Origin of the sequence: Roseateles sp., from assembly GCF_039595595.1 — a bacterium.
Classification (GTDB): domain Bacteria; phylum Pseudomonadota; class Gammaproteobacteria; order Burkholderiales; family Burkholderiaceae_C; genus Roseateles.
The window spans coordinates 57,672-115,342 of the sequence record NZ_JBCNLG010000012.1 but is presented as its reverse complement, the minus strand read 5'-3'; the positions used below and the strand labels follow the sequence as shown (position 1 = coordinate 115,342).

General features: G+C 70.6%; 39 protein-coding genes (2 of these 39 cut by a window edge). 30 read left to right on the top strand and 9 right to left on the bottom strand.

Translation table 11 applies throughout. From position 1 onward, the window contains the following. Positions 1–2,249, bottom strand: partial view of a diguanylate cyclase gene (locus ABDW61_RS15795; protein WP_343639969.1) — the 5' portion only. Its footprint begins 751 nt before the window's first position; the window shows 2,249 of its 3,000 coding nt (coding positions 1–2,249); its start codon is at positions 2,247–2,249; the stop codon falls past the left edge of the window. Positions 2,250–2,986: 737 nt separating this feature from the next. Between ABDW61_RS15795 and ABDW61_RS15790 the strand changes: the two genes are divergently transcribed. The 3 genes from ABDW61_RS15790 (at position 2,987) to ABDW61_RS15780 (ending at position 5,130) form a co-directional block, all read left to right on the top strand. Next, complete coding sequence (locus ABDW61_RS15790) at positions 2,987–3,349, top strand: hypothetical protein (protein WP_343640040.1); 363 nt, start codon at positions 2,987–2,989, stop codon at positions 3,347–3,349. 28 nt (positions 3,350–3,377) lie between these two features. Beyond that, positions 3,378–4,511: an ABC transporter substrate-binding protein gene (locus ABDW61_RS15785; RefSeq protein ID WP_343639967.1), complete on the top strand. Its 1,134-nt coding sequence runs from the start codon at positions 3,378–3,380 to the stop codon at positions 4,509–4,511. 142 nt (positions 4,512–4,653) lie between these two features. Next, complete coding sequence (locus ABDW61_RS15780; RefSeq protein ID WP_343639965.1) at positions 4,654–5,130, top strand: winged helix-turn-helix domain-containing protein; 477 nt, start codon at positions 4,654–4,656, stop codon at positions 5,128–5,130. On the opposite strand, the gene ABDW61_RS15775 is transcribed toward ABDW61_RS15780, so the two are convergent. After that, positions 5,079–7,226, bottom strand: a complete 2,148-nt coding sequence (locus tag ABDW61_RS15775) for a glycoside hydrolase family 2 TIM barrel-domain containing protein (RefSeq protein WP_343639963.1) — start codon at positions 7,224–7,226, stop codon at positions 5,079–5,081. The genes ABDW61_RS15780 and ABDW61_RS15775 overlap by 52 nt on opposite strands. Beyond that, entirely contained in the window at positions 7,223–8,101 is an 879-nt protein-coding gene (locus ABDW61_RS15770; protein ID WP_343639961.1) for an alpha/beta hydrolase-fold protein, read from the bottom strand. The genes ABDW61_RS15775 and ABDW61_RS15770 overlap by 4 nt, the downstream gene beginning before the upstream one ends. 266 nt (positions 8,102–8,367) lie before the next feature. On the opposite strand from ABDW61_RS15770, the gene ABDW61_RS15765 reads away from it, so the two are divergent. The 13 genes from ABDW61_RS15765 to ABDW61_RS15705 all read left to right on the top strand — a co-directional run bounded on the left by ABDW61_RS15765 (position 8,368) and on the right by ABDW61_RS15705 (position 23,859). Further along, positions 8,368–9,159, top strand: a complete 792-nt coding sequence (locus ABDW61_RS15765) for an SDR family oxidoreductase (protein WP_343639960.1) — start codon at positions 8,368–8,370, stop codon at positions 9,157–9,159. Between the two features lie 49 nt (positions 9,160–9,208). Then, on the top strand, positions 9,209–10,063 hold the full coding sequence (locus ABDW61_RS15760; protein WP_343639959.1) for an ureidoglycolate lyase: 855 nt from the start codon (positions 9,209–9,211) through the stop codon (positions 10,061–10,063). Positions 10,064–10,076: 13 nt separating this feature from the next. Then, positions 10,077–11,354: an L-fuconate dehydratase gene (locus tag ABDW61_RS15755; RefSeq protein ID WP_343639957.1), complete on the top strand. Its 1,278-nt coding sequence runs from the start codon at positions 10,077–10,079 to the stop codon at positions 11,352–11,354. Positions 11,355–11,488: 134 nt separating this feature from the next. After that, on the top strand, positions 11,489–14,359 hold the full coding sequence (gene galA, locus ABDW61_RS15750) for a beta-galactosidase GalA (RefSeq protein WP_343639956.1): 2,871 nt from the start codon (positions 11,489–11,491) through the stop codon (positions 14,357–14,359). A gap of 15 nt (positions 14,360–14,374) precedes the next feature. Continuing rightward, positions 14,375–15,940 carry a sugar ABC transporter ATP-binding protein gene (locus ABDW61_RS15745; RefSeq protein WP_343639954.1) on the top strand — a complete coding sequence of 522 codons (1,566 nt, stop codon included), beginning with the start codon at positions 14,375–14,377 and terminating at the stop codon, positions 15,938–15,940. Next, positions 15,937–16,920 carry an ABC transporter permease gene (locus ABDW61_RS15740; protein ID WP_343639952.1) on the top strand — a complete coding sequence of 328 codons (984 nt, stop codon included), beginning with the start codon at positions 15,937–15,939 and terminating at the stop codon, positions 16,918–16,920. The genes ABDW61_RS15745 and ABDW61_RS15740 overlap by 4 nt, the downstream gene beginning before the upstream one ends. A 62-nt stretch (positions 16,921–16,982) precedes the next feature. Then, positions 16,983–17,924: an ABC transporter substrate-binding protein gene (locus ABDW61_RS15735; RefSeq protein ID WP_343640038.1), complete on the top strand. Its 942-nt coding sequence runs from the start codon at positions 16,983–16,985 to the stop codon at positions 17,922–17,924. 8 nt (positions 17,925–17,932) lie between these two features. Continuing rightward, the gene (locus tag ABDW61_RS15730) at positions 17,933–18,973 is read left to right on the top strand and encodes an aldo/keto reductase (RefSeq protein ID WP_343639950.1); all 1,041 of its coding nucleotides are present in this window, start codon (positions 17,933–17,935) and stop codon (positions 18,971–18,973) included. Continuing rightward, positions 18,970–19,815, top strand: a complete 846-nt coding sequence (locus ABDW61_RS15725; protein WP_343639949.1) for an amidohydrolase family protein — start codon at positions 18,970–18,972, stop codon at positions 19,813–19,815. Before ABDW61_RS15730 ends, ABDW61_RS15725 begins: the two co-directional genes overlap by 4 nt. Next, a complete protein-coding gene (locus ABDW61_RS15720) occupies positions 19,809–20,819 on the top strand; it encodes a zinc-binding alcohol dehydrogenase family protein (protein WP_343639948.1) in 1,011 nt (336 codons plus the stop codon). Before ABDW61_RS15725 ends, ABDW61_RS15720 begins: the two co-directional genes overlap by 7 nt. A 20-nt stretch (positions 20,820–20,839) precedes the next feature. Next, positions 20,840–21,982 (top strand): mannitol dehydrogenase family protein, encoded by a 1,143-nt coding sequence (locus ABDW61_RS15715; protein ID WP_343639947.1) that lies wholly within the window; start codon positions 20,840–20,842, stop codon positions 21,980–21,982. Between the two features lie 16 nt (positions 21,983–21,998). Further along, positions 21,999–22,328, top strand: a complete 330-nt coding sequence (locus ABDW61_RS15710; RefSeq protein WP_343639945.1) for an L-rhamnose mutarotase — start codon at positions 21,999–22,001, stop codon at positions 22,326–22,328. Beyond that, positions 22,318–23,859, top strand: a complete 1,542-nt coding sequence (locus ABDW61_RS15705) for an altronate dehydratase family protein (protein ID WP_343639943.1) — start codon at positions 22,318–22,320, stop codon at positions 23,857–23,859. Before ABDW61_RS15710 ends, ABDW61_RS15705 begins: the two co-directional genes overlap by 11 nt. Before the next feature lie 27 nt (positions 23,860–23,886). Here the strand turns inward: ABDW61_RS15705 and ABDW61_RS15700 are convergent, their stop codons facing one another. Continuing rightward, positions 23,887–24,615: a FadR/GntR family transcriptional regulator gene (locus ABDW61_RS15700; RefSeq protein ID WP_343639942.1), complete on the bottom strand. Its 729-nt coding sequence runs from the start codon at positions 24,613–24,615 to the stop codon at positions 23,887–23,889. Between the two features lie 345 nt (positions 24,616–24,960). Here ABDW61_RS15700 and ABDW61_RS15695 point away from each other — a divergent pair, with 345 nt between their 5' ends. Next, positions 24,961–28,116, top strand: a complete 3,156-nt coding sequence (locus ABDW61_RS15695) for a TonB-dependent receptor (protein WP_343639940.1) — start codon at positions 24,961–24,963, stop codon at positions 28,114–28,116. Between the two features lie 108 nt (positions 28,117–28,224). After that, positions 28,225–29,916, top strand: coding sequence for an alpha-L-fucosidase (locus tag ABDW61_RS15690; protein ID WP_343639938.1), 1,692 nt, complete (start codon positions 28,225–28,227; stop codon positions 29,914–29,916). Between the two features lie 14 nt (positions 29,917–29,930). On the opposite strand, the gene ABDW61_RS15685 is transcribed toward ABDW61_RS15690, so the two are convergent. Beyond that, the gene (locus tag ABDW61_RS15685; protein ID WP_343639936.1) at positions 29,931–30,632 is read right to left on the bottom strand and encodes a FadR/GntR family transcriptional regulator; all 702 of its coding nucleotides are present in this window, start codon (positions 30,630–30,632) and stop codon (positions 29,931–29,933) included. Positions 30,633–30,782: 150 nt separating this feature from the next. Between ABDW61_RS15685 and ABDW61_RS15680 the strand changes: the two genes are divergently transcribed. The 7 genes from ABDW61_RS15680 to ABDW61_RS15650 all read left to right on the top strand — a co-directional run bounded on the left by ABDW61_RS15680 (position 30,783) and on the right by ABDW61_RS15650 (position 45,000). Then, positions 30,783–32,288, top strand: a complete 1,506-nt coding sequence (locus tag ABDW61_RS15680; protein WP_343639935.1) for a tryptophan halogenase family protein — start codon at positions 30,783–30,785, stop codon at positions 32,286–32,288. Between the two features lie 56 nt (positions 32,289–32,344). Next, positions 32,345–34,390: a beta-galactosidase gene (locus ABDW61_RS15675; protein WP_343639934.1), complete on the top strand. Its 2,046-nt coding sequence runs from the start codon at positions 32,345–32,347 to the stop codon at positions 34,388–34,390. 12 nt (positions 34,391–34,402) lie between these two features. Then, a complete protein-coding gene (locus ABDW61_RS15670) occupies positions 34,403–37,045 on the top strand; it encodes a glycoside hydrolase family 2 TIM barrel-domain containing protein (RefSeq protein WP_343639932.1) in 2,643 nt (880 codons plus the stop codon). A 25-nt stretch (positions 37,046–37,070) separates the two neighbouring features. After that, positions 37,071–39,932: a beta-galactosidase GalA gene (gene galA, locus ABDW61_RS15665; protein WP_343639931.1), complete on the top strand. Its 2,862-nt coding sequence runs from the start codon at positions 37,071–37,073 to the stop codon at positions 39,930–39,932. Between the two features lie 63 nt (positions 39,933–39,995). Then, positions 39,996–42,206 carry a glycoside hydrolase family 3 C-terminal domain-containing protein gene (locus ABDW61_RS15660; RefSeq protein ID WP_343639929.1) on the top strand — a complete coding sequence of 737 codons (2,211 nt, stop codon included), beginning with the start codon at positions 39,996–39,998 and terminating at the stop codon, positions 42,204–42,206. 2 nt (positions 42,207–42,208) lie between these two features. Beyond that, positions 42,209–43,156 (top strand): hypothetical protein, encoded by a 948-nt coding sequence (locus tag ABDW61_RS15655; protein WP_343639928.1) that lies wholly within the window; start codon positions 42,209–42,211, stop codon positions 43,154–43,156. Between the two features lie 131 nt (positions 43,157–43,287). Then, positions 43,288–45,000 carry a ricin-type beta-trefoil lectin domain protein gene (locus ABDW61_RS15650; RefSeq protein ID WP_343639927.1) on the top strand — a complete coding sequence of 571 codons (1,713 nt, stop codon included), beginning with the start codon at positions 43,288–43,290 and terminating at the stop codon, positions 44,998–45,000. 32 nt (positions 45,001–45,032) lie between these two features. Here ABDW61_RS15650 and ABDW61_RS15645 read toward each other — a convergent pair whose 3' ends face one another. Then, entirely contained in the window at positions 45,033–46,631 is a 1,599-nt protein-coding gene (locus ABDW61_RS15645) for a methyl-accepting chemotaxis protein (protein ID WP_343639926.1), read from the bottom strand. Between the two features lie 360 nt (positions 46,632–46,991). Next, positions 46,992–47,561 carry a hypothetical protein gene (locus ABDW61_RS15640; RefSeq protein ID WP_343639925.1) on the bottom strand — a complete coding sequence of 190 codons (570 nt, stop codon included), beginning with the start codon at positions 47,559–47,561 and terminating at the stop codon, positions 46,992–46,994. 64 nt (positions 47,562–47,625) lie between these two features. Between ABDW61_RS15640 and ABDW61_RS15635 the strand changes: the two genes are divergently transcribed. After that, positions 47,626–48,594, top strand: a complete 969-nt coding sequence (locus ABDW61_RS15635; protein ID WP_343639924.1) for a hypothetical protein — start codon at positions 47,626–47,628, stop codon at positions 48,592–48,594. Positions 48,595–48,740: 146 nt separating this feature from the next. Here ABDW61_RS15635 and ABDW61_RS15630 read toward each other — a convergent pair whose 3' ends face one another. Continuing rightward, positions 48,741–50,153, bottom strand: a complete 1,413-nt coding sequence (locus tag ABDW61_RS15630) for a peptide MFS transporter (RefSeq protein ID WP_343639923.1) — start codon at positions 50,151–50,153, stop codon at positions 48,741–48,743. A gap of 253 nt (positions 50,154–50,406) precedes the next feature. Here ABDW61_RS15630 and yqhD point away from each other — a divergent pair, with 253 nt between their 5' ends. From yqhD to ABDW61_RS15615, 3 genes are all read left to right on the top strand, one after another. Then, entirely contained in the window at positions 50,407–51,570 is a 1,164-nt protein-coding gene (gene yqhD, locus ABDW61_RS15625; protein ID WP_343639922.1) for an alcohol dehydrogenase, read from the top strand. A 69-nt stretch (positions 51,571–51,639) separates the two neighbouring features. Next, positions 51,640–52,545 carry an AraC family transcriptional regulator gene (locus ABDW61_RS15620; RefSeq protein WP_343639920.1) on the top strand — a complete coding sequence of 302 codons (906 nt, stop codon included), beginning with the start codon at positions 51,640–51,642 and terminating at the stop codon, positions 52,543–52,545. Positions 52,546–52,622: 77 nt separating this feature from the next. Further along, positions 52,623–53,402: a polysaccharide deacetylase family protein gene (locus ABDW61_RS15615; protein WP_343639919.1), complete on the top strand. Its 780-nt coding sequence runs from the start codon at positions 52,623–52,625 to the stop codon at positions 53,400–53,402. On the opposite strand, the gene ABDW61_RS15610 is transcribed toward ABDW61_RS15615, so the two are convergent. Further along, positions 53,399–56,338, bottom strand: coding sequence for a diguanylate cyclase (locus ABDW61_RS15610; protein ID WP_343639917.1), 2,940 nt, complete (start codon positions 56,336–56,338; stop codon positions 53,399–53,401). The genes ABDW61_RS15615 and ABDW61_RS15610 overlap by 4 nt on opposite strands. A 243-nt stretch (positions 56,339–56,581) precedes the next feature. Here ABDW61_RS15610 and ABDW61_RS15605 point away from each other — a divergent pair, with 243 nt between their 5' ends. Next, positions 56,582–57,671 carry the 5' portion of a methyl-accepting chemotaxis protein gene (locus ABDW61_RS15605; RefSeq protein ID WP_343639915.1) on the top strand. The gene runs 455 nt beyond the window's last position, so 1,090 of the gene's 1,545 nt are visible here — the first part of the coding sequence; its start codon is at positions 56,582–56,584; its stop codon lies beyond the right edge, outside the window.

The window sequence follows — 57,671 nt, the reverse complement described above, 5'->3', positions numbered from 1 at the left end:
GCCCGCGCCCAGGCCGTGCGCCACCAGGGCGGCTGCAGCGCGAACCCGAAGGCGGCCGGCTCGGAGTGTCGGCCGGTCTCGGGATCCGCGAGCCGGACCTCGATCCGATAGGCGCCAGGCTCCAGGCCGGCGAGTTCGATCTCGGGACTGGTGGACGCGACCCAACCCTCGTCGCGCCCCGCCACGCGGTGCTCGATGCGCAGCGCGCGGTCGCTGAACTGCAGCGTCGCCACGCGAAGCTGGATGCGGTCGCGCGCCCAGGCCAGCGTCTGGCCGTCGGCCACCGGCACGCGGGCGGCGCCGCGCGTCGCGCCCATCAGCACCGGCCGCGGCATGGCCGCCGCGAAGACCGCCGAGGGATCGATCAGCCGCGACAGGCCGCGGCTGGTGCCGATCCACAGCGAATGGTCGCGGTCCTCGTACAGCGCGTAGCCGGAGGTGTCGTTCCAGACCAGTCCCTGCGAGCGGTCGAGCAGCTTCCAGCGCGTGCCGTCATGCGCGACCAGGCCGGCATCCGTGCCGAACCAGAGCCAGCCGCGGCTGTCGATCAGCAGCGACATGATCAGCCGCCCCCGCAGGGCGGGCCCCTGCAGCGCTTCGATGGTGGGCTCGGCAGCGGCGGGAGCCCGAACCCGCCAGGTGTGGCCGGCCTCGCTGGCCGCGGCCACGGTGCCGTCCGCACCGCAGGCGACGAACTCGGCGCCGCCATCGATCGGCAGCGAAGGCAGCCAGTGGCCGTCGCGGTACCGGGCCAGCGCGCGATGACCCGCGAACCACAAGGTGCCATCGGGCGTCTCGCACAGGTCGGCCAGGCCGGCCTGCTCGCCGCCGGGAGGCGCCTCGATGGATGGCGCCTCGCCCAATCCCGGCGCCGCCCAGCGCCGCAGCTTGCCCGGCGTGAGCACCCAGAGCGAACCATCCCTGGCCGTCAATGCACGGTTGAATCCATCCTCGGCCCCGCCGGGCGTCTTGAGGGCGCCCGGCAGCACCCGCGCGCCGCGCACGCGATGAAGCACCGCGACGTCCGTCGCCGCCCACAGTCCGCCCAGGCCATCCGGCGTCAACTGAGCGACGTCGCCGGCATGCGGGAGGGGCACCCGGCGGAAGCGGCCCTGCGCCGCGTCCAGGACCGCCAGTCCCCGCCCCGTGCCGACGTACAGAGGATCGCCCGCGGGCCCGCCCGCGCTGGCGCCACCGGCGCGCTGCATCGTCCAGACCACGCTGCTGGGCAAGCCGTCCGCGTCCGTCCAGGCTTCCCAGCGTCCATAACCGCGCCATTGCAGCAGTCCGGTCCCGCGCAGTCCCAGCCAGAGCCCTCCTTCCCGATCGCTCAGCAGCGCATGCACCCGGCCGTCGCCGGGCAGGCCCTGCGGCTTGCCGAAGAACTGCCAGCCCTGCCCTTGCCAGCGCAGCACGCCATGCTGGGAGGCAGTGAGGATGCGGTGCGAGGCGTCCTCGACCAGCGGATAGCGATGCATGGGATCGCCGCGATCGCTGGGGGCCGTGCGGTTGATGAAGGCCTCGGCGCGCGCGGGCAACTGCAGCGTGCCTTGCGTCGAGCGCGCCCAGATGCTCCCGTCGCTGGCCTCGAGCAGCGCATGCCACTCCTGGCGCGGCACGCCGCCGCGCGGCCCCCATTGCCGGAGCTCGCCCCGATGCCAGCGGCAGATCGCCTCGCCGCAACCCATCCAGAGGGCACCGTCCCGCGCCAGCATGACGCCGGCGAGCCGCCCCAGCTCCGGATGTCTGGCCAGTTGCGCGGCCGTCATCACCGCGTCCGACGACCAGGTGCCGGCGCGCGGGTCGACACTCACGTGGCGCAGCCCGTCCAGCGTGACGAACCAGGCCTCGTCGCCGCGGGCGGCGATCGCGGCGGGCGAATCCCCCGTCAGCTTCACGTCGCGGGGCAGCACGCGCTCGAGCCGGCCGTCATGCCACCACCACGCGCCCGACTCGGACAGCACCCACAGGTGGCCGCCGGCGCTGGCCATCGAGATCACCCGCCGCAGGGCCTGCGTGGCCACGCGCTCGATGCGCTGGCCGTCATGGCGGTACAGGCCGTTGTCGGTGCCGATCCACAGAAAGCCCTGCGCATCCTGCTGCAGCGCATTGAGCGCGAGATTGCCCAGGCCGTCCGGCTGTCCGAACTCCTGCAGGTTCATCTGCTCGCCGCGCGCGGCCGGCGATCCGGCGATCGCTGCCAGCAGCCATGCGGCGCGGGCGATCGCGCGGCACCACGCGTTCCTCATGTCTCTCCGCCTGTGGTCTTTGGCGGCGAGCTTAGCGAGACGCCGTCCGCCCGCACGCGCGCGGCACGGCCGCGCCGGGCCAGCCAGTGAATAAATGCCTCGAAGCGCGAGCCGCGTGAGGCCAAGGCGCGCGGGGTTCGGCGACGGTGACGTGTCTGTGAAGGCTTGCCACACCCTCCTCGACAGAATGCCGCTGGCGCCTGCACCCCCGCAGCGCCCCGGCTTCTGAATTCGACCGTAGTAACGAGATGACCTCACCAGCGATCCGCGTCGTTGACTTGACGACGCGTCTTGGCGATGCGGCGCTGGCCCAATGCGCGAGCACCTCGCCGGATGCCCGGGGCCTGCGCCTGGTGCGCCCGGGCGCCATGCCGCACGGCCCGTCGCTCGAATGGGTCAAGCCGCCCGGTCATCTCGACGGCCTGTCCGCGGGCAACGGCCCCGACGGGCTCTTCCTCCTCGTGGGTCCCGGTTCGGTCCGGGCTGCCACGCAGGCCCTGCGGCTCGCGATCGACGCCGGTGTGCGATGGATCCGCGCGCTGCTGGCGCCCAACGCGCTCATCGAGGAGACGGCGCTGCAATCGATGCTGCGCCGCGACGACGACGCCACGCGCCTCTACCGCCTGCCTGACAGCAGCGCGGAGACGCTGTGGTTCGTGCTGATCGACGAGAGCAACCGCCTGTCAGGCCCAACGGGCCTGACGTCCTTTCCTCCCCCTGACCTCAAGAAAGCACTTATGAGCAACCTGCAACAGTCGATGACGACGGCCATGACGATCGACGGCGCCCTCGCGGCCGCCCTGGTGGACTTCCGCAGCGGCATGTGCCTGGCCCAGGCCGGCACGGGCCTCAACCTGGACCTGGCCGCGGCCGGCAACACGCAGGTCGTGCGCGCCAAGCTGCAGACGATGGAGTCGCTGGGGCTGCGCAAGAACGGGATCGAGGACATCCTGATCACGCTCGCCGACCAGTACCACCTGATCCGGCTCGTGCCCAACAACGCCGGGCTGTTCCTCTACCTGGTGCTGGACCGGGCCAAGGGCAACCTCGCGCTGGCGCGCTACAAGCTGACCGAAATCGAACGCGGCCTCAAGGTCTGAGCGGCCGCGCCTCCTCAGGAGCATCCCCATGCGATCGATCCCCCAGTGGCTGGCCGCCTTCACCGCGGCCACGGCCTTCAGCGCCGCCTTCGCGGCCGAGCCCGCGGGCTCCGGCACCATCCTGCTCGGCCAGGTCGCGCCGTTCAGCGGCCCCTCGGTCAAGCTGGCCGAGGAATACAACCTCGGCGCCCGCACCTTCTTCCAGGCGCTCAACGAGCACGGCGGCGTCAACGGTCAGCGCATCGAGCTGCGCACGCGCGACGACCGCTACGTCCCCGCCGAGACCGCACGGCTCGCCAAGGAGCTGATCTCGCAGGACGGGGTCTTCGCGCTGTTCGGGACCGTGGGCACCGGCACGACGCTGGCCGCCCTGCCGGTCGCCGTGGCCGAAGGCGTGCCGCTCTTCGCGCCGTCCACCGGCGCCGAGGCGCTGCGCACGCCCTTCAACCGGCTGGTGTTCCACATCCGCGCGGGGGATCACGAGGAGGCGGACTATCTCGTCGAGCAATTGGCCGTCAGCAGCCTGCGGCAGATCGCCGTCTTCCATCAGCGGGATGCCTACGGCAAGGCCGGCCTGGAGGCCGTGACCAAGGCGCAGGACAAGCGCGGCTTCAAGATGGTGGCCATCGCCTCGGTCGAGCGCGATGCCACCGACGTCGCCGCGGCCGCCCAGGCGCTGCTGGCCGCCAAGCCGCAGGCCGTGGTGCTCGTGGCCTCCTACACGTCCAGCGCCGCGCTCGTGAAGGCGATGCGCAAGCTGGGCTACACCGGCCAGTTCGCCGCGACCTCCTACGTCGGCGGCAAATCGCTGGCCGACGAACTGGGCGCCGAGGGCAACGGCCTGTGGATGGCCGACGTCGTGCCCTTCCCCTGGAGCGACAGCACGCCACTGCAGCGCGAGTACAACCAGGCCATGCAGCGCGCCGGCGTGCCGCATCGCAGCTTCGGCTCGATGGAGGGTTACCTGGCGGCCAAGGTCTTCGCCGAAGGCCTGCGCCGCGCCGGACGCGAGCCCAACCATGCCCGCTTCATCGCCGCGCTGGAATCGATGCAGGGCTGGGACGCCGGCGGCTTCCGGATTTCGTACACGCCCAGCGATCACAGCGGCACCCATCGCGTCGAGATGACGATGATCGGGCCCGGCGGCCGCTTCGTGCATTGATCGACACATCGGCACGGCGGGTTACATCTTGTAGGGATTCCATGACAGCCACTGCGCGAAATGTGGACAAATTCACAGCGTTGCAACCGGGTGTCTTGTAGAGTTTCACCTACGTTGTCGTTGTAACCCTACAGGAGGGCCGATGTTTCTCGCGAATTCCCCCATTTCCGCCCAGAGCCGGCCGACCGAAGTCGATATCGAACTGGACCTCACCCGCCCTGCCGCTACTGCTGCTACCGCCGCTGCGGCGCCGCAGGCGGCGTGGGTGGATCCCGTTCACAGCGACTCCTGCTGGCGCTTCGGCTCCTGCACGGTCCGCCCGGCTTGCCGCGAAGTCGTCGTGGCTGGCGAATTCCGTTACCTGCAGCCGCGTCCGTTCGACCTGCTGGTGCATCTGATCGAGTGCCGCGATCGCGTGGTCACCGCCGATGAACTGCTCGACGCCGTCTGGGGTGAGCAGGAAGTCCAGCCCGGCGCGCTCAGCATGGCGATCGCCCGCGTGCGCGCCGTGCTGCAGGATGCCATGGATGGCCGTGGCGAGACCATCCGCACCTATCACCGGATCGGCTATCGCTTCGTCGCGCCCATCGAGGGCGACATCATCGCAGCCGCGGGCTGAAGCCCCGCGCAGGACGCATCGGAGGCGGCACAGGATGGGGCGGTCACGTCCCATTCGATGCGATCACTGCTGCCTCGATCGTCCCGCGCCTGCAGCGTGACGCGGCCGGGCTTGAGCGCGACGGACCAGGTGGCGACACGGTCGATCACCGGCACCGTGCCCGCATCGAGGCCGTTGACCTGCAGCGTCGCCCGCGTGCCATTGCCATAGGCCTTCACGAGCACCGTTCCCGCAAGCCGCGGGCTCGCCCGGCGATTGGCCAGATGCAGCACCGGCGCGCGTTGCCACCAGGCGCGCCACAGGTGATACGCGTCCTTGAGGAAGCGCCGGTCATAGGTGATGAGACCCTTGTCGTTGAGGCCGGGCACATCGCCCTCATTGCGCCCGGCGGAGGCGTGATCGAAGCCGAGCCACACGAAATTCGCCCACACGAAGGGCCGCGTGGCGAGCTGGCGCGCATACGCTTCATGGAACAGCGCCTGGTACTGCTCCGGATGCCAGCGGCCGCCGGGCTGCGGGCGCCGCGGCGGGTCCTCCTGCTGCAGCACGCTGCCGCCGGCGCCGAACTCGCTCAGCGCGATCGGCTTGCCGGGCAGGCGCCGATGCAGCTGATCCAGCCACGGGCCGATGTCGTCGAGCCCGCCGTCATACCAGCCCCAATAGCGGTTGTAGGCGGCCAGGTCGGTCTGCAGCGCCATCGGATGGTCGTCCGCCGCGCAGCAGTGCGCGTAGCTGGTCGGGCGCGAAGGATCTTCCCGGTGGGCCACTTCATGCAGGTGGGCGAGCAAGGCGCGCACCGGCTCATCGCTGCGATAGATCTCGTTGCCGATGCCCCAGACGGCCACCGATGGATGCTGCCGGGTCTGCCGCACGAGTTCGCGCAGTTGCCCGTCGAGCTGGTCCCGGAACGCCGGCGTCTCCCGCATCGCCGCGTTGAAGGGAATCTCCGTCCAGAGCAGCAGGCCGAGCTCGTCCGCGCGCTCGTAGACCCGCTGCGGGTGCTGGTAGTGCACCAGCCGCAGGCCGGTGACGCCCAGGTCCGTAAGCAGGCGCAGGTCCTCGTCGATCTCCGCGTCGCCGACCGCCACGCCACGTCCAGGCCGTCCGGGATGGAAGTAGTTGACGCCTTTCAGCGCGTACGGCTTGCCGTTGAGCAGCAGGCCCCGGTCAGGATCGACGGCGATGTGGCGCAGGCCCACCGGCAATTGGACCGTGTCGATCACGGCGGCGCCGCGTCGCAGCTCCACGCTGAGGCGGTACAGATACGGATCCTCCACGCCCTGCCAGCGATGCGGCGCCGGCACGCGCAGCGCGGCGTCCGACAGGCGCGCGCCCCCGCCTTCAAGCCGCAGATCCTGGCGCGCGCGGTCCACCACGCGGCCGCGCGCGTCGCGCAGCGTCACCAGCACACTCCCCGCTGCCGCCGCGTCGCCATCGTTGCGCAACTGAACGCGCACGCGCAGACGCCCTTCGCGTGCATCGAGGGCCTGCGTCTCCACCGCCACGCCGGGGCCGCCGTGATCCATCAGCTCGATGTGCAGCGGTGCCGTCTCGATCAAGCGGACCGGGCGGATCAATCCGCCGTAGACGGTGAAGTCGCCGCCCAGCGGGGCGACGCCGGGCAACTCGCCGTTGTCCACGCGCACCGCGATCAGATTCGGTCCAGGGCGGAGGAAGGCCGAGATGTCCAGCCGGAAGCGCGCGTAACCGCCTTCATGGCGTCCGGCGTGCCGGCCATTGACCCACACATCGGCCGCGAGCGTGGCGGCGTCGAACTCGAGATAGCGGCGCCGCTCGCGCGCATCGGCCGCGTCCAGATCGAGGCCGCGCCGGTACCACGAGGCCCCGCGCCGATAGGCGCCGCCGCGCTCGCCATCGACGCCGTTCCAGGTGTGCGGCAGCGTGACCCGGGACCACGCGCCATCGTCGAAGGCCGGATCGGCGGCGGCCGGGATGTCCTCCGGGAGGAATGCCCATCCGTCGGACAACGGCGTCGACAGCCTCTGTGCATGGGCCGCCGCGCAGAGGGACAGCAACAGCGCACCCATCGTCCATGCGGCGCCCGCGCGCCGCTGCAGCGTGATCAAGCCGTTCATCGGAAGATCCGCTGCGAGAACTGGTACAGGTTGTCGCTCCAGCTCTCGCGGTCATGGCCGCTGGCATCGACGTTCCAGACATGACGGATCCCTTGCTCGAGCAGGTCGCGGTGCACCCGCTGAGAGACGCTGATCAGCCCGTCCCGGTTGCCGCACGACAGGTACAGCAGCGCGAGCTGGCGGCGCAGCGCGCCGGGATCGGCGAGCAGTTCCGCCGCGGGCCGCGTGTTGGGCGCGGCGGAGAAACCGCCGATCCACGCGAAGGTTTCCGGATGGGCCAAGCCGATGTTGAGCGCCTGTCCGCCGCCCATCGACAACCCGGCCAGCGCGCGGTGCCGCGCGTCCGCGCGGACCGGGTACGCGGCCTGCACCGCGGGAATGAGGAAGTCCAGCAGGTCGCGCTCGAACTTCGCGAAGCCCGCCGCATTGGCCTCGGTGAACACCTGATCGGGCGGCGGCACGCGGTCGTCGGGCAATGCGCGGCCATTGGGCATCACCACGATCATCGGGACCGCGCGGCCCTCGGCGATCAGGTTGTCGAGGATGGCATGGGCGCGCACATAGCCGGTCCACTCGTGCTGGTTGCCACCGATGCCGTGCAGCAGGTAGAGCACCGGATAGGTCCGCTCCCGCGAATAGCCGGCCGGCAGGTACACCAGCGCCTGGCGCGCTCCCCCGGTGACACCGGACTGATAGCTGAACTCCTCGACCCGGCCCAGGGCCACGCCCGGGCGCGCCGTGTCGAAGCCGCGCGGCGGCTCGGGCATCGCCCGCACATCGTCGGCCGCCAGCACCACGGGCCGGCCGAAGTTGGCGCGAGCCGATTCGGGGCTCACGCTGTCCGCCTGCCGCGCATGCGCGGCGGCGGCAGCCATGAGAAGCAGAACCGCGCAGGCCTGCGGTTTGAAAGATCGGCGTGTCATAGGAAGTCCAAAGCGAAGTCCAAAACGAAGTCCAGAAAGAAGGTCGGATAGCAATGCGGCCAAACCAGTATCTCAACGGCCGGTTGTGGTCTTACCGGTGAAAACACCGACATTTGGTCCGACCAATTTGAAACGATTCGAATCAAGGGAAGTCCCGGGCTGGGGATGACAACCCTGTCTGCCATAAACTGGTCAGACCTCTTGGACGGACCCTGATCGTGAATCTGCCCCTCACGCCTTCCTCCGCCGCCGGCGCCTTGGCCGGCAAGACCGTCCTGATCACCGCGGCCGCACAGGGCATCGGCCGCGCGAGCGCGCTGGCCTGCCTCGCGGCGGGCGCCGAGGTGATCGCGACCGACCTGGCGGCCCCCGGCCTGGACAGCCTGCGGGAGGAAGCCGGGGCTGCGGCGCGGCTGCGGACCGCGCCGCTCGATGTGCGCGACGACGCCGCCATCCAGGCGCTCGCGCGCCAGTTGCCGCGGCTGCAGGGGCTCTTCAATTGCGCCGGTTTCGTCCATCACGGCTCGGTCCTGGACTGCGACGAATCAGCCTGGGACTTCAGCATGGACCTCAACGTCAAGAGCATGTGGCGGATGCTGCGCGCCTTCCTCCCCGGCATGCTGGCCGAGGCCGAGCGCACCGGTGGCGCCTCGGTGCTGAACATGGCTTCGATGGCCTCGTCGGTGAAGGGCTTCCCCAACCGTTGCGTCTACGGCGTCAGCAAGGCGGCGGTGATCGGCCTGACCAAGTCGGTCGCCGCGGACTTCGTCAAGCAAGGCCTGCGCTGCAACGCGCTGTGCCCCGGCACGGTGGACACGCCCTCGCTGCGCGGGCGCATCGCCGCGGCGGCCGATCCGGCGCAGGCCGAGCGCGACTTCATCGCACGTCAGCCGATGGGCCGCCTGGCCACGGTGGACGACATCGCGCCGCTGGTGGTGTTCCTGCTCAGCGACGCGTCCCGCTTCATCACCGGCCAGGCCGTCAGCGTCGACGGCGGCGTCACGATCTGAGCGCCGCGGCCCGATCCGGCCCCTCCGATCCCTTCCTGCAAGGACCTTCATGAAACTGCTCCGCTATGGCCCGCCCGGCCAGGAACGCCCCGGCCTGCTCGATGCCGACGGCCTGGTGCGCGATCTCTCCGAGCACGTCGACGACCTCGCTGGCGACGTGCTCACCAGCGCCGGCCTGTCGCTGCTGCGTCAGCTCGATCCCGCCGCCCTGCCCCGCGTGGCGGGCGTCCCGCAGCAGGACCTGCGGCTGGGGCCCTGCGTCGGCCAGGTCGGCAAGTTCATCTGCATCGGGCTGAACTACGCCGACCACGCCGCCGAGTCCGGCCTGCCGGTGCCGCAGGAGCCCGTGGTCTTCGCCAAATGGACCAGCGCGATCAGCGGTCCCGACGACCCGGTGCGCATCCCGAGGGGCTCGATCAAGACGGATTGGGAGGTCGAGCTGGGCGTCGTCATCGGCGAGGGCGGCGCCTACATCGACGAGGCCGACGCGATGAAGCATGTCGCCGGCTATTGCGTCGTCAACGATGTGTCCGAGCGCGAATGGCAGCTCGAGCGCGGCACCCAGTGGGACAAGGGCAAGGGCTGCGACACCTTCGGCCCGCTCGGTCCCTGGCTGGTCACCGCGGACGAGATCCCCGATCCGCAGCGGCTGGGCCTCTGGCTGGAGGTGGACGGCCATCGCTACCAGGATGGCAACACCCGCACGATGGTGTTCGGCGTGGCGCAGATCGTCAGCTACCTGAGCCGCTTCATGAGCCTGCAGCCGGGCGACGTGATCTCCACCGGCACGCCGCCCGGCGTCGGTCTGGGCCAGAAGCCGCCGGTCTTCCTGAAGCCGGGCCAGACCATGCGCCTGGGCATCGACGGACTGGGCGTGCAGACGCAGCGCACCGTCGCCGCCTGAACCCCGCCACGCCATGACCCGCATCACCGATCTGCGCACCGTCGACGCGCGCTTCCCGACGTCCGCCCACCTGGATGGTTCGGACGCGATGAACCCCGATCCGGACTACTCGGCCGCCTACGTCATCCTCACGACCGACCGGCCGGGCCTGGAAGGCCATGGCCTGACCTTCACCATCGGGCGCGGCAACGACCTGTGCTGCCGCGCCATCGAGGCGATGCGGCATCTGGTCGTCGGCCTGGATCTGGACTGGATCGCCGCGGACATGGGGCGCTTCTGGCGGCACGTGACCTCGGACAGCCAACTGCGCTGGATCGGGCCCGACAAGGGCGCGATCCATCTGGCCACCGGCGCCGTCGTCAACGCCGTCTGGGACCTCTGGGCCAAGGCCGAGGGCAAGCCGCTGTGGCGGCTGGTCGCCGACATGAGCCCCGAGGAGCTGGTGCGCTGCATCGACTTCCGCTACCTCACCGACTGCATCACGCCCGGCGAGGCGCTCGCCTTGCTGACCCGCGCCGCCGAGGGCAAGGCCGACCGCCTGGCCCTGCTCGAGCGCGAGGGCTACCCCTGCTACACGACCTCGGCCGGCTGGCTCGGCTATCCGGACGACAAGCTCCGCCGCCTGTGCCAGGAGGCGGTGGACGCCGGCTTCAGCCATGTGAAGCTCAAAGTGGGCCGCGACCGCGAGGACGACATCCGCCGCCTGCGCATCGCCCGCGAGGTGCTCGGGCCCGATCGCCGCCTGATGATCGACGCCAACCAGGTCTGGGACGTGCCGGTCGCGATCGACTGGCTCCAGGACCTGGCCTTCGCGCGCCCCTGGTTCATCGAGGAACCCACCAGCCCCGATGACGTCGAGGGCCACCGCGCGATCCGCGAGGCGATCGCGCCGATGCGGGTCGCCACGGGCGAGATGTGCCAGAACCGCATCCTGTTCAAGCAGTTCATCATGCGCGGCGCCATCGACGTGGTGCAGATCGACAGCTGCCGCCTGGGCGGCGTCAACGAGATCCTGGCGGTGCTGCTGATGGCCGCCAAGCACGGCCTGCCGGTGTGCCCGCATGCCGGCGGCGTCGGCCTGTGCGAGTACGTGCAGCACCTGTCCGTCATCGATTTCCTGTGCGTCTCGGCCAGCCGCGAGGACCGGGTGATCGAGTACGTCGACCATCTGCATGAACACTTCGTCGACCCCTGCGTCGTGCGCGGCGCCGCCTATCTGCTGCCGACCGCGCCCGGCTTCTCCATCACGATGAAGCCCGAGTCGCTGGAGCGGCACCGCTTCCGCGGTTGAGCCATGGGCTCGGTGTTTTCACCGGTAAGACCAGATCTGTATTTTGAGAAACTGGTAAGACCAAATCAAGGGCCTTCAGAGCCTCGACGGACCCGCTGCTGATCCGGCGCCGCGGTCCTGACCATGGAGACAAGATGCTGAAGACGATGCCGCGGCCTGCGTCGCTGATCCATGCGCTGCTGGTCGCCTGCCTGGCGATCGCGGCCATGCTGCCTGCCGCCTCGCGCGCGCAGGAGTCACGCGAGCGCCTGTCGCTGGACGCCGGCTGGCTGTTCCATCGCGGCGAGGTGCCGCCGCCGCCCGTCAAGGGGCACGGCGCGAGCTATCACCAGGCCAAGGCCGGGGGCGCCGTGGGCGCCGGCGGCGCGGAGTTCGACGACTCCAGCTGGCGGCGCCTGGACCTGCCGCACGACTGGGCCATCGAGAACGCCTTCGACCCGGAGGAGAACGCCTCCCAGGGCTATCGCGCCCGGGGCATCGGCTGGTACCGCCGCTATCTGCAGCTGCCGGCATCCGACCGGGGCCGCCATATCGAGCTGCAGTTCGACGGTGTGGCCACGCACAGCACGGTGTGGGTCAACGGCATCGTGGTGAATCGCAACTGGTCCGGCTACAACGGCCGCGCCATCGACATCACGCCCTACCTGCGCTTCGGGGACGACATCAACAGCATCGCCGTGCGCGTCGACGCGGACGCCCAGGAAGGCTGGTGGTACGAGGGCGCCGGCATCTATCGCCACGTCTGGCTGGTCAAGCGCGATCCGCTGCACATCGCGACCGATGGCCTGTACGCCAATCCGGTGCAGCGCGGCGGCCGCTGGACGCTGCCCGTCGAGGTGCAGGTCGACAACAGCGGCGAGACCAGCCGCGGCGCGGTCGTCGCGCTCGAAGTGACCGGGCCCGACGGCAAGGCCGTCGCGCAGGGGGACACGCGGGTCAGCGTCGCCGCACTGGGATCCGAGACGGCGCGCCTGACGCTCCAGATTCCGCAGCCGCGGCTGTGGTCGCCGCGCTCGCCGCAGCTGTACCGGGTGCGCGCGGTGCTGCGCCAGCCCGGCGCCGGCCCGCTGCGCGAGATCGACCGCACCGAGCTGCACACCGGCTTGCGGACGCTGCGCTTCGACGCCGAGCGGGGCTTCTTCCTCAATGGCGAGCCGCTGAAGCTGCAAGGCGTGTGCATCCACCAGGACCACGCCGGTGTCGGCGTCGCGGTGCCCGAGGCGATCTGGGAGTTCCGCCTGCGCCGTCTGCAGGCGATGGGCGTGAACGCGGTCCGCTTCGCCCACAACGCGGTCGCGCCGGAAGTCATGGACCTGGCGGACCGCCTGGGCCTGCTGGTGATGGACGAGAACCGCAACTTCAATCCGAGCCCGGACACGATGGCGCAGCTGGAATGGCTGGTGCGGCGTGACCGCAACCGTCCAAGCGTGATCCTCTGGTCCATCTTCAACGAGGAGCCGCTGCAGGGCACCGCGCAGGGCCGCGAGATGGCCCGCCGCCTGGTCGCCGCGATCAAGCGGCTGGATCCGAGCCGGCCCGTCACCGCCGGCATGCACGACGGCCTCTTCGCCGAGCGCAACGCCTCGCAGGTGCTGGACGTGGCCGGCATCAACTACCAGGTCCACGCCTACGATCGCTTCCACCGCGAGCATCCCGGCCAGCCGATGACCAGCACCGAGGACACCTCCGCCTACATGACGCGCGGCGCCTGGCGCAGCGACCGTCAGGCGCAGGTCATGGGCAGCAGCGACGACGAGCCGGCCTCCTGGGGGCAGACCCACCGCGACGCGTGGCGCCACATCGCGGAGCGGCCATTCATGGCGGGCAGCTTCGTGTGGAGCGGCATCGACTACCACGGCGAGCCCACGCCCTTCCAATGGCCCAGCGCCTCCACCTTCTTCGGCGCGCTGGACCTGTGCGGCTTCCCGAAGGCGGCCTTCTACATCCACCAGGCGCAATGGGTGAAGGACCGGACCGTGGTCAAGGTGCTGCCGCATTGGAACTGGCCCGGCAGCGAAGGCCAGCCGGTGAAGGTGATGGTCGCCAGCAACGCGCCGCGCGTGCGGCTGCTGCTCAATGGCCAGCCGGTCGCCGAGCAGGCGCCGGACCGCGATGGCATCGTGAGCGCCGATGTGCCTTACGCGCCGGGACGGCTCGAGGCGGTCGCGCTGCAGGGCAGCCGCGAACTGGCCCGCGACGTGGTCGAGACCAGCGGCGCCCCGGCGCGTCTGGTGCTCACACCGGACCGCGCCGCGCTGGCCGGTGATGGCCGCGATGCCGTGGCCGTGACCGTCAGCGCGGTCGACGCCCAGGGGCGCCCAGTGCCCACCGCCAACCTGCGCGTGCGTTTCGAGATCACCGGCGCGGGCCGGCTGATCGGGGTCGGCAATGGCGATCCCAATTCGCATGAATCGTCCAAGGCGCCGGAGCGCTCGCTCTTCAACGGATTGGCGCAGGTGATCCTGCAGACGGACCGCGACGGCCAGGGCCCGCTGCGCCTGCGCGCGACGGCCGATGGGCTGGAAGGCGCCGACGCGGTGCTCGACGTGCGCCCCGCCCGGATCCCGGCGGTGCCGGGCGCGGAAGCGATCAGCCGCGTGGGCGGCTGGCGCATCTCGCCGCCGCAGGCCGCGCGCCCCGATCCCAACCAGGTGCTGGCCGAGAACGACATGAACAGCTGGGGCTGGGGCGAGCCGCCGATGCGGCAGGTGGCCGAGGGCAGCGTGTGGCGGGCCTATCGCACCTCGCTGCGGCTGCGCGCGGACCGCAACGACGGCCGTGGCCGCCTGCTGTTCCAGGAGATCGCGGGACAGGCCGAGGTCTGGGTCGACGGTGTCAAGCTCGGCGAGAAGACCTCGCCGGCGCCTGGCCCGCTCAGCCTGCCGATCGCCCAGGGCCCGGGCTGGCGCACGATGACCGTGCTGGTGCGCGCGTCAGCGGACGCGCCGTCGGGGCTCATCGGGCCGGTGTCGCTCGAACGCGGCGCGGCGCCCGCCTCGCCCTGACACAGGACCGCTCCGATGAACGCGCTGCCGTCCTCGGTTCCTGCCCCCGCGCTGCTCGGCATGCGTGGCGTGTGCAAGCGTTTCGACAACGTCGTCGCGCTGGCGGACGTGGCGCTGGACGTGCATCGCGGCGAGGTCCACGCGATCTGCGGCGAGAACGGCGCCGGCAAGTCGACGCTGATGAAGATCCTCAGCGGCGTGCAGGCGCCGGACCAGGGCGAGATCCACATCGACGGCCAGCCGGCGCGCATCGACAGCCTCGCGCGGGCGCAGGCCATGGGCATCGTGATGATCCACCAGGAGCTCAACCTGGTGCCGCACCTCACGGTGGCTGAGAACATCTGGCTGGGCCGCGAGCCGCGGCGCGGCTGGTTCGTCGACCGCGAGCGCCAGCGCGACGGCGCGCGCGCCTGCCTGGCGCGGCTGGGCGCGGACATCGATCCGGACGTCCTGGTCACGACGCTGCCGATCGCGCAGCGGCAGCTGGTGGAGATCGCCAAGGCGCTGTCGCTCCAGGCGCGGTTGCTGATCATGGACGAGCCCACCTCCTCACTCGGCGAGGCCGACGCGGCGCGCTTGCTGCAGGTCGTGCGCGAGCTGCGGCGCGAGGGCGTGGCCATCCTCTACATCTCGCACCGGCTGGATGAGCTGGGGGCGATCGCCGATCGCGTCACCGTGCTGCGCGACGGCCATCACATCGCCACGCGGCGCTGGGCGGACACCTCGATCGACGAGATCGTCAGCCTGATGGTGGGCCGCGAGCTCGACCAGCAGTTCCCGCCCGCCACGCGCCGCCCCGGCGCCGACCTGCTGCTGCGGGTACGCGGCCTGCACCGCCGCGGCGTCTTCGGGCCGCTGGATTTCGAGCTGCGTCGCGGCGAGATCCTCGGCTTCGCCGGCCTGATCGGCGCCGGCCGCACCGAGACCGCGCGCGCGCTGTTCGGCGCCGATCCGGTGGACGGCGGTGAGATCGCGCTTGGCGAACGCCTGTTGCGCATCCGCTGCCCGCGTGACGCGATCGAGGCCGGCCTCGCCTACGTCTCCGAGGACCGCAAGGCGCATGGCCTGGCGGTGGCCATGAGCGTCGCCCACAACATCACGATGGCCAACCTGGCGGCGCTGACCCGCGGGCCGGGCGTCATCGACGCGGCGCGCGAGCGGCAGACCGCCGAGCGCTTCATCGAGCAGTTGCAGATCCGCACGCCCTCGCCGGACCAGATCGCGCGGCTGCTGTCCGGCGGCAACCAGCAGAAGGTGGTCATCGCCAAGTGGCTGTTCCGCCAGGCGCGGGTGATCGTCTTCGACGAGCCCACGCGCGGCATCGACGTCGGCGCCAGGTACGCCCTCTACGCGCTGATGGACCAGCTCGCGGCGCAGGGCGTCGGCGTCGTGCTCATCAGCTCCGACCTGCCCGAGATCTTCGGCCTGACAGACCGCATCGCGGTGTTCCGCCAGGGCCGCATCGCCGGCGTGCTGGACACGCGCGGCAGCAGCCAGCAGGACGTGATGCGCCTGGCCTCGGTCGGGCCGGCCTCCCTTTCCCTCGCGCCGGACGCGGCGCCCGACACGGGTTCCCCATGAACGAACGACAGAAAGACCTGCTCCAGAAGTTCGCCGCGCTGGCCGGCCTGCTGCTGCTCGTGCTGGTGTTCTCGCTGACCAGCGGCGCCTTCTTCAGCGTGGGCAACGCGATGACGGTCTCGCTGCAGGTCACCACCATCGTCTACCTCGGCCTGGGCGCCACGCTGGTGATCCTCACCGGCGGCATCGACCTGTCGGTGGGCTCGGTGCTGGCGCTGTCCGGCGTCGTGGCCGGGCTGCTGGTCAAGCAGGGACTGCCGGTGGCGCCGGCGATGGCCGCCGGCATCGTGGTCGGCGGCCTGTGCGGCGCCGTCAACGGGCTGTGCGTGACGCGGCTGCGGCTGCCCCCCTTCATCGCGACGCTGGGCATGATGCTGGTCGCGCGCGGCCTGGCGCTGCAGCTGACCGATGCGCGCGCGATCTCGGGCCTGGGCGAGGCCTTTGGCGTGCTGGGCAACGGCGCGCTGTGGCGCATCGAGGAGATCGATGCGCAGGGCTTTCCGAACGTGATCTTCCCGGGCATCCCCTACCCGGTGCTGCTGATGGCGGCGCTGGCGCTGGTCGTGGGCCTGCTGCTGCGCCGCACGATGCTGGGCCGGCACCTGCATGCGGTGGGCTCCAACACGGAGGCCGCGCGGCTGTCGGGCGTCAACGTGAGCCGCGTCGCGATGTTCGCCTACGTCTGCTCCGGCGCGCTCGCCGGGCTTGCCGGCTGTGTGCTGATGTCGCGCCTGGTGACCGCGCAGCCCAACGAGGGCGTGATGTACGAGCTCGACGCCATCGCCGCCGCGGTCATCGGCGGGACCTCGCTGAGCGGCGGCGTGGGCAGCGTCTCGGGCACCGTCATCGGCGCCTTCGTCATCGGCATCCTGCGCAACGGCCTGAACATGAACGGCGTGTCGGCCTTCTCGCAGCAGATCATCATCGGCCTGGTCATCCTCGTCACCGTGTGGATCGACCAGCTCCGCAACCGGCGCTGAAGACCGGCCCATCCCCTCAGGAGACCCGCATGTCACGCACCCTGTCGTCCCTCTCCCCGTTCATGGCCGGCGCCCTGCGGCGCGCGCTGCTCGGTGCCGGCCTGGCGCTGCTCGGCGCGGCGGCCCAGGCCGGCGAGATCGCCGTCATCGTCAAGACCACGAACTCCAGCTTCTGGCAGAACGTCAACAAGGGCGCCGACGCGGCGATCAAGGAGACCGCCGGCCACACGCTGACCTTCTCCGGCCCGGCGTCGGAATCGGCGGTCGCCGACCAGGTCAACCTGGTGGAGAACGCCGTCAACCGCCGCGTCGCGGGCATCGTGCTCGCGCCGTCCGACCCCGACGCGCTGGTGCCGGCCATCAAGCGCGCGTGGGAGGCCCGCATCCCCGTGGTGCTGATCGACTCCCGGATCTCCGACGCCGGCGCGCGCTACTACCAGTCCTTCCTGTCCACCGACAACAGCGCCGCGGGCGAGCTTTGCGCCAAGGCCCTGATCGCCCGGATCGGGACCACCGGCAAGGTGGCGCTGATGTCCTACGTGGCCGGCGCGGGCTCCGAGGCGGATCGCGTCGGCGGCTTCAAGCGCTACCTGCAGGCGCATTCCAAGCTGGAGATCGTCGGCCCCTACTACTCCCAGTCGCAGATGGCCACGGCGATGAACCAGACCACCGACGTGCTGGCCGCGCATCGCGACCTCAAGGGCCTGTTCGGCGCCAACGAGCCGACCGCCGTGGGCATGGGACGCGCGCTGGTGCAGAGCGGCCGCGCCGGCCAGGTGGTGGCGATCGGCTTCGACGGCAACCAGGACCTGCAGAAGTTCGTCCAGGACGGCACGCTGGAGGGCATCGCGGTGCAGAGCTCGTTCCGCATGGGCTACCTGGGCGTGAAGACCATCGAGGAGCTGCTCCAGCGCAAGCCCGTGCCCAAGTTCCGCGACACCGGCGTGGTGTGGGTCAACAAGGGCAACCTGCAGTCGCCCGAGGCCCGGGCCGTCCTCTACTGATGTCCGCCGTGCTGACCGCCACCCCAGCCGCTCCCGCAGCCGCCCGCGCGCTGCCGCGCGCGGACCTGCGCCTGAGCCCGCTGGGTCTGGGCGCCGCCGCGCTCGCCGGGCTCTACGACGCGGTGGACGAGGCCACCGCCGCCGCGACGCTGCAGGCCGCCTGGGACGCGGGCCTGCGCTACATCGACACGGCGCCGTTCTACGGCTACACGCGCAGCGAGCGCCGCGTCGGCGCCTTCCTCGCCGGGCGGCCGCGCGACGGGCTGGTCCTGTCGACCAAGGTGGGGCGGCTGATGGAGCCGGACCTGCCGGCCCGCCCCGGCAGTGACGGCTGGGCCGATCCGCTGCCCTTCCGGCCGGTCTTCGACTACAGCCACGACGGCGTGATGCGCTCGTTCGAGGCCAGCCAGCAGCGCCTGGGCGGCGCGCGCATCGACCTGCTGCTGGTGCACGACATCGGCCGCGCCACGCATGGCGCCCAGCACGTCCGCCATTGGCGCGCGCTGACGCAGGGGGGCGGCTTCCGCGCGCTGGCGTCGCTGCGCAGCCAGGGCGCCGTGCGGGCCATCGGACTGGGCGTCAATGAATGGGAGGTGGCCTGGGACGCGTTGTCGGCCGCGCCGCTCGACTGCGTGCTGCTGGCGGGCCGCTACACGCTGCTGGAACAGGGCGCGCTGGGATTCCTGGACCGCTGCGCGGCCGACGGCGTGGGCGTCGTCATCGGCGGCCCGTTCAATTCCGGACTGCTGGCCGGCCAGGCCAGATACGACTACGGCAGCGTGCCGGCCGCGGTGCGCGAGCGCGCCGACGCGCTCGCCGCCGTCTGCGCCGAATGGGACGTGCCGGTGCCCGCAGCGGCGCTGCAGTTCCCGCTCGCCCATCCGGCGGTGGTCAGCGTGCTGTCGGGCATGCGTTCGCCGCAGCAGGTGGCAAGCAACGTGGCCTGGATGCATCAGGCGATCCCGCAAGCGCTGTGGCAGGCGCTGCGCGATCGCGGTCTGGTCCATGCGGATGCGCCGCTGCCTCGCGACCCGGGAGCGCCGGCATGAAGGTCGACGCGCACCAGCACTTCTGGCGCCTCGCGCAGCGCGAGGGCCAATGGCCCCCGCCCTCGCTGGCCGCCCTCCATCGGGACTTCGGCCCCGACGACCTCGAGCCGCAGCTGCGCGCCTGCGGCATCGACGCGACGGTGCTGGTGCAATCGCTGCCCAGCGCCGAGGACACGCGCTGGATGCTGGCGCTCGCCGCGGCGACGCCGTGGGTGCGGGGCGTGGTGGGCTGGGTCGACTTCAAGGCCGCCGACGCCCCGGCGCAGATCGAGGCGCTGGCCCGCGATCCCTTGCTCAAGGGCCTGCGGCCGATGCTGCAGGACCTGCCCGACGACGACTGGATCGCCGATCCGGCCTGCGATCCCGCCGCGCAGGCGATGACGCAGTCGGGCCTGGTCTTCGACGCGCTGGTGCTGCCGCGCCAGTTGCCGGGCCTGCGCCGCTTCGCCGCGCGCCATCCCGATCTGACCATCGTCATCGATCACGGCGCCAAGCCCTTCATCGCTCGCGGCGAGATGGCGCCCTGGCGCGACGATCTCGCCGCGCTGGCCGCCCTGCCCCGTGTCCACTGCAAGCTGTCCGGCCTGCTGACCGAGGCCGGAGACCGCCAAGGCGACGCGGCGCTGCTGCCCTATGTCCAGACGCTGTGGGAGCTGTTCGGCCCGCGCCGGCTGCTGTGGGGCAGTGACTGGCCCGTGCTGCGCCTGGCCGCGGACTATGCGCACTGGTGGGCGCAGGCGCAGCGTCTGGCGCAGCAGCTCCACCCAGCGCCCTCGCGCGCCGAACTCGAAGCCCTGTTCGGCGGCAATGCCGCCGCCCTCTACCGACTGCCGCCATGCTGACCGTCCTCTGCGAATCCCCGGGCCTGCTCGCCGTCCATGACCGCCCCAAACCGGAACGCCTTCCCGGCGAGGTGCTGCTGCGCGTGCGGCGCGTCGGCGTGTGCGGAACCGACCTGCACATCTTCACCGGCCACCAGCCCTATCTCGCCTATCCGCGGGTCATGGGCCACGAGCTCTCCGGCGTCGTCGAGGAGGCCGATCCCGACAGCGGCCTGCAGCCTGGCGACGCCGTCTATGCGATGCCTTATCTGTCCTGCGGCGACTGCATCGCCTGCCGGCAAGGCAAGTCCAACTGCTGCGTGCGAATGCAGGTGCTGGGCGTGCACCGTGACGGCGCCTTCACCGAGTACCTGAGCCTGCCCAGGCGCTTTGTCGGCAAGGCCGAGGGCCTCACGCTGGACCAGGCGGCGATGCTGGAGTTCCTGGCCGTGGGCGCGCACGCGGTGCGCCGCGGCGAGGTCGGCGTGGGCCAGCGCGTGCTGGTGGTCGGCGCGGGACCGATCGGGCTCGGCGTGATGATCTTCTCGGCGCTGCGCGGCGCCGCCGTCGCGGCGCTGGACAGCCGCGAGGAACGGTTGGACTTCGCGCTGCGGCACACCGGCATCGCGGCCGCGGTGCCGCTGGGCGACGGCGACGAGGACGAGCTCGCGCGCATCACCGACGGCGAGTTCTTCGATGTCGTCTTCGACGCCACCGGCAATCCCGCGGCGATGGAGCGCGGCTTCCGCTTCATCGCGCATGGCGGCCGCTACGTGCTCGTTTCCATCGTGCAGGGCGACATCCGCTTCTCCGATCCGGAGTTCCACAAGCGCGAGGCCACGCTGCTGAGCAGCCGCAACGCCACGGCCGAGGATTTCGCCACCGTGATCGCCGCGATGCGCCAGGGCCAGGTGCCGCACGCGGCGCTGGCCACGCATCGCCTGGCGCTGGACGACCTGCCGCGCAGCTTCCCCTCGCTGCTCGATCCGCGCCAGGGCGTGATCAAGGCGCTGGTCGAGTGCTGAGCGCCGCGATGGATGTCGAAATGAGTGTCGAGACGGCCGCGCCCTCGCCCATCCTGCAGTTCGGCACGGGCCGTTTCCTGCAGGCGCATGTGGGGCTCTTCGTCAGCGAGGCGGCGGAAAGCGGCGCGGCCCTGGGCGGCATCACCGTGGTCCAGAGCACCGATGACCCCGCCAGCACGCGCCGCGCGCAGGCCCTGGCCGGCGGAGAAGGCGTGCCCATCGTGCTGCGCGGCCTGGTGGCCGGCGTGCCGGTGGAAACACGCCGGATCAGCCGCTCCGTCCGCGAGATCCTGCACGCCGCCAGCGATTGGAACGCCGTGCGCGAACGCGTGCGCGGGCCGGTGCGCGTCATCGTGTCCAACACCGGCGACGACGGCTGGACGCTGTCCCTGCGCGATGGCCCGCCCCTGCTGGCTGCTGGCGCGGCCGCGCCGCAGTCCTTCCCCGCCCGCCTGCTCGTGCTGCTGCACGACCGCTGGCAGGCGGCGCCCGAGGCCGAACTCACCGTGCTGCCCTGCGAGCTGGTGTCGCGCAATGGCTCCGTGCTCGGCGACCTGGTCGTGGGTCAGGCGCGCGCGTGGCAGTGCCCCGCGCCCTTCATCGACTGGCTGCTGACGCACGTGGTGTGGGCCAACTCGCTGGTCGACCGCATCGTGGCGCAGGCGCTGGAGCCGGTCGGCGCGGTGGCCGAGCCCTACGCGCTGTGGGCCATCCAGGCGCAGCCCCGGCTGCAGCTGCCCTGCCGCCATCCCGCCATCGTCGTCACCGACGATCTGGCGCGCCACGAGCGGCTCAAGCTCTTCCTGCTCAACCTGGGCCACACGATGCTGGCGGAGCTCTGGCGCCTGTTCGAGCGGCCGGCCGGCATGACGGTCCGGCAGGCGATGGAGGACGGCGCGCTGCGCGAGCCGCTCGAGCGCACCTGGCTGGACGAGGTGCTGCCGGTGCTGGACGCGCTCGGCCAGGGCGACGAGGCGATCGCCTATCTGGGCAGCCTGCGCGACCGGCTGCTGAACCCGTTCCTGGAGCACCGGCTCGCCGACATCGCGCAGCACCACGCGCGCAAGAAGGCCCGGCGCCTGCTGCCGGTCGTGGAGCTGGCGCGCCGGCACACGCCCGGCCTGGCCCAGCCGCGGCTGCGCGCCGCGCTCAGGACCCCGTGATCAAGAGGAGCAAGACATGCAACGGATGGGCATGGTGATCGGCATCGCGCCGGAGCACATCGCCGAGTACAAGCGCCTGCACGCGGCCGTCTGGCCCGCCGTGCTGGCACGGTTGGCGGCATCCAACGTGCGCAACTACAGCATTTTCCTGCGTGAGCCGGAGAACCTGCTGTTCGGCTACTGGGAGTACCACGGCAGCGACTACGCGGGCGACATGGCCGCCATCGCCGCCGATCCCGAAACGCAGCGCTGGTGGACCTTCTGCGGCCCATGCCAGCGGCCGCTGGACAGCCGCGCTCCGGGGGAGCACTGGGCCGCGATGGAACAGGTGTTCCATGTCGACTGACGGGACCAGCGGCGGCGCACCGGCGCTCATCGTGCTGCACCCCGGCGACAACGTCGCGGTCGCCCGGATCGCGCTGGGCGCCGGTGACGGCGTCGAGCGGCCGGACGGGACGGCGCTGCGGATCACGTCGCCGATCGGCGCCGGGCACAAGGTGGCGCTGCGCCCGATCGGACGCGGCGAGGCCGTCTTCAAGTACGGCCAGCCGATCGGCCTGGCCAGCGTGCCGATCGAGGCCGGCGCACATGTGCACACACACAACCTCGAGCTGGCCGGCCCGATGCCGCCGCGCGCCACCGGCGAGGCCTCGCTGCCGCTGCTGCCGCCTGACGCGGCCGCGACCTTCGAGGGCTACCGCCGCGCCGACGGCCGCGTCGGCACGCGCAACTACATCGGCGTCATCGCGTCGGTGAACTGCTCCGCGACGGTCTGCAAGGCGATCGCGCAGGTCTTCCAGGGACCGGGCCTGCCCGCGGGCGTCGACGGCGTCGTCGCGATCACCCATGGCAGCGGCTGCGGCATGAGCGCGGATGGCGAAGGCTTCACGCTGCTGCAGCGGACGCTGCGCGGCTATGCTGCGCATCCCAACTTCGCCGCCGTGCTGCTCGTCGGCCTGGGCTGCGAGGTCAACCAGATCGAGCCCCTGATCGAGGCCCTTCCCCAAGCGACGCGCGGCCGCCTGCGCACGCTGACCATCCAGGACGCCGGCGGCACGCGCGAGGCCGTCGAGCAGGGACAGGCGCTGGTTCGCGAGCTCGCCGAGGAGGCCTCGCTGGAGCGGCGCAGCACGGTGCCGATGTCGGCGCTGGTGGTCGGCCTGCAGTGCGGCGGATCGGACGGCTACTCCGGCATCAGCGCCAATCCGGCGCTGGGCGCCGCGGTCGACCTGCTGGTGCGCCACGGCGGCACGGCCATCCTGTCCGAGACGCCGGAGATCCACGGCGCGGAGCACTTGCTGACCGCGCGGGCCGCCTCACCCGAGATCGCGCGTCGCCTGATGGAGCGCCTGCAGTGGTGGGAGCGCTACGCGGCCAGCCATGGCGCGCAGCTGAACAACAACCCGTCGCCCGGCAACAAGGCCGGCGGCATCACCACCATCCTGGAAAAGTCGCTGGGCGCGGTCGCCAAGGGCGGCTCCAGCTCCTTGAACGAGGTGATCGAGTACGCCGAGCCGGTCCGCGCGCGCGGCCTGGTCTTCATGGACACGCCGGGCTACGACCCGGTGTCGGCCACCGGCCAGGTCGCCGGCGGCGCCACGCTGATCTGCTTCACGACCGGCCGCGGCTCGACCTACGGCTGCAAGCCGGCGCCGACGCTGAAGCTGGCCACGACCACCGCGCTGTTCGAGCGCATGCGGCTGGACATGGATTTCAATGCTGGCGGCATCGTCGACGGCACGCAGACCGTGGCGCAGGCGGGCGAAGCGCTGTTCGCGCTGATCCGGGAGTCCGCCTCGGGCCGCCGCACGCTCAGCGAGGAGCACGGCCTGGGCGACAACGAGTTCGTGCCCTGGCAGCTGGGCGCGGTGATGTGAGCGGTCCGGCGCTGGCCGGAACACCCCTCACAGCGTCAGCGCGCCACGGGCTGGAATCTCCGCGCCGTCACCGATCCAGCGCGCGTGCGAGGCGATCAGATGGCGGCACACCGCCGCCGACGCGGCCTGCGGATCCCTGGCCTCCAGCGCCTGCAGGATGGCTTCGTGCTCGGCCAGCGCATCCTTCCAGGTCAGGTCGGACTCGACTTGGCCGCACATGCGCAGTGACAGCGGGCTGTGGCGTCCGTCGAACAGCGAGCCGACCATGCCCACCAGGACTGAATTGCCGCTCATCTCCGCGATGCTCAGGTGGAAGCGGCGGTCCGCCTCGACCGGCTTGAGCCCGTCCGCCAGTTCGGCGCGCATCGCCTCGAGCGCCTCCTGCACGCGCTGCAGTCCGGCCTTGGTCACCCGCGCCGCGGCCAGCATGATGACGGCGCTCTCCAGCACCAGCCGCGCATGCATCAGCTCGGCCGGGCTCTCGCCCAGCGAGGGCGTGCCGGCGTCCTCGAGCGGCGGCAGGCTGGCCACGTAGACGCCGGAACCGCCGCGGATCTCGATCCGGCCTTCGATCTCGAGCGCGATCAGCGCCTCCCGCAGCGAAGGCCGCGAGACGCCCAGTTGCAGCGCCAGTTCCCGCTCCGCCGGCAAGCGGGCGCCGGCGGAAAAGCCACCGCTTTCGATCAGGGACCGGATGCGGTCGGCGACCAATTGGTATTGCCGGCGCGTATCGCCGCCACGGTGTTGAGTAGCCATGCTCGCCCTGACCTCCGGAAGTGGACTGACCAATGGTAGCGCTCCCGGCTCGAACTGGTCGGCATGACGGTTTGGAGTCGGTGATCAGTTCGTTACATCGCCAACTTGTGCGATTAGGGATATCCAGTGGTCAGACCAACGATCAACAATGGCAAAGTGGCATGACCAAAGCGGTTTGACCGACCACGTCTCGCCTGCCGCTCGATGACAACGTTGCCAACGACTCCGCACCCCACCCCCGGAGTTCCGCGATCCCGGCAACCGCGTCCCGCGCAGGCGCCGCCGAGCCGGCAGCAAGACCCAGAACACCCCCCAGGCGTCCAGGCGCCATGAGAGGAGACAAAGATGAACCACCCTCGGCGCACCGCCATTTCGCTGGCCGCCACGCACGCCGCGCTGGTCTGCAGCAGCCTCGCCTTCGCCCAGACGCCGCCCGCCGCCCCTTCTGCGCCGGCCTCCGCCGCCAGCGATGCGGCCGTGCAGGCCGTCAAGGACGGCAATGCGGAGAAATCCGCGGCAGTGGACAAGGCGGACAAGGACAAGGCCACGCGCAAGATCGAGACCGTCGTCGTCTCCGGCCAGCGCGCGGCGCTGCAATCGGCGCAGCGCATCAAGCAGCACGCTGACGAGATCGTCGACTCCGTCGTCGCCGACGACATCGGCAAGCTGCCCGACAAATCGGTGACCGAGGTGCTGCAGCGCATCGCCGGCGTCAGCATCGACCGCACGCTCAACCGCTCCGATCCGCAGCAGGGCGTTGGCGACGGCATCGCGCACTTCGCGGCCGAAGGCACCGGCGTGATGATCCGGGGCCTGAGCTACGTGCGCTCCGAACTCAATGGCCGCGACTCCTTCTCCGCCAATGGCGGCCGCTCGCTGAGCTTCGAGGACGTGCCGCCGGAGCTGATGGCGGGCGTGGACGTCTACAAGAATCCGTCGGCCGAGCAGATCGAAGGCGCCGTCGGCGGCCTGGTGAACCTGCGCACGGCGCTGCCCTTCGACTTCCCCGGCTTCAAGGCGGCCTTCTCGGCGGAGGCCTCGCGCGCGCCGCTGCGCGGCAAGACCGAGCCCTCGTTCTCCGGCATGGTGTCCAACCGCTGGAACACCGATCTGGGGCAGTTCGGCGCGCTCATCGACCTGGCCCACTCCCGGATCGCCACGCACAGCGACGGCATGTCCATCTCCCCGTACTACCCGCGCAGCAACGCGGTGGTCGGCGACACCAGCGGCACGCAGCGCTGGATCACGCCGGGCGGCTCGTGGACCTCCAACGACTTCGACCGCACGCGCGACGGCCTGTACGGCGCGCTGCAGTGGCGCAAGGATGACCTGAGCTCGTCGCTGACCTTTTTCCGGTCGAAGTACAAGATGAAGACGACCGAGGGAGCGTTCTACCTCGGCCCCGACCCGACCAAGCTGCAGGTCGATGCCGGCGCGGTCTTCGACGCCAGCGGCGCGCTGCTGGCCGGGACCCTGCGCGCGCCCACGGACGGCGCTCCGGATCGGCCGGACGTGCGCGGCGTGGGCTTCGGCACCGATTCGCGCGCGGCCGGCCGGACCGCGGACACGCAGGACATCTCCTGGAACCTGGCGTGGAAGGCCTCGGACCGCTGGGAGCTGCGCTCCGACCTCCAGCACGTGAAGGCCAAGACCGATGGCTACGACTATCTGGTCGGCGTCGGCGGCTGGATGCCCAAGCAAACCGTGGATCTGCGCGGCTCGCTGCCCGTCTTCAGCTTCGACGACGCGGATCGCGCCTTCCTCGCCAATCCCGCCAACTACTACTGGGGCTCCGCGCAGGAGCACCGGGACCATGCGGTCGCCAGCGAGACGGCATGGCGCGCAGATGCGAAGTACAGCTTCGAGCATCCGGTGCTCAACGACCTGCGCTTCGGCGTGCGGCTGACCGACCGCAGCGCCACCACGCAGTCGACCCACGACTCCAACTGGGCGCAGATCACCGCGCCCTGGGCCGTCATCCCCGCCGGCGCAGTCAATCCCTGGCAGCCGTTCACCCAACTGGCCTGGATGAGCGACCCGCGCTTCTCGGGCGACACCTCGGTCTTCCACTTCAACAAGTTCTTTGACGGCCGGGTGGCCGCTCCGCCAGCGGTCGTCGTGCCCAACCAGTCGGTCGTGACCGGCTTCCCGGGCAGCTTCCAGAAGATCCACGACTTCGCCCAGGCCGTGTGCATCGACCCCTGCCCGTCGTGGGCGCTGTGGACGCCGGCCAAGTATGGCGACGACAAGGGCATCAACGAGCAGAGCGAGCGTACCCAGGCCGCCTATGCGCAGCTGCGCTTCGGTTTCGAGGATCTGCCCTACCCGATTGACGGTAACGTCGGCGTGCGCGTGGTGCATACCAAATCCGGCGCCATGGGCTACACGCTGTTCACGCCGCCGCAGCCGATGCCCGGCGTGCCGGAGATTCCCGCGCAATCGGCCCGGCAGTCCTTTGACAACAGCTACACCAACGTACTGCCCAGTCTGAACCTGCGCTTGAAGGCCAACAACGAGCTGCAGTTCCGCCTCGCCATGTCCAAGGGCATGACGCGGCCGGAGTTCTGGCAGATGCAGGCCTACACGACGCTGAGCCAGACGCCGCGCACGCACCAGGAGAACGGTCAGACGGTGCTGGACACGGTGACCTACACCGGCTCCGCGCTGGGCAACCCGATGCTCAAGCCGACCCGTTCCAACAACCTGGATCTGACGGGCGAGTACTACTTCGGCCGCTCCAGCTCCGTCACGGTGGCGGTGTTCAACAAGGACCTGAAGGACGTCGTCGTGGGGCGCACGACGCTCTACCGCCTGAACGACACCAGCGGTCAGCCGCATGACTTCCAGATCACGGCGCCGGTCAACGGCGCCAACGGCCGCGCGCGTGGCGTGGAACTGGGCTTCCAGACCTACTTCGACAAGCTGCCCGGCCTGCTGGCCGGCCTGGGGGTGTCGGGCAACTACACCTACATTGACAGCAAGCTGACGATGAACCAGGGCGTGAACCGCGAATGGTGCACGCCCAAGGATGAAGTCGACTCGCAGCTGGCGCGCGACATCTACGGCTGCGACACCAACGGCCGGGTGCTGGGCGGGCTGCCGATGACCGGCATGTCGCGCAACTCCTACAACATCGCGCTGCTGTACGACCATGGACCGGTGTCGGCGCGGCTGGCCTACAGCTGGCGCTCGAAGTACCTGCAGGCGGTCAATGCCTACGGCACCGCCGACGGCAGCGGCATCGACCAGAACCCGGCGAGCCCGAACTTCGGCCAGTCGTATTCGGTGAACTACGCGTTGCCGACCTGGGGCGGCGATTACGGCCAGCTGGACCTGGGCCTGCATTACCGCGTCAGCGAGGCGATGAGCATCGGCTTCGAGGCCCAGAACCTCAACAACGCCATCTACAAGCAGTACATGCAGCAAGGCATCGGGCTGAAGGAGCGCGCGCTCTTCTCCACCGGACGCCGCTACACCGTGCAGATGCGCTACTCCTTCTAAGGTCAAGGCGGTCGGGCGGGTCGATCCGGGCTCGCCGACCTTTGTCCGGCGCGGCGGCAGCAACGCCGCCGTGCCGGGTTTTTCTTCTCGACAGCAGTCACTGCCCTCATGCAAGACCATTCCCAACGTCATCCGAGGACATCCCCACCCTGGACGCGCCGCTCCTTCCTCCAGGCCGCCGCAGCCAGCGCGGGCGCCGCGACGCTGGCGCCGGCCCATGCCGCCGCCGGCGCGCCCGCGTTCGCGCCGAACTGGGACTCGCTGGTGGACGGCTACCAGACGCCGGACTGGTTCCGCGACGCCAAGTTCGGCATCTGGGCCCACTGGAGCGCGCAGTGCGTGCCCGAGATGGGCGACTGGTACGCGCGCCACATGTACATCCAGGGCAACTGGCAGTACGAGCATCACCTGAAGACCTACGGCCATCCGTCCAAGGTCGGCTTCATGGAGATGCAGAACCGGTGGAAGGCCGATCAGTGGGATCCGGACGCGCTGCTCGACCTCTACGTGAAGGCGGGAGCGAAGTACTTCGTCGCGCTGGCCAATCACCACGACAACTTCGACAACTACGACTCGAAGTACCACGCCTGGAACAGCGTGCGGGTCGGCCCCAGGCGCGACCTGATCGGCGCCTGGTCCAAGGCGGCGCGCGCGCGCGGGCTGCGCTTTGGCGTCAGCAACCATTCGGCCCACGCCTGGCACTGGTTCCAGACCGCCTACGGCTACGACGCCGAGGGCCCGCTGGCCGGCCAGCGCTACGACGCCTTCCGCCTGACCAAGGCCGATGGCCGCGGCACCTGGTGGGAAGGCCTGGATCCGCAGGACCTGTACACCGGCCGCAACATCGTCATGCCCGAGGGCTTCCGCACCACGCGCGCGGCCAATGCCTGGCATGACGAGAACACGCGCTACTGGGACGAGAAGGCGCCGCTGCAGAACCCCGCCTTCACGCGCCAGTGGTTCCTGCGCTGCCGCGACCTGATCGACAGCTACCGGCCGGACCTCGTCTACTTCGACAACTCCGGCCTGCCGCTGGGCCAGGCGGGGCTGGACATCGCGGCCCACTACTACAACGCCAGCATGGCGTGGCACGGCGGCAAGCTCGAGGCCGTCATCAACGCCAAGGTGCTGCCGCCGGAGCGCCGCGCCGGCGTGGTCGAGGACGTGGAGCGCGGCTTCCGCGAGAACATCGAGCCGATGCCCTGGCAGACCGACACCTGCCTGGGGGACTGGCACTACAACCGCGGGCTGTTCGACAACCACGGCTACAAGTCGGCCACAACGGTGATCCACCGGCTGTGCGACATCGTCTCGAAGAACGGCAACCTGCTGCTGTCGGTGCCGCTGCGCGGCGACGGCACCATCGATTCGGACGAGCGCAAGATCCTCGAGGACATCGCCGCCTGGATGGGCCGCAACGGCGAAGCCATCCACGGCACCCGCCCGTGGCGCGTCTATGGCGAAGGCCCCACGCGCGTGGCGGGCGGCATGTTCAGCGAAGGCACGTCGCAGCCGCTGTCCGCCGAGGACATCCGCTTCACGGCCAAGGACGGCGCGCTCTATGCGATCGCCCTGGGCTGGCCGCGCAGCGGCACGCTGCGCATCGCGGCGCTGGCGCAGGATTCGGCGCTGGCGCCCGGCGCGATCGAGCGCGTCGAACTGGTCGGCGCTCCGGGCAGCGTGCCCTTCACCCGCACGCGCAAGGGGCTGGAGCTGCGCCTGCCCGACGGCCTCGCCGGCACGCCGGCGGTGGCCCTGAAGATCCGCGGGAACGGGCTGGTCGGGCCCGCGGCGGCGTGACCGTGGCGCGCGGCTCAGTCGGGAATGCCGGCCCAGCGCTCGTGCGCCGCCAGCAGGTGGCGGCACATCGCCGCCGATGCGGCCTGCGGGTCGCGCGACTCAAGCGCGCGCAGGATGGCCTCGTGCTCGCCCAGCGCGTCCATCCAGGGCGGCGACACCGACTCGACGCGCCCGCTCATGTGCGTGGAGATCGCGCCATGGCGCCCATCGAAGAGCGTGCCCACCACGCCGGCCAGCACCGTGTTGCCGCTCATTTCAGCGATGCTGAGATGGAAGCGCCGGTCGGCCTCGACCGGCTTGCGCCCCGCCGCGACGTCCGCGCGCATCGCCTCCAGCGCCTCGCGCACCCGGTCCAGCGCGGCCTTGTCGACCCGCGCCGCGGCGAGCGTGGCCACCGCGCCTTCCACGACCACGCGCGCGTGCATCAGCTCGGCCGGGCTCTCGCCCAGCGTCGGCGTCACGCCGAGCTCCGCGGGCGCCGCCGCGCAGACGTAGACGCCGGAGCCGCCGCGGATCTCGATGCGCCCTTCGATCTCGAGCGCGATCAGCGCCTCGCGCAGCGAGGGACGCGACACGCCGAGCTGGTGCGCCAGTTCGCGCTCCGAGGGCAGCCGCGCGCCCGCGGTCAGGCCGCCGTCCCGGATGAGCACGCGGATCCGGTCGGCCACGACCTGGTATTGCCGGCGGACGTCGCCGCTGAACGAATGTGTTGCCATGGCTCCCTGCGCGCTGTCTCGTGTTCTGCCCGCGTTTATAGGCGCCGCTTCCACGGCGCGGGAACAGGGTATCTACCGGTCTGACCAACGAAACAGGGTGGCAAATTGGTAATACCAGACATCCATGCCAGCGGGAGGGGAGAACAGCGGATGGCCCAGCGCATCGTGATCGTCGGCGGCGGAGCCGCCGGATGGATGACGGCCGCCGCCATGGCGACCGGACTGCGCGGGCGCTGCTCGGTGCAATTGGTCGAGTCCGAGGAGATCGGCATCGTCGGCGTCGGCGAGGCGACCTTCCCGTCGATCCGCGCCTTCAATCAACTGCTGGGCATCGACGAGGCGGAGTTCCTGCGTGCCACCCACGGCACCTACAAGCTGGGCATCGAATTCCGCGACTGGCACAGCATCGGCGAACGCTATTTCCACACCTTTGGCAACTTCGGCAGCCTGCGCGGCCCCGACATGCTGTGGGGTCAGTTCCAGCGCGTGGCCGATCCCGCGCTGGGTGAGTTCGGCGAGCAGTGCCTGCCCACGGTCATGGCGATGCAGGGCCGTTTCGTGCCGCCCAGCGAGCAAGGCGGCGCGCCCTTCAACTACGCCTACCACTTCGACGCGACGCTCTACGCGGCGTTTCTGCGGGACCTCTCGCTGCGCCGGGGCGCGCGGCGCATCGAGGGCCGCATCGTGGACGTGGTCCGCGGCGCGCAGGGGGATGTCGAGCGTCTGCGCCTGTCGGACGGCCGCGAGATCGAGGGCGACCTGTTCATCGACTGTTCCGGCTTCGCCTCGCTGCTGCTGGGGCGCACGCTGCAGGAGCCCTTCGTCGATTTCAGCCGCTGGCTGCCGGTGGATGGGGCCTGGGCCTGTCCCTGCGAGCGGTCCGGCGACGCGCTGACGCCGTACACGCGCGCCACGGCGCTCGAAGGCGGATGGGCCTGGCGCATTCCGCTGCAGAGCCGCACCGGCCATGGCCACGTCTTCAGCAGCCGGCACGTCGATCCCGCCGTGGCGCGCGATCAGTTGCTGGCGCAGCTCGACGGCCGTCCGCTGGCCGAGCCGCGGCTGCTGCGTTTCACCACCGGCCACCGCGAGCGTTTCTGGGTCCGCAACGTCGTCGCGCTGGGGCTGTCGTCGGGCTTCCTCGAGCCGCTGGAGTCGACCAGCATCTTCCTGATCCAGAGCAACCTGGGGCACTTGATGACGCTGCTTGAAGGCCAGGCGCCGATCGACCAGACCGCCGTGGACGACTTCAACGCGCGCGGTACGCGCGAGTTCCGCCGCATCCGCGATTTCATCGTCCTGCATTACTGCCTGACCGCCCGCCGCGACAGCGCGCTGTGGCGCGACATGGCCACGATGGCGTTGCCTGACACGCTGGCCTACAAGATCGAGCTCTGGCGCCAGCATGGCGTGCTGCATCAGCAGCACGACGAAGGCTTCGACGAAACGAGCTGGCTGGCGATCCATGCCGGCATGCGCCACTGGCCGCGGCGCGCCGACCCGGTCCTCGAGGAACTGCCGCTGGCGCAGGCACGCGCGTTCCTCCAGCAACGGCGCGACGCGATCGCGCGAGCGGTGGCGCCCCTGCCGACCCACCACGCCTACCTCGCCTGGCTGATGAACCGGGCGCAAGGCGCCGAGCCCCCTCTGCGATGAACACACCGATGCCAGCCTGCCCGACCGCTGCCAGCCGCCGCGCCAGGAAGCCCCCCATGAGGACCCGCCTCGCCGCCTGCGCGCTGGCCCTGGCCGCGCTGCAGCCCGCGCTCGCCCAGAGCGCCGAGGGCCACCCCGGCTGGCCCGGCCCCGGGCAGCTGTTCGCGGGCGTCAACTACCAGCCGGTCGATCGCAGCCTGGAGCAGGTCAGGCGCGACGTGGCGCTGATGAAGCAGGCCGGCTTCAAGGTCGTGCGCATGGGCGATCTGTCCTGGGACTACTTCGAGCCCGCCGAGGGCCGCTTCGAGTTCCGCCACTTCGACGCGGTGATGGACGAGATGAAGGCCGCCGGCATCCAGGTCATCCTCGACATCCCCGGCCTGCCGGCGCCCATGTGGCTGCATCACCGCTACCCCGGCGCGGACATCGTCAACCAGGCCGGCACGCGGCTGGCGCCCGCCGAGCGCTACATGGACAACATCGGCGATCCGGACTACCGGCGCCTGGCCCGCCGCATGGCCGACACGCTCACCCGGCGCTACGCGAAGCACCCCGCGCTGCTGGCCGTCGGCTACGACAACGAGATCGGCAACGGCTTCATGTCGTACTCGGAGGCCGATCGCCGGCGCTTCGTCGCCTGGCTGAAGCAGCGCTACGGCAGCATCGAGGCGCTCAACCAGGCCTGGGCGACGCAGCGCTGGTCGCGCCGCATCGGCCACTGGGACGAAGTGCGCCTGCCCTATGCCGACGGCCCCGGCCCGGCCGAGCGCTATCTGGACCTGCGGCGCTTCTGGTCCGACGTGACGATCGCCACGCTCGACGACCTCGAGGCGGTGCGCCGGCACAACGTGCCCGACAAGCCGGTCCTGTCCAACTACTGGGACTGGTCGGGCCGCAAGGGCTTCGACTTCCTCGGCAGCTACCGCCGCCACACCACCTATGGCGCGATGGGCTTCTACGCCGGCGACGCGGTCAGCGGCGGCTGGGAGGCCACGATGATCAAGGGCGGCATGAGCACGCCGACCTGGTTCAACGAGTTCGCCGCTGGCGGCGGCGGGTCCTACGGCAGCAAGGGCTGGTCCCGGATGTGGGCGCACTTCGTGCTGCTGCTCGGCGGCCAGGCCGCGCTGGCCTGGACCTTCAACAGCCATCTCGGCGGTGAGGAGCAGGCGCTGATGGGCCTGATCGACCATGACGACCGCCCGTCGTGGAAGCTCGGCGAATGGGCCACCATCGCGCGCGAGTACGCGGTGCTCGAGAAGCTGGGCTTTCCGCGCCGCGTCGAGCCCAAGGTGGCCATCGCGTATTCGTTCGAGAACGTGCACGCGACCAGCCCCAACGGCCCGTCGAACACGGTGCGCCAGTACATCAAGGCGCCCTACCTCCAGCAGGCGCAAGGCGCGTTCGAGCCGCTGCTCAAGGACAACGTCGATGTCGCCATCATCAAGCTCTCCTACGAGGACCTGAGCCGCTACCGGCTGATCATCCTGCCGGGCATGTACCTGCTGGACCGGGCGTCGACCGAGGCGGTGCGCCAGTTCGTCGCCAACGGCGGCACGGTCGTGATGACCGCGCAGTCGGCCAAGGTGAACGACAACAACCAGTGGCACGCCACGCCGCTGCCCGGCGGACTGACCGACGTCTTCGGCCTGCGCACCAACGAGTTCTACGACGCGGCCGGCACGCTGACGCTGGGCGGCGAAGAGATCAAGGGCACGATCGCGCACTACGAGGTGCTGGAGCCGTCCAGCGCGCAGGTGCTGGCCCGCTTCACCAACCTGGAGGGCACGCCGCCGGCGATCACCGTCAATCGCTTCGGCAAGGGCAAGGCCTACTACCTGGCGACGCCGGCCCAGCCGCAGATCATGCGGCCGCTGCTGCGTCAGCTCTATGCGCAGGCCGGCATCGAGCCCGGCCCGAAGACGCCCGACGGCGTCTTCGCCCGTGCGGTCGATGGCCGCGTGCTCTACGTGAATACGACCCACGCGCCGGTGGACCTGCCCATCGAAGGCGACGGGGTCGGCGTGCTCAGCGGCAAGCACTGGCATGGCACGCTGCGGCTGGAGCCGCGCGGCGTCGACCTGCTGCAAGTCCAACCCTGACAACGACCCGTGATGAACCCGATTCACCGCTTCGCGGCCGCGCTCGGCGCCGCCCTGTTCGCCGCCCTTGCCGTCTGCGCGCCCGCGTCGGCGGCCGATCGCCGCAGCGAGGTCATCAACCGCGACTGGACCTTCACGCTGGGCGATCCGGCCGACGGCCAGGCCGTCGATCGCGACACGGCGGACTGGCGCCGCGTCGACCTGCCGCATTCGTTCTCCGAGCCCTACTTCCTCGGCACCGGCTTCTATGTCGGCCACGGCTGGTATCGCAAGCAGCTGATGCTGCCCGCGGCGGCGGCCGGGCGGCGCGTGTCGCTGGAGTTCGACGGGGTCTTCCAGGACGCCGAGGTCTTCGTCAACGGCCACCGCGCCGGGCGCCACGTCGGCGGCTACACCGGCTTCAGCATCGACATCACGCCGTTCGCCAAGCCCGGGGCCAACCTCGTCGCCGTGCGGGTGAACAACGAGTGGAATGCGCATGTCGCGCCGCGCGCCGGCGAGCACGTGTTCTCCGGTGGCATCTATCGCAACGTGCGGCTGGTGATGACCGATCCCGTGCATGTCGCGTGGTACGGCACCTTCGTGACCACGCCGCAGGTGGCCGAGGACCGCGCCACGGTGCGCGTGCAGACGGAGATCCGCAACGACCGGCCCGGCGCGGCGGCCCGCATCGCGCTGGTGTCCGAGGTGCTCGATGCGGGCGGACGGCGCGTGGCCATGCAGCGCAGCGAGCGCACGGTGCCGGCCTCCAGCACAGTGACCTATGACCAGACCCTGCCCGCCATCGCGTCGCCGCGGCTGTGGTCGCCTGATCAACCGCATCTCTACCGGATGGTGAGCCGCCTGTACGTCGACGGCCGCCCGGTCGATCGCTACGAGACCCCCTTCGGCATCCGCAGCGTCAGGTTCACGGCCGACCGCGGCTTCTTCCTCAACGGCAAACACCTCTACCTGATCGGCGCCAACGTGCATCAGGACCAGGCCGGCTGGGGCGACGGCGTCACCGATGGCGCCGCGCGCCGCGACGTCCAGATGATCAAGGACGCCGGCTTCAACTTCATCCGCGGCTCGCATTACCCGCACTCGCCGGCCTTCACGCAGGCGACGGACGAGCTCGGCCTGCTGTTCTGGTCCGAGGCGCCCTTCTGGGGCATCGGCGGCTTCGGCGCCGATGGCAACTGGCTCTCCAGCGCCTACCCGCCCGATCCGGACGACCGCCCCGCCTTCGAGGCCAGCGTGCTGCAGCAGGTCCAGGAGATGGTGCGCATCCATCGCAACCGGCCCTCGGTCTTCGTCTGGAGCGCCAGCAACGAGCCCTTCTTCACCAAGGGCGAGGCGATGCCGGCGATGCGCGACTTCCTGCGCCGGGAGGTCGAGTTCTTCCATCGCATCGATCCGACGCGGCCGGTGGCCATCGGCGGCGCGCAGCGCGGCGAGATCGACCGGCTCGGCGACGTGGCCGGCTACAACGGCGATGGCGCCACGCTGTTCCTCGATCCGGGCATTCCGTCCGTCGTGTCGGAATACGGCGCCACGATGACCGACCGGCCCGGCGAGTTCGAGCCCGGCTTCGGCCTGATGCCGGACACGCCCGATCAGAAGGCCCTGGCGCCGTCGGCGCCCGCCAGCGGCGCGGCCGGGGCCGCGCCTGCCTACTCGTGGCGCTATCCGTGGCGCTCGGGCGAGGCGCTGTGGGCCGGCTTCGACCATGGCTCCATCGCCTCCATCGAGTTCGGCTCGATGGGCTTCATCGATTACTTCCGCCTGCCCAAGCGGCAGTACCACTGGTATCGCCAGGTCTACGCCGGCGTGCCGCCGCCCGTCTGGCCGGTGAAGGGCACCCCGGCCGGGCTGAGTCTGACCGCCAGCCAGACGGTGATCCGCGGCACGCAGGGGCTGGACGATGCGCAGCTGGTGGTGACGGTGCGCGACGAGGCGGGCCGCGCGCTGAGCAACTCGCCGGACGTGACGCTGAGCATCGTGAGCGGCCCCGGCAAGTTCCCCACCGGACGCAGCATCCGCTTCAGCAACAAGTCGCTGGTGGCCATCCGCGACGGCCAGGCCGCGATCAGCTTCCGCTCCTACTTCGCCGGCAAGACCGTCATCGAGGCGAGTTCGCCCGGCCTGAAGCCCGCGCGCCTGGAGATCACCACGACGGGGCCCGACCGCTTCGTCCCGGGACGTTCGCCGCTGGCGCCGGACCAGCCCGTCGTCGCCTATCCGCCGGTGACGCGCAAGGCCTTCGAGGGCGATCCGATCAACGTGACCATCAGCCGCCCGACGTCGACCAGCGGCTCGCAGCCCGGCCACGAGGCACCGCTCGCCAACGACGATCAGCCGCAGACCGAGTGGCGGGCTTCCGCGAAGGAGGGCCCGGCGTTCTGGGCCGTGGACCTGGAGAACCTCTACACCTTGCACTGGCTGTCGGTGATCCTGCCCGACGACCAGGCGCCCGCCTTCGTCGTCGAGATCAGCACCAACGCGAGTGACTGGCGCCAGGTCGGCGAAACCAAACCGGGGCGCAAGAGCTACGAGTTCGCGCTCTTCGACCCGGTGGTCAACGCCCGGTTCCTGCGCATCCGCTTCCCCGCCGTCAGCCCCGACCATCCCGCCGCGCTCAGCGAAGTGCGGGTGATCGGCAAGCCAGCCAACTGAAACCCCTTCCTCCGACCCCCTCCGCATGAGAAGACCCCTGTTCACCGCCTGGCTGATGGCGCTGGCGATGCTGATCGCCGCCGGCCCGGCCGCGGCCGATGACGTCCGGCAACGCACCCGCATCGACGAGGACTGGCGCTTCGCGCTGGGTCACGCCTGGGATCCGTCCCGGGACTTCCACCATGGCATGCGCCCCTTCTTCTTCGCCAAGGCCGGCTTCGGCGACGGCCCGGCCGCGGCCGACTTCGACGACCGGCCCTGGCGCCGCGTCGACCTGCCGCATGACTGGGCGGTGGAGCTGCCGTTCAGCGAGCGCGGCAGCTCGCCGCATGGCTCCAAGGCGATCGGCCGCGCATTCCCGGAGAACAGCATCGGCTGGTACCGGCGCGAGCTGGCCATCCCGGCCGCGGCGCGCGGCAAGCGCATCGCGCTGGAGTTCGATGGCGTCTTCCGCGACAGCGTGGTCTGGATCAACGGGCATTTCCTGCGCCGCGAGGCCAGCGGCTACTCGAGCTTCCGGGTGGACCTCACCGACTACCTGAACTACGGCGGGCGCAACGTGGTCGCCGTGCGCGTGGATGCCACCACGCAGGAAGGCTGGTGGTACGAGGGCGCGGGCATCTATCGCCATGTGTGGCTCACGCAGACCGATCCGCTGCACGTGGCGCCGTGGGGGACCTTCGTGCGCACGGCACTCAAGGGTCAGCAGGCCGAAGTCGCGATCGACACCACCGTGCGCAACGACGCCGGGACCGCCGCGTCCTTCACGCTGGAGCACGAGCTGCGCGATCCCGAGGGCCGCGTCGTCGCGCGCGCCCGCACCCCGGCGCGGCAGGCCGCCGCCGACGCGAGCGTCACGACGGCCGCGACGCTGCGGGTCACGCAGCCGCGGCTATGGTCGCTGGAAACGCCGCAGCGCTACACGATGACCACGCGGGTGCGCCGCGACGGCCAGGTCGTCGATCACTACGACACGCCCTTTGGCATCCGCACGCTGCGCTTCGACCCCAACGAGGGCTTCTTCCTCAATGGCCGCCCCGTGAAGCTGCATGGCGCCAACAACCATCAGGACCACGCCGGCATCGGCATCGCGCTGCCGGACGCGCTGCACGATGCGCGGCTCAAGATGCTCAAGGCGATGGGCGTCAACGCGATCCGATCGGCCCACCACCCGGCCACGCCCGAACTGCTCGACGCCTGCGACCGTCTCGGCGTGCTCGTCATCGACGAGCACCGCATGATGGGCACTGCGCCGCAGCTCCGCGACGAACTCGAGCGCATGGTGCGGCGCGACCGCAACCACCCCTCGGTGATCCTGTGGTCGGTGGGCAACGAGGAATGGGCGATCGAGAACACCGAGATCGGCACACGGCTGGCGCGCGAGATGCAGGCCATCGTGGCGCGGCTGGATCCCACCCGGCCGGCGACGCTGGCGGCGTCCAGTTCGGGTCAGGTGGAAGGCACTTCGGTCGGATCGCAGGTGATCGGCTTCAACTACAAGGGCCAGCACGACATCGACGCGATGCACCGCCGCTTCCCGGACCGGCCGATGGTGGTCACCGAGGAGGGGCTGACCTATGCCACCCGCGGCGTCTATGCCGACGATCCGGCGCGGGTGCAGGTCGCCGCCTACGACCGGCGCTCGGGCGGCACGTCGACGTCGACGATCGAGGAGGCGTGGCGCTTCAACGCCGAGCGGCCCTTCCTGGCCGGCATGTTCGTCTGGACCGGCTTCGATTACCGGGGCGAGACCACGCCCTTCGGTTGGCCGGCCGTGTCGTCGCAGTTCGGCATGATGGACACGACCGGCGCGCTGAAGGACAGCGGCTACTACCTGAAAGCCGCGTGGACCGCCGAGCCGATGGTCCATCTGCTGCCGCACTGGAACTGGCCCGGCCGCGACGGCCAGCCGGTGGACGTGCGCGTCTACGGCAACACGGAGGAAGTCGAGCTGCTGCTCAACGGCCGCTCGCTGGGACGCCAGACGCTGCAGCGTTACGGCCACCTGCAGTGGAGCGTGCCCTACGCGCCGGGCACGCTGACGGCGCGCGGCTACAAGGGCGGCCAATGGGTGGCCTCGGACACCGTGGCGACCACCGGCGACGGGGCCGCGGTGCGGTTGAGCGTCGACCGCCAGAAGATCCGCGCCGATGGCAGCGACGTGGCGGTCGTCACCGTGAACGTCGTGGACAGCGAGGGCCGCGTCGTTCCGACGGCCAGCCAGCGCATCGGCTTCGAGGTCGAGGGCGCCGCGCGGCTGATCGGCATGGGCAACGGCGATCCGGGCTCGCACGAAGCCGACAAGCCGGCCGAGCGCCATCGCTTCGTGCCGCTGGGCGACTGGGGGCATCGCGGCATCGATCGGCCGGAGGACGCCGCGGCGCTGATCGCGGACGCCAATGCGCAGGCCTGGCGCGAGCCCTTCGGATGGGTGCCGCCCGAGCAGCAGCCCGCCGACAGGGCCTGGAACATCGTGCGCGCCACCTTCCCGCGGCCGACCACGGTGGCCAGCGAACGGTCGACGCTGTTCATCGGCGATCTCGGCCCCGGCCAGCAGGTCTATGTGAACGGCCAGGCCGTGACGCCGAGGCTGGACCAGGGCCTGGGCGTCGTGGACCTGGACCCTGCGCAATGGCGCGACCGCAACACGCTGGTCCTGGTCTTCCCCACGCCGGCCGGCGGCCTGCGGGCGATGACCGACAACGCGCAAGGCGGCAAACGCTGGGTGACCCTGCGCGTGACCACGCCAGCCGCGCCGTGGGAGCGCCGCGTCTTCAACGGCCAGGCGCAGGTGCTCCTGCAATCGACCGGCGCGCGCGGTCCCGCGACGCTGCGCGCCCGTGGGGAGGGGCTGCCGGCCACGACCTTGACGATCGACGCGTTCTGAAGCGCCATGCACCACACAAGCAAACCGGCTTCCTTGCCGCTGCTCGGAGCGACCGCTTCAGCCATGTTGCTGGCGCTGTCGATGACCACCGGCGCGATGGGCGCGCCGCCGGGCACCTCGATGGACAGGGCCCGCGCCCTGGTGGCGCGGATGACGCTGGAGGAGAAAGCCAGTCAGCTCCAGCACGATTCACCGGCCATTCCACGGCTGGGCATCCCGGCCTACAACTGGTGGAGCGAGGGTCTGCACGGCGTGGCGCGCGCGGACGTGGCCACCGTGTTTCCGCAGGCCATCGGCCTGGCGGCGACCTGGGACACGCCGCTCGTGCAGCGTGTCGGCGAGATCACCGGCATCGAGTTCCGCGCCAAGTTCCTCGCCACCGTGAGCGCCGACGGCTCCTCCGTCCTGTACCGCGGCCTGACCGTGTGGTCGCCCAACGTGAACATCTTTCGCGACCCGCGCTGGGGCCGCGGCCAGGAGACCTATGGCGAGGATCCGTTCCTGACCTCACGCATGGGCGTGGCCTTCATCCAGGGACTGCAGGGGCCCGACCCGCGGCGGCCGCGCGTGTCGGCGGCGGTGAAGCACTTCGCCGTGCACAGCGGCCCAGAAGCCGACCGCCACAAGGAGGACGTGCAAGTGGCGCCGCGCGACCTGGTGGACACCTATCTGCCGGCCTTCCATGCGGCAGTGACGCAGGGTCGCGCGGAATCCGTCATGTGCGCCTACAACGCCGTCGACGGCGTGCCGGCCTGCGCCAACGAGCAATTGCTCCAGCACTATCTGCGCGGCGCGTGGAAGTTCCAGGGGCATGTGGTCTCCGACTGCGGCGCGGTGGCCGACATCCACATGGACGGGGCCCACCACCACGTGAAGACGCCCGAGGCCGCCGTGGCGCTGGCCGTTCGCGCCGGCACCGACCTGATCTGCGACTTCAGCGTCAACAGCACCGGGGCTCCCGCCACCACCGTCGCCGCCGTGCGGCAAGGGCTGCTCCGCGAGGCGGAACTCGACCGGGCGCTGCATCGGCTCTTCGATGTGCGGCTGCGCCTGGGCCTGCTCGACCCGCCAGAGCAACGGCCCTTCGCCGGCATCACGGCGCGCGACTTCGATACGCCGCCGCACCGGGCGCTCAACCTCGAAGCAGCCCGGCGCTCGCTGGTGCTGCTCAAGAACGATGGCCTGTTGCCGCTGAAGGCCGCGCCCCGGCGCATCGCCCTGATCGGCCCGAACGCGGACAGCGTGGACGCGCTGGTGGGCAACTACAACGGCACGCCGTCCCGGCCGGTCACGCTGCTGGCCGGACTGAAGGCGCGCTTTCCGCAGGCCCGCATCGATCTGGTCGATGGCAGCGACCGGGTCGCAGTACCTGAAACTCCAGCGTCGGAGCCCCGCGGCCCCCGTCCCGACCCGGACGCTGCGGTCGCCGCCGCTCGCGAGGCCGATCTGGTGGTCTTCGCCAGCGGCCTGAGCGCCGCGCTGGAAGGCGAGGAGATGCCGGTGACGGCGCCCGGCTTTGCTGGTGGCGATCGCACCTCGATCGATCTGCCGGCGCCGCAGCAGCAATTGCTCGATCGTCTGACCGGCCTCGGCCGCCCGCTGGTGCTGGTGAACTTCAGCGGCAGCGCCATGGCCTTCGGTGCCGCGACGCGGCGCGCCTCGGCGATCGTGCAGGCCTGGTATCCGGGCGGCGAAGGCGGCCAGGCCGTGGCGGAGCTGCTGGCCGGCGACTTCAGTCCGTCGGGCCGTCTGCCGGTCACCTTCTACCAGTCGGTCGAGCAACTGCCGCCGTTCAAGGATTACGGCATGGCGGGCCGCACCTACCGCTGGTTCAAGGGCGAGCCGCTTTTCCCGTTCGGCCATGGCCTGGGCTATGCCCGCTTCAGCTACTCGCAGGCGAAGCTGGCCAAGGACCGCGTCACGGCGGGGCAAGGGACGCGACTGTCGGTGTTGTTGAAGAACGAGAGCGGCCGCGAGGCGGCCGAAGTGGTGCAGGTCTACGCGACGCGTTCCGGTGCGATGGCGCCGGAACGCACGCTGGTCGCCTTCCGCCGGGTGGTGCTCGGTGCCGGGCAGTCGCGCCGCGTCGTTGTCGACCTGGACGCGAAGGCGACGAGCATCGTGCGGGCTGACGGCCAGCGCGTGGTCGAGCCGGGCCCCGTCGCGCTGTGGATCGGCGGCGGACAGCCCGTGGCCGACATCACCGGCGTGCGCGCGCCGGGTCAGGCGCTGACGCTGCAAATCACCGGCCACGCACGAATCCGGGAGTTCTGAACATGGCATCGAAGCAGACCTCAGGCGCGGCATGGGCCGCGATCGCTGTCGTCACAGTGCTCGTCGCGGGCGGCTGGCTGATGAAGCGCTCGGAGGTCCCCGCGCCAGCCGCCGAGCCGGCGCCCTCCCCCGCCGCGAACCCCCAACCATCGAGCACCACCGTACCCTCTTTCCAAACCGCCTCCGGCGCATCGCCGGCAGTGCCGACGCTGCCGCCCGCGACCACATCGGCGCCCCTCCCGCTGGCCTCGCCGGCGGAGGCGCTGCGCAGGGTTCAGCTGGCCCTGGACGGCGCCGGAACGTCGCGCGACATGCTGGACGCCGCCTCCATGCTCTCGGCCTGCCAAGGCGCCGACATGGCGGCGGAGCACATGTACCGGGAGCGCGACCAGCCATCGCCGGGGGGGCAGCAGCTTCAGCGGATCACCGGGTTGTCCAGCCAGGAGCGGATCCGGCTGCAGCAGGACTTCCAGCGTCACTGCCAGGTCTTCGACGCGGCCACGATCGCGCGCCAGGGAGAGCTGTTCAAGCGCGCCTACGACGGGGGCGCCAGGGACGCGGCACTGCCCTACCTGCAATGGCTGGCCGGCAGCGGGCGGCCCATCGATCCTGAGCTCCGCGGCCGGCTGCAGCGCGATGCGCGTCAGACCGCGGAGGACGGCGATTTCATCGCGCTCACGAGCTACAGCTTCGCTTTCAACGCGAGCACGCTGGGCATCACCGAAGTGCAGCGGCAGGCTTACAAGGAAGCCTGGCTCCGCATCCAGGGGCTGATGTCCGGCGCGGAGATGGAGCGGGCCAGCCGCATCTCGATGGCCGACATGGAGAAGCTGATGGGCCAATGGGGCGCGGCGCCGTCGGCCTTGAGTGCCGATCAGCAGCGCGAGGCCGACGCCCTGACCGCGCAGGTGATCGACGCGTGGCGCAAGCGTCAAGGCAAGCGAGGCTGACCGCACGGCGGGCCGGGGCCCCTCGGGCCCCGTGATGTCCTGGAGAGATTTCCGCCACTGGGGCGTCACCTTGGGTGAAGAAGATGCGAGCGCTTTTCAAGCATCCATCAAGCATCCACCTAGGACCCCCGATGCACCTTCGTCTGCTCCCCCTCACCCTGGCCTCGCTGCTCGCCTGCGGTGGCGCCTTCGCCGCCAGCGGCAGCTTCAGTACCCTCGCCTACAACGTCGCGGGCCTGCCTCAGGGCGCCTCCAGCGCGGCGGGCGACCGTTCCACCGCGACCAGGAAGATCAGCTGCTACGTCAAGGCCTTCGACATCGTCAACGTGGAAGAGGACTTCAACTACCACGCCGATCTGTATGACGCCTGCGACGACCACGCCTTCCGCACCCCGACCAGCGGTGGCGCCGGCATCGGCAGCGGTCTCAACACGATGAGCCGCTTCCCCTTCGACGACCTGGCGCGCGTGCGCTGGAGCGATTGCAACGGCGTGGACTGCCTCACGCCCAAGGGCTTCACGATGGCGCGCACGCGCCTGGCCGAAGGCGTCTACGTCGACATCTACAACCTGCATGCGCAGGCTCAGGTGGAGACCGCGGACCTGGCCGCACGCCGCAAGAACGTCGAGCAGATGCTCGCGTACATCGAGTCGGAATCGGCCGGCAACGCGGTGATCGTGTTCGGCGACACCAACACCCGCTACACGCGCGGTGGCGACAACATGGGCCAGTTCCTGCGCCACGGCTTCACGGACGCCTGGATCCAGGGCGTGCGCGGCGGCAGCGTGCCGCCGGTGGGCGACCCGCTCCTGTGTGAGCCGGCATTCACCAGCGCCAGCTGCGAGATCGTGGACAAGGTCCTGTTCCGCGGCAATGGCCAGATCACGCTCACGCCGTCCGGCTACGCGGTGCGCACCGATGCCACGGACGCAAACGGGACCGAGCTGTCGGACCACCGGCCGGTCTCCACGCAATGGAAGTGGAGCACCGCCGACAACCGCCGCCTGAGCGACACCGTCGGCGGTCCGCACGGCACCAGCTTCAACGATGTGAACCTGCTGCCCGCCAACCCGGCGGTGCGCCAACTCAAGATCCGCAGTGGCAGCCGTGTCGATCGCGTCGAGGTCGTACTGTCCAATGGCTTCCCGCTCGGACACGGCGGCACCGGTGGCAACGAGCAGGCGCTCACGCTGGCCGATGGCGAGGTGCTGACCTCGGCGAGCTTGTGCGCGGACCAGTACAAGGGACAGACCCGCATCTTCTCGGCCGCCTTCACCACCAGCGCGCACCGCACGCTGGCTGGTGGCAGCACGAGCGGCAGTTGCACGACCTTCACCGCGCCGTCGGGCTGGGCCATCGTCGGCTTCCACGGCCGCGACGGCGATGAGGTGGACAAGCTCGGCGTGGTGTACGCGCCAGTGGTCTCGAACACCGGCGCCAAGGCCGCGGCCACGCGCCTGGTGAACGTCGGGTCGGGCCTGTGCATGGACCTGAACCAGTCGCGGGCCGCGCAGGGCAACGCCGTGCTGCAAGCCAGCTGCAACGCCGGCAGCACCAGCCAGACCTGGCACTACGACGCCGCCACGGGCCTCGTGCGCAGCATGCTCGATCCGCACTACTGCCTGGACAACGGTGGCGCTTATGCCGACGGCGCCGCCCTCGTGGTGGCGCAGTGCACCGGCAGCGCCAACCAGCGTTTCAGCGTCGATGCCACGAGCGGCCGCTTCACGCTGCGCACCGCTCCGGATCAGGCGGTGGATGGCACTGGCGCCCAGCCGGGCAGCGCGCTGAAGACCAGCCGCTACCAGGGCACCAGCAGCCAGCTCTGGAAGCAGCAGCCCTGAGCGCCTGAGGCGCTCGGGCTCATCCGGGCGCCCTAGTGGCGCGGCCCGTGCCTGGCACCCTGGCCGTTGGCGAGCTTGAAGAGCGACACCGCCTGCAACAGCTGCTGCGCCTGGTTCTTCAAGCTCTCGGCGGCGGCCGCGCTTTCCTCGACAAGGGCCGCGTTCTTCTGCGTGACCAGATCCATCTGGCTGACGGCATCGCTCACCTGCGAGATGCCTGAGCACTGCTGGACGCTGGCCGCGGCGATCTCCGCCACGATGTCGCTGACGCGCTGGATCGCGGCGACGATCTCGTCCATCGTCTTGCCGGCCTGGTCCACCAGCGCGGTCCCTTCGTCGACCTGATGGACGCTGTCGCCGATCAGCGTCTTGATCTCCTTGGCCGCTTCGGCGCTGCGCTGCGCCAGGCCGCGGACCTCCGACGCCACGACCGCGAAGCCGCGGCCCTGCTCGCCGGCGCGCGCCGCCTCGACGGCGGCATTCAGCGCCAGGATGTTGGTCTGGAAGGCGATGCCATCGATGACGCCGATGATGTTGGCGATCTTGCGGCTGCTGTCGCTGATGCCTTGCATGGTGCTCACGACCCGGCCGACGACCTCGCCGCCCTGCATGGCGATCGTGGATGCGCCCTTGGCGAGCTGGTTGGCCTGCTTGGCGGCGTCGGTGTTGTTGCGCGCCGTGGCGTTGAGCTGCTCCATCGTCGCGGCGGTCTGCTCGAGCGCGCTGGCCTGCTCCTCGGTCCGGCTGGACAGATCCTGATTGCCCTGCGCGATCTGCGCCGAGGCCGAGGCCACGGACTCGCTGCCCAGGCGCACGCTCGAGACGGTCTCCACCAGCGCCCCATGCATGAGACGCAGCGCCGCGTACAGCGAGGCCGTGTCCCGCGGCGCCACCGTGATCGAGCTGGTCAGGTCGCCCCGGGCGATGCGCTGGGCCTCGTCGCGCGCCGCCGCGGGCTCGCCGCCGAGTTCGGTCAGCACGGAGCGGGTGATGGCCCAGGCCATCAGCAGCGACAGGACCAGCACGGCGCTGGCGACGCCAAGCGTGGAAGCGATGGTGTGCGCGATCCGCGCCTCCGCGGCCGCGCCGCCGGTGCGCATCAGGCCTTCCTGGAACTCGACCATCTCCTCGACCTTGGCGAAGAACACCTCCTGCTTGGCCCGGCCCTCTCCCAGCGAGAGCCGCGCGGCGTCCTCCCACTTGCCCTCGCGCAGCAGACGGACCTGCTCGGCGCGCACGCGGCCGAAGTCGGCGTGCAGGTCGATCATGGACTTGAACAGCTCATCGCCCTTGGGCGTGTTGATCAATCCCCGAAGCCGGTCGAAGCGCGCCTGGTTGGCGGAGACTGCACTGTCCAGCTTGTCCAGCTGGCCATTGACCTCCGACGGCCGTCCCAGGCTGGCGGCCACGATGGCGCTTCGCAGCGAGCGGGCCTGCAGGTTCACGGCGTCGTAGATGTCGCGCGACACGTCGATCTTCGGGTAGCGGTCGTCGACCACTTGAGTGACGGCGGTCTGGATGTCCTCCAACTGGCTCCAGGCCACGGCCGCGAAGGTCAGGATCAACGCGGAGACCAATCCGAAGCCGAGGGTGAGCCGCCGGGCGACGGTGAGGCGGGCGAGCGCATGCATGGCGGAGCTCCTTCTTGCGGAAGCGCGAATCGATCGCGCTCGAACCGCTCCGGCGCGATCAGTCGTCCCAGCGACCTCCACCAGCTTAGGGGCCGCGCGCTCGCAAGTCATGGCCCCGGGGCTCGCAGTCCCCCCATTCCGATGCCCCGAAGTCGCTGCGTTCGGGGGCATGAATGCCTTTGTCGCGAGGCCTGCGGCTGGCCCGCGAATTGCAAGCCTTCGCGCGCACGACGCGCGAGGCGGTAACTCCTTGCCCGACTGACATTCCTCGTCCGCCCGGGATGACAACGTTGACAAATTTTGTTGGCGCGACGCATCCGAGTTGCAACGGAGATATCACGGCCTCGCGCGCATGACGCTTCACATCATTCGAAAGGAAATCATGTCGACCACTCCGAACGCCACGCCCGTGGTCCAGCGGCTCGCGCTCGCCCTTCTGATGGCAGGCCTGGCCTCCTGCGGCGGGGGAGGATCGGCGGCGTCGCCAGGCACGGAGGCGACCACGCCCCCGCTGGGCACCGCGCCAGCCCCTTCACCGGCCGCATCGCCATCGCCATCGCCATCGCCGTCGCCATCGCCATCGCCGTCGCCATCGCCATCGCCGTCGCCATCGCCATCGCCATCGCCATCGCCGTCGCCATCGCCATCGCCGTCGCCATCGCCGTCGCCATCGCCATCGCCGTCGCCATCGCCGTCGCCATCGCCGTCGCCATCGCCGTCGCCATCGCCGTCGCCATCGCCATCGCCGTCGCCGTCGCCATCGCCGTCGCCATCGCCATCGCCATCGCCGTCGCCATCGCCATCGCCATCGCCGTCGCCATCGCCATCGCCATCGCCATCGCCGTCGCCGTCGCCATCGCCATCGCCATCGCCATCGCCGTCGCCGTCGCCATCGCCATCGCCGTCGCCGGCTCCTTCATCGTCGATCACGGCGGCGCTGGGCGCTCCCAACCGGTTGCTGGGCGGCCTGGGGGCGGGTAATCCGATCGCTGAGATGACGGCGCAGCAGATCCGTCCGGACATCATCGACACCTATCTGGTTGGTGTCGGCGACGGGTCCTGGCCGAGCTGGAACAGTCCCAGCGGCGCCTACGTCACTTACGTCTCGGCCAACGTCTCTGCCGCCGGCGCGGTGCCGATGTTCACGCTGTACCAGATGGCGTCACGGGGTGAAGGGAACCTCGCCGCGATCAACGACGCCTCCTTCATGTCCAGCTACTGGGCGCAGGTCAAGCTGATGTATCAGAAGATCGGCGCGACCGGCCTGCCAACGCTGGTCAACCTGGAGCCGGACTTCTGGGGCTTCGTGATGACCGGCGCGCCGGGCGCCGACCCCACGAAGCTGCCGGCGCGCGTGAGCCAGGTCGCGGAATGCGCCGGCCAGCCGGACAACGCCGTCGGCATGGCCGGCTGCCTGCTGGCGCTGGGACGGGCCTACGCGCCCAAGGCCAAGATCGGGTTCCCGCCGTCGTTCTGGGGGCGCGATGCCACGGCGGTCGGCGCCTTCATGCTGAAGCTGGGCGCGGACAAGGCGGACTTCATGGTCGGCCAGACGAGCGACCGCGATGCAGGCTGCTTCGAAGTGTCCCCGCCGCCGGCCGAATGCGCGGGGCGCGGCAATGGCCCGTTCTACTGGGATGAGAACAACGTCGCGACGCCCAACTTCCATCAGGACCTCGCGCAATGGGCGGCGGTGAGAAGCAAGCTCGGGAACCTGCCGATCCTGTTCTGGCAGACGCCGATGGGCGTGCCGTCGTCGACGCCGGGCGGAACGCCCGGGCACTACCGCGACAACCACGTCCAGTACATGCTGACCCACGCGAGCGAGTACACGGCCAGTGGCGTGTTTGCGATCGTGTTCAGCGGAGGCGGCAGCGCTTCGGCCAACATCACGACCGACGGCGGGCAGTTCGCACGGCTGTTCAAGGCCTATCTGGCGAATCCGGCACCGCTCCCGCGCTGAGGCGACCTGACTGCGCGGCACTGCTGGCCCTCACCCCGCCCTCTCCCGCATCTCGGGAGAGGGTGCAAGAAGCGCGCCGGCCGGTATGACCCCCTCGCCCGCTTGCGGCAGACGGAGGGGTGAGGGCCAGCGGCGGTCGCAGTCCGCTACTCCTGCGGCGCCAGCAAGCGCCCGAACAGCAGCTTCACCAGCAGCATGGCCACGCCCGCGCTGCCCACGAGCGCCGCATGCAGCGTCCAGAACTGCGAGCCCGGCAGCACCTCCAGCAGCCCGGCGAGCCACCCGACGAACATGTTCCCGAAGAACAGATGCAGGTAGTAGATCCCGATCATCACGCCCTGCAGCCCGCGCGGCGCCGCGCGCGAGTACAGCGCCAACCCCACCGGCATGATGTTGGCGAAGCCGATGTCATTCACCAGCGTGTAGGCGAAGGTCCACAGGATGCTGATCTTGGCCCCCCCGGCCTCGAGCGACATCGCCGGAATCAGCAGCAGCGCCGGCGCGCCCGCCGCCACGAAGCAGCCCAGCGCGATCTTCGTGACCTCGTCGGGCTCGCGCCGCCGCGTCGCCCACCAGCGCCAGAACGCGATCGATCCCAGCATGGTCAGGAAGCTCACCGTCGCGTCGACGGACTGCAGCCAGGTCACCGGCACCAGGAAACCGCCCACGGCCATGTCCATGTACTTCTGCGACCACAGCGGGTAGGCGTTGTAGAACTGCTGATTGCCAACGATCGACAGCATCAGCAGCGGCAGGATGGCCACGAGCAGCAGCACCTGCATCACGCCGCGGCGCCCGATCGGAGGACTCGGAGGGCTGGGCGCGCGCTCGGCCGCCACCTTCTTCGCCGTCTCCGGCGGCAGGAACCGCCGGCCCGCCAGGTACACGGCCAGCCCGATCAGCATCCCCACGCCGGCCGCGCCAAATCCCCAATGCCAGCCCACGCGCTCGCCCAGCGTGCCGCAGACGATGGGCGCGGCGATCACGGCGATCTGCACCGCCAGCATGAAGATCTGGAACGCGCTGGCGCGGCGCTTGTCCTCGGGGCCGTACAGGTCGCCCACCTGGGCCGCGATGTTGCCCTTGAAGCAGCCCACGCCCAGCAGCAGGCAACCCAGCGCCGGCAGCAGCGCCGCTTCGATGGCCATCAGGAAATGGCCCAGCGCCATCAGCAGCGCGCCGATGACGACGGTGCGCGTGCGGCCCAGCACGCGGTCGGCCAGCAGGCCGCCGAAGATCGGCGTGAGATAGACGAAGCCCGTGTAGAGCCCGAACACCACCGAGGCCAGCTGCTGCGTCGAGCGCGATCCGGTGATGTGCTCGATCATCGCGCGCAGCGTGTCCATGCCGGCCACGATGCCGATGTGCTCGGGCATGAACAGGTAGTTGCTGAGATACAGCACCAGCAGCGCCTGCATACCGTAGTAGGAGAAGCGCTCCCACAGCTCGCAGAAGGCCAGCCAGCCCAGGCCGGCGGGATGGCCCAGGAAGGATCGGTCGAAACGGGCGCGCGCGTCGCTGGTGGCGCCGGCGGCCGCGGTCAAGGGGACGGTGGTCAAGACAAGTCCTGTGAAGTCCGGAAACCGCGCGACTGTCCCTCAACCGGCGCCGCCCGGCAATGCGCACTCGCCCGCGTGTGACGAGCGTCATGGCGGCGGCGGGACGCCTCGCGGACCTTGCCCATTCATCCCTGATCGAGCAGGAATGGGCAAGACGAATGCAGTTTCGTGCCTTGCCCGGACCTGAGTGGATGCGAACAATCCACCCCATCGCATCGAACCTTCTTCGATCACCGCCACGGAGTCCGCAGCCATGAACAACTTCAGCCTCAACACCCCCACCAAGATCCTGTTCGGGAAGGGCCAGATCGCCCAGCTCGGCCAGGAAATCCCCGCGGACGCCCGCATCCTGATCACTTACGGCGGCGGCAGCATCAAGAAGAACGGCGTGCTCGATCAGGTCCGCGCGGCACTGGCCGGCCGCACCGTGCTGGAGTTCTCCGGCATCGAGCCCAACCCCACCTACGAGACGCTGATGAAGGCCGTCGACGTCGTCAAGGCCGAGCGGATCGACTTCCTGCTCGCCGTGGGCGGCGGCTCGGTCGCCGATGGGACGAAGTTCATCGCCGCCGCCGCGCGCCACGACGCCGCCCAGGACCCCTGGGACATCCTGCTGACCCATGGCGCGAATGTCGCTGGCGCCGTGAAGATGGGCGTCGTGCTGACGCTGCCGGCCACCGGCTCCGAGTCCAACAACGGCGCCGTCATCAGCCGCCGGGCCACCGGCGACAAGCTCGCCTTCTTCTCGCCGTTCACCTACCCGGTGTTCGCGGTCCTCGATCCGGTCAGCACCTACTCGCTGCCCGCCCGCCAGGTGGCCAATGGCGTGGTGGACGCCTTCGTGCACACCGTCGAGCAGTACCTGACCTACCCGGCCGAAGGCCGCATCCAGGACCGCTTCTCCGAGGGCATCCTGCTGACGCTGATCGAGGAAGGCCCGCGCGCGCTGACCGAGCCGCAGAACTACGACGTTCGAGCGAACGTGATGTGGAGCGCGACGCAGGCGCTCAACGGGCTGATCGGCGCGGGCGTGCCGCAGGACTGGGCCACGCACATGATCGGCCACGAGCTGACCGCGATGCATGGCCTGGACCACGCGCAGACGCTGGCGATCGTGCTGCCCTCGCTGCTGGCCTACAAGAAGGAGCAGAAGCGCGCCAAGCTGCTGCAGTACGCGGACCGCGTCTGGGGCCTGCGTGACGGCAGCGAAGAGCAGCGCATCGACGGCGCCATCGCGGCAACGCGCGCATTCTTCGAGCGGCTGGGCGTCGGCACGCGCCTGTCGGCCTACGGGCTCGATGGCAGCACCATCCCGGCGATCATCGCCAAGCTCAAGGAGCACGGCGGCACCGCGCTGGGCGAGCACCAGGACATCCGCCCCGAGGACAGCCAGCGCATCCTCGAAGCGGCCCGCTGATCCGGACCCGCCCCTTCCCGCGGCGCGGGCGGCCTGAGGCCGCTCGCGCCCGATGTCCTTCGAGGCCCCATGGCGACCACCCTCAACGACAGCATCCGCCGGCGCATCATCGATGCGGCGACCCGCTTCTCGACGGGGGCGTTCTCGACGCCCTCCCCGGTGGCCGGCGTCCGCGTGCTCTACACCGACACGCCGCATCCCCGCACGCCGGTGCTCTACGAGCCCTCCATCGTCATCGTCGCGCAGGGCGCGAAGGTGGGGCATGTGGGCGACCGCAGCTTCCGCTATGACGCCGACAACTACCTGCTGCTGACGGTCCCGCTCCCCTTCGAATGCCAGACCATCGCGAGCCGCAAGGAGCCCTTCGTCGGTGTGTCGATCGACATCGACACCGCGATGCTGCAGGAGTTGCTGATCGACCTCGAGGACGAGGACTTCGACCGTCCCGCCACGCTGGACTGCCCCGGCGTCAACAGCGCCCGCTTCACCGAGGAGGTGCTGTGCGCGCTCGAGCGGCTGGTCGATGCGATGAACCATCCGCGCGATGCCAAGGTGCTGGGCCGGCTGATCATCAAGGAGATCATCTACCACGTGCTGTGCGGCGAAAGCGGCGCGGCGCTGCAGGCGCTGGCCCACCGGCACACGCACTTCGCTCAGGTGACGAAGGCGCTGCAGCACATCGAGTCGAATTACGCCAAGCCGCTCAACGTCGAGCAGCTCGCCAAGCTGGTGAACATGAGCGTGTCGGCCTTCCATCACAACTTCAAGGCGGTCACGAACACCTCGCCGCTGCAGTACGTGAAGAGCTACAAGCTGCACAAGGCGCGGCTGATCATGCTCAACGAAGGCGTGAAGGCCGGCGTCGCGGCCACCCGCGTCGGCTACGAAAGCCCGTCGCAGTTCAGCCGCGAGTTCAAGCGCTACTTCGGCGCCACGCCGCTGGACGAGGTGGCGCGGCTGAGGGCGCCGCGTTAGGGCGTCGCGTCAGGGCGCTGCGGCGGCGCGCCAATGCATGACGAATCCAAGCCACGAACAAGCATGAAGGAGACAGGATGAACGCTGGATCGACACTGCGGCCGTTGCGCGTGACCGCAGCAGCCTTGCTGCTGGGCAGCGCCTTGAGCGCGGCGGCTGCCTGCGGCGACGACGCCCTGGGCACCGCGCGCGTGTTGACGCTGCCGCGCGAGGCGGCCGCCTACGGCCGCATGCAGCATGCGCCACTGCCGCTGCAACCGGATGAGGTGGTGATCACCTTCGATGACGGTCCTCGCCCGGAATCCACGCCGCTGGTGCTCAAGGCGCTGCGGGCCGAGTGCGTGCGCGCCACCTTCTTCATGGTCGGCGAGCCGATGCGCGCGCATGCGGCGCTGGCCCGCGAGGTCAAGGCGCAGGGGCACAGCGTCGGCGTGCACGGCTGGCGCCACGAACACTTCGCGGCCCTGACGGAGGCGGCACAACTGGCCGATCTGCGCGCGCTCGAGGCGGCCTATCGCGAGGTCCTCGGCGGCACCGCGCCCGCCTATCGCTTTCCCTTCCTCGAGGAGACGCCCTTCCTGCGCGGGGCGCTCGCCGCGTCGCGCACCACGGTGATGTCGGTGGACCTGGGCGTCGAGGACTGGGAGCCGCAGACCGCGCAGCAGATGGCCGACAAGCTGACGCAGCGCCTGGCCGCCTCGCGCGGCGGCATCGTGCTGCTGCATGATGCGCAGGACCGCACCGCGGCGGCGCTGCCGCTGCTGCTGCGCACGATCAAGGCGCATGGCTACCGCGTCGTGCATCTGCAATGGGCCGATGAGCCGCCCGCCAGCGGCCTGAAGTCCAGCGGCGGCTAGGCCAGGCCGCGTTCGCCGCCGCTGGGCACGGCTTCGCCGGCCAGCGGCGCCAGCGCCACCCGATCCCGTCCGGCCGCCTTGGCCTGGTACAGCGCGGCGTCCGCCGCCGCGATCAGTGCCTCCACGTCGGCGAGCGCGTCGCGATCGAAAGCGGCCGCGCCGACCGAGCAGGTCAGTTGCCCCACCACCGCCATCGGCGGCGCCGTGACGCCGGCATGCAGGGCTTCCAGCCGCGCGCGGTCCGCCGCGATGCGCAGGTCCAGGCCGGGCAGCACCAGCAGGAACTCCTCGCCGCCATAGCGGCCCACGGCGTCGTAAGGGCGCACCGAGGCGTCCAGACGCCGCGCGAACTCCTTGAGCACCGCATCGCCGGCCGGATGGCCGTGGGTGTCGTTCACGCGCTTGAAATGGTCGATGTCGGCCAAGGCGACCGTCAACGGCACCCGCTCGCGCGAAGCGCGCGAGACCTCCCGGGCCAGGATCTCCATCAACGCGCGCCGGTTCCACACGCCCGTCAGCGGATCGCGCAGCGCCTGCTCCCGCAGCTGCTCGCGCGAGGTCTCGAGCTCCCGCGTGCGCTCGCCCACCAGCCGCTGCAGCGTGCGCTCGTTGCGCAGCAGCGCGCGCACGCGCCACCGGTAGCTGCCGTAGGACAGCAGCGCCAGCACGGCGCAGCCCGCGACGATCGCCATGGTCGAGCGCCACCACGGGGGCAGGACCTCGATCTCCAGCGCGACGATCGGCGATTGCGTGTCGAGGTCGGGGTTGGCGGCCATGATCTGCAGCCGGTGCGCCCCGGGCGCCAGGCCGTCGAAGCGGATCGCCCCGCGGCCGGCCTCCGTCCAGGGCACATCCTCGCCATCGTCGCTGCCGAGCAGCCGGTAGCTCGTGCGCAGCGAATCGCGGTTGAGCGGACTCAGCACATGCCAATCCACCAGCACCGGATCGCGCGACGCGGCGGTGATCTTCGCGGCCTGCGCCGGCCAGGACCGCGCGCCGGTCTTCACGCTGTCCACCACCACCTCCAGCGTCGCGGGCACCACGAGCGCCTCGGGATGGACGATCTGGCTCACGCCCCGGCTGGTGCCGACCCAGATGGCGCCGGCCACGTCCTCGTGCAGCGCGCTCAGGTTCGCGTCGGGCCAGACCAGGCCCGCCGATTCGTCGAAGCGGCGCCATCCCGCGGGCGTGCGCAGGATCAGGCCACTGTCGGTGCCGACCCAGAGCCAGCCGCGGCTGTCCTGCATCAGCGACACGATGCCGCGGCGCGTCAGCACGTCGGGCGTCAGGCGCTCGGCAGTCCAGCGGCCGCCGCCGGACCGCGCGACATGCCACAGCTGTCCCGGCTCCATCACGACCCAGACCTCGTCCGTCCCGCAGGCCAGGCTGGTCGCCCGGCCCTTGGGGAGTCCGTCCACGTCCGCAGGCACGAGCCGCTGGCCCGGCGCCGTCCAGAACAGCCCCTGGTGCGCCGAGACCCAGAGCCGGCCGGCGCTTCTGCACAGGCGATAGACGCCATTGCCGGAGCGGCGCTCGTCCGCCAGTCCCTCCCAGCGCGTGGGGCGGGCATTCGCGTCGCGCGGATCGATCGAGTACACGCCGCCTTGCGTCCCGATCATCAGTTGGCCGGGGCTGTCCAGCATCAGGGCGCGGATCTCTGGCAGGCCGTGCGCGACCGGCCGCCAGCCGTGCCGGCCGTCCAGGCGGCGGAGCGTGCCTTCGAAGGTGCCGGACCACAGCCGCCCCTGCCCGTCGCGCTCGAAGCTCGACACCGCCTGCCCGTCCGGCGGCGCCGGCAGCAGGCGGCCGGCCCGCGCGTCGAAGTGCAGCGCGCCGCGGTTGCTGGCCATCCACAGACTGCCCGGGTCGCCGGCGGAGAAACCCCAGGTGTCCCCCCAGGCGCTGCCCAGCTCGGTCGTCCAGTTGCGCCAGTGGCGATAGCCGCGCCACTGGGCCACGCCCCATCCCGTCGTGCCGAGCCAGAGATCGCCGTCGCGATCGATGTTCATCGACATCGCATCGGCCCCGGACCAGGCCGGCGAGCGTATCAGTTGCCATTGGCCGCCGCTCCAGCGGCGCAGGCCTTCGTTGGAGAACACCAGCACGCGACCTTCCCGGTCCTCGGCGATCGGGGGCGTGCGGCAGTCCCCGACGACGTTGTCCACCACCGGCGGCGAACCCGGCGGCGTGGCGTCGACGAAGCGCTCGGTGCCGGCCAGCCGCCGCAGGATCCGGTTGCCGCTGCGCGCCCAGAGCGCGCCATCGCTGGCCAGCAGCGTGCTGCCCCAGCATCCTGGCGGCACGCCCTGCGCGGGCCCGAGGCGCTCGAGCTCGCGGCCGTTCCAGTGGCACAGCGTCCGTCCGCAGCCCAGCCAGAGCTCGTTGTCGCCGACCGCCAGCAGCGAGCGCAGCGGGCCGGCGCGATGCTCGTCCAGCGCCACGCGCACCTGGACCGGCGCGCCGGGCCGCTGCGTCACGCGCAGCAGGCGCCGCCCGCTGAGCACCCACACCCCGTCCGGCGCCGTCGCCAGTGTCGCGCCGGTGTCCACGGGCACGGACTCGCCGACGCGCGTGGCCCGGGTCTGGCCCGGATCGAGGACGAACAGTTGCTGCCGCATCCCGATCCACAGCCGGCCCCGGGCATCGGCCGCGAGCGCGGCCACGATGGTGTCCTGCAGGGGCTCGGCCACGGCGTCGATGGGCTCCACGCGCTCGCCGGCGTAGCGGTACAGGCCGTTCTCGGTGCCGATCCACAGCCGATGGTCGCGATCATGGGCCAGCGCGGTGACGGCCATGTTGGTCAGGCCGTCCTTGTTCTGGAGGAAGCGCAGCGCCGGCGTCTGCGCGGCCGCCAGCGCCGCGCATGCCCACAGCGCGGCGGCGGCCAGCAGCCGCAGTGGCAACCGCAATGGCAGCCACCGTTGGCGCACGAACACGGCGCACCCGATCCAGGGCCAGCACACGGCATGCATCTCGGCGCAAAGCTCCTTCCAAGGGGAAGCGGCAATATTCCCATAGGCGGGGCGCGGGCGGCCGGTGGAAACTCACACGATGGCGACCGTGGTGCCAATGCCGCATCGGGTAGGACTTTCCATGGGCCATGCGCTGCAAGGCTGCGGTTCAATGTGTTGCGCAAGCTCCCCGTGCTCATGCACGCCCCCATTCCACCGGAGACCATCGTGAGCTCATTCGCCAATCTGAAGATCGGTGTGCGACTGACCCTGGGATTCGCGGCGGTGATCGCGCTGCTCACGCTGCTGGCGATCATCGGCGTCAGCAAGATCGCGGCGGTCGAGACCAACACCGAGATCATCCTCCACGACCGCTTCGTCAAGGTGAAGCTGGCCCAGTCCATCGAGAATGAAGTCAACAAGCAGCTCCGCGCCATCCGCACGGCACTGATCGCCTCCGACCGCGCGGTCGTCGACAGCGAGCTCGCCAAGCTCGAGGCGTCCGTCCCGGTGGTCTCCAAGGCGATGGACCAGTTGACCGCGACCGTCCACAGCGAGCGCGGCAAGGAGGCGCTCCAGAAGCTGACCGAGAGCCGCGCGCGATTCCGCGACAAGGAGAGCCGCCTCCTGGAACTGACGAAGGCCGGCAAGGTCGACGAGGGCCGGCTCTATCTGGTGTCGGACATCCTGCCGTCGCAGACCGCCTACCTGGCCGCCGTGGAGGCGTTCGCGGTGTCGCAGGCGGACGGCATGGAGGAGTTCGGCGCGCAGGCCAGCGCGCTTGCGCGCGGGGCCAAGACGCTGATGATCACGCTGTCGGTGATCGCGGTGCTGCTCGCGGTCGCGATCGCGCTGCTGCTGACGCGCTCGATCACGCGGCCGATCGCAGCGGCGGTGCAGGTCGCCGAGACGGTCGCCGCGGGGGACCTCACCTCGCGCATCGACACCAGCGCGCGCGATGAGACCGGCCAGCTGCTGACCGCCTTGAGCGCGATGAACCAGAGCCTGGTGAGCATCGTCGGCCAGGTGCGTCTGAGCAGTGACTCCATCGCCACGGGGTCTCATCAGATCGCCACGGGCAGCATGGACCTGTCGCAGCGGACCGAGGAACAGGCCTCCAGCCTGGAGCAGACGGCGTCCGCGATGGAGCAGGTCGCGGCCACCGCGCAGCGCAGCGCCGATTCGGCGCGTGACGCCACGGCCCTGGCCGCGACCGCCAGCGCGACCGCGACACGCGGCGGCAGCGCCGTGTCCGAGATCGTCTCGACGATGCGCGACATCAGCGCGAGCTCCAGCAAGATCGCCGACATCACCGGCG

Excerpts from the sequence above, each read along its gene's own strand:
- ABDW61_RS15790 (WP_343640040.1), top strand. The coding sequence starts at position 2,987 with ATGAGCAACCTGCAACAGTCGATGACGACGGCCATGACGATCGACGGC.
- ABDW61_RS15785 (WP_343639967.1), top strand. The coding sequence starts at position 3,378 with ATGCGATCGATCCCCCAGTGGCTGGCCGCCTTCACCGCGGCCACGGCC.
- ABDW61_RS15780 (WP_343639965.1), top strand. The coding sequence starts at position 4,654 with ATGTTTCTCGCGAATTCCCCCATTTCCGCCCAGAGCCGGCCGACCGAA.
- ABDW61_RS15775 (WP_343639963.1), bottom strand. The coding sequence starts at position 7,226 with ATGAACGGCTTGATCACGCTGCAGCGGCGCGCGGGCGCCGCATGGACG.
- ABDW61_RS15770 (WP_343639961.1), bottom strand. The coding sequence starts at position 8,101 with ATGGCTGCCGCCGCCGCGCATGCGCGGCAGGCGGACAGCGTGAGCCCC.
- ABDW61_RS15760 (WP_343639959.1), top strand. The coding sequence starts at position 9,209 with ATGAAACTGCTCCGCTATGGCCCGCCCGGCCAGGAACGCCCCGGCCTG.
- ABDW61_RS15755 (WP_343639957.1), top strand. The coding sequence starts at position 10,077 with ATGACCCGCATCACCGATCTGCGCACCGTCGACGCGCGCTTCCCGACG.
- galA (WP_343639956.1), top strand. The coding sequence starts at position 11,489 with ATGCTGAAGACGATGCCGCGGCCTGCGTCGCTGATCCATGCGCTGCTG.
- ABDW61_RS15745 (WP_343639954.1), top strand. The coding sequence starts at position 14,375 with ATGAACGCGCTGCCGTCCTCGGTTCCTGCCCCCGCGCTGCTCGGCATG.
- ABDW61_RS15740 (WP_343639952.1), top strand. The coding sequence starts at position 15,937 with ATGAACGAACGACAGAAAGACCTGCTCCAGAAGTTCGCCGCGCTGGCC.
- ABDW61_RS15735 (WP_343640038.1), top strand. The coding sequence starts at position 16,983 with ATGGCCGGCGCCCTGCGGCGCGCGCTGCTCGGTGCCGGCCTGGCGCTG.
- ABDW61_RS15725 (WP_343639949.1), top strand. The coding sequence starts at position 18,970 with ATGAAGGTCGACGCGCACCAGCACTTCTGGCGCCTCGCGCAGCGCGAG.
- ABDW61_RS15720 (WP_343639948.1), top strand. The coding sequence starts at position 19,809 with ATGCTGACCGTCCTCTGCGAATCCCCGGGCCTGCTCGCCGTCCATGAC.
- ABDW61_RS15715 (WP_343639947.1), top strand. The coding sequence starts at position 20,840 with ATGAGTGTCGAGACGGCCGCGCCCTCGCCCATCCTGCAGTTCGGCACG.
- ABDW61_RS15710 (WP_343639945.1), top strand. The coding sequence starts at position 21,999 with ATGCAACGGATGGGCATGGTGATCGGCATCGCGCCGGAGCACATCGCC.
- ABDW61_RS15705 (WP_343639943.1), top strand. The coding sequence starts at position 22,318 with ATGTCGACTGACGGGACCAGCGGCGGCGCACCGGCGCTCATCGTGCTG.
- ABDW61_RS15700 (WP_343639942.1), bottom strand. The coding sequence starts at position 24,615 with ATGGCTACTCAACACCGTGGCGGCGATACGCGCCGGCAATACCAATTG.
- ABDW61_RS15695 (WP_343639940.1), top strand. The coding sequence starts at position 24,961 with ATGAACCACCCTCGGCGCACCGCCATTTCGCTGGCCGCCACGCACGCC.
- ABDW61_RS15690 (WP_343639938.1), top strand. The coding sequence starts at position 28,225 with ATGCAAGACCATTCCCAACGTCATCCGAGGACATCCCCACCCTGGACG.
- ABDW61_RS15685 (WP_343639936.1), bottom strand. The coding sequence starts at position 30,632 with ATGGCAACACATTCGTTCAGCGGCGACGTCCGCCGGCAATACCAGGTC.
- ABDW61_RS15680 (WP_343639935.1), top strand. The coding sequence starts at position 30,783 with ATGGCCCAGCGCATCGTGATCGTCGGCGGCGGAGCCGCCGGATGGATG.
- ABDW61_RS15675 (WP_343639934.1), top strand. The coding sequence starts at position 32,345 with ATGAGGACCCGCCTCGCCGCCTGCGCGCTGGCCCTGGCCGCGCTGCAG.
- ABDW61_RS15670 (WP_343639932.1), top strand. The coding sequence starts at position 34,403 with ATGAACCCGATTCACCGCTTCGCGGCCGCGCTCGGCGCCGCCCTGTTC.
- galA (WP_343639931.1), top strand. The coding sequence starts at position 37,071 with ATGAGAAGACCCCTGTTCACCGCCTGGCTGATGGCGCTGGCGATGCTG.
- ABDW61_RS15660 (WP_343639929.1), top strand. The coding sequence starts at position 39,996 with ATGTTGCTGGCGCTGTCGATGACCACCGGCGCGATGGGCGCGCCGCCG.
- ABDW61_RS15655 (WP_343639928.1), top strand. The coding sequence starts at position 42,209 with ATGGCATCGAAGCAGACCTCAGGCGCGGCATGGGCCGCGATCGCTGTC.
- ABDW61_RS15650 (WP_343639927.1), top strand. The coding sequence starts at position 43,288 with ATGCACCTTCGTCTGCTCCCCCTCACCCTGGCCTCGCTGCTCGCCTGC.
- ABDW61_RS15645 (WP_343639926.1), bottom strand. The coding sequence starts at position 46,631 with ATGCATGCGCTCGCCCGCCTCACCGTCGCCCGGCGGCTCACCCTCGGC.
- ABDW61_RS15635 (WP_343639924.1), top strand. The coding sequence starts at position 47,626 with ATGACGGCGCAGCAGATCCGTCCGGACATCATCGACACCTATCTGGTT.
- yqhD (WP_343639922.1), top strand. The coding sequence starts at position 50,407 with ATGAACAACTTCAGCCTCAACACCCCCACCAAGATCCTGTTCGGGAAG.
- ABDW61_RS15620 (WP_343639920.1), top strand. The coding sequence starts at position 51,640 with ATGGCGACCACCCTCAACGACAGCATCCGCCGGCGCATCATCGATGCG.
- ABDW61_RS15615 (WP_343639919.1), top strand. The coding sequence starts at position 52,623 with ATGAACGCTGGATCGACACTGCGGCCGTTGCGCGTGACCGCAGCAGCC.